The sequence below is a fragment of the Lysinibacillus sp. CTST325 genome, assembly GCF_054665055.1.
Genome location: NZ_BAAFHO010000011.1, coordinates 57,672 through 113,026, shown reverse-complemented (window position 1 = coordinate 113,026; position 55,355 = coordinate 57,672). Strand labels below are relative to the sequence as shown.

Sequence of the window (55,355 nt, the reverse complement as noted above, 5' to 3'; positions counted from 1 at the left end):
ATCAGATCGGTAACTCTTAATTTTCTAGCTAGTATATTTCTATGTATTGGATCCTTCAATTTTTTAGCAGCATTTCTGCCCTCACTATATTCCAGCAATGCCTTATCATAAGTTCCATCTTGAAAATACTCGTTTCCGCTCTTTTCATGATCTTTCATCTCTACGGTTAATTCAGCCATTTTTTTAGCTTGCTTTGCCTGATAAAAAATCGTGCCTCCACCTACGACCAAAGCTAGGATTAACGCAGCTACAATCATTTTGATGTATTTCATTTTTTTCTTATTTGTTTCCTGGTAAACCTTGTTCACAAATATAGCTGCGACTGTGTAATTATTGACCACTTTCTTTTGCCTGCTTAACAGAACCTCTTCTAATACATCAATGTATTTCTCAGGCTCTTTTGCATCTTCCAACGCATCTGCCATTTCAATTTCATTGACATCTTCCCAAAAACCGGCTGTACAAAGCACTAGTACATCGTCATCCATTAATTTCATTTTCTTTGAAACAAAAGGCTGAAACTCTTTTGGTTTGCCCAAATAGTTTAGTAAATTAGTTCTTTCCTCGTGCTGGCTAATATCGAGCGAACGGTTCCTATCATTCACGATCTCTTGTGCTAAGCTTTGATCCGTGCTTTTAAACGTCAAAGTCCCATTACGGAAATGATATAATCTCGAGTTTCCCGCAACGGCAACAATCATCTTTGAGTAATCCGAGACGATAATGACAATACTAGCCTTCAATCTCACCCTTAAGCTTTGAGCTTGAAGAATATCTTGTGCATATTTTAAGTAATGTTTAATTTTCCGTCTGGACATGGATGGCTTTTCCATGAATTTTTCTAAAATTGCCTTTACAGCCAGCTCTGCACTACTTATTTCCTGATCAGAATCTAATCCTTTTACAGCTACCCAGCAGGCTACATCGTCCAGCTCTGTATAGGCAAAGTAATCTTTATTTTGCAAAAATGAGCCCGCTTCGGATAAAAAGCTTGTTTTAAAGTTGCTATTTTCCTTTCTCATGATTACTCCTCCTTATTTACTGACTCATTTAAAGACGACAAGTAAAATGATTACCATGTTTTTTCTAGAATAACGATGGTTGCATTATCTTGATTTTTTAAGCGTTTTTGTTCAACGGCTTTAATCATGTCTTGAGCAATATCATAGGGAGTCGCTTGCTGAGAAAGAATTTTCTCCATTTCAACCTCTGTTAAAGTATCATAGACTCCATCACTAAATAGACATACCTTGTCCCCTCTATTTAGCTGAATCGGACTTTTTCCTATATCCATATTTTTAAAGCCTTCATACCCTAAATAATTGATAAGTCTCTTTTTCAAAGGATTTTCCTGCACCTCAAGCTGAGATATTTCACCAGATATATATCGCTCAGTTAACACTGATTCAAAAATATGCTTTTGATTGATGGCCTTAAATTCTCCATTTCTGAAAATGGTTATGACACTATCTCCAACGGCTCCCCAATGAAGAAATCCGTTATCATCAATAACGGCTGCTACTAATGTAGTACCACCGTTCGAGCCATTTAAATTTTCGACAATCATATGATTACTTGCAAAGGCGGCCTCCTTAAAAAATTTTTCTAGCATATTTAGACCGCTAAGCTTTTTGAATTCTTCTATAAATGTATTGACAGCAACCGTGCTTGCCATCCTACCGTTTGCTAAACCACTGATACCATCTGCCAGAACAGCAATTGTCCCACCATTCGTTTCAGCTGTAGAGAAATAATCATCTTGCTCATCACGTCTGCCAATCGTTTGTCCATTTCCGATTTCTATTTTGTTTTTTTCATTTTGCTGCGCAAGCATGTTTCGAATGATTAATAAAGCAACGAGTACAACGATAAAAATAAGCGAAATTATGTAAGGCAGTAGTTTCTGATCCATCCGTCATCATCCCTCACTATTGTTGTTTTCCCATTCAAAATGAACACCACATAAGGGAATAAAGAGAAACATACTTCCACCTAACTGAATCACATCATACGCTGCTAGCTCTGTTGGCGTATAAACCGCTTCATTGTTCAGATAAGCTAGGCCTGATGCATCTCCTGGAAGCAAATAGAAATTCCTTTTTTTAGGATCATAAACAATGACTGCATGGTTACGCTGGGAAATCGAATTATCTCCAACAATACGAATGTGCATATCCTCGGCTCTACCAATAAAGTTTTTTTCCGATAAAATCCGATAGTCTCGACCCATTTGTGGCCCTTCAATACAAACTAACCATCCCGTTACCGGATCAATGCCATCCATTTCTCCGAGATACGGCATTGTTTTATCATCTACCTCAGCTACAGCTACTTGCTGACTGCTTGGTCTTTGCTCCTGTTCCACCATTACATTGCAATATGGACAAACATTTCTATGTCTTCTTGAACTAAACATGTGACCATTCGTACATCTAATCAAACTCATTTTCGCTATCCCCCGTCTATGTTACGAATTTACTTGTCTCTATTTCACTAAAATTCGCGTATTTGCTATGTATATCAAGTCTCCATTACCGATTGGGTAAGGGCTTTCGTGTTGTATTCTATTTTTAACGCGCTTATGGGCTTTTTTTATACCAACACCATTTACAGAATCAATATCCTCTATGTACCATACTCCAGAAACATTGTTTAATACGGCATGTTCATAGTTGATAAGCGATTCATATTCTGTACCACTTAAATCGATATCTGCCTTATTGTCAGCTGAACTTTTCCCAATAAGTAATGATGTTTGGTCATCTATCTCCCATTCATCTATTTCAGCTCCTCGATCATTGAGGAGAACTAATTTTCGAATTTTCTTGTTTGTCACATCATCTTTTTTATCTCTTGCTTCATACTTAACAGAGCCATAAACAATTGCTAGTATGACCAACATAAGTCCAATAATTGTTTTCAACATAAAATCCTGATTCATGACAAATACGTATAAAATGAAAAAGAAGGCGATTATGACAATAATGATATCCATAACTTTTATAATCATTTGTTTCTTTGCGCTTTCAGTGTATGCATCCATTGAATTTTGACCATACATGGTATCACACTCCTTCATACTAGCTATGGCTTCGTTTTACTTGTTAAAAAAACGTTCAAATAAATCTGTTGTATCTAGTGGATTTTTCTTTGCGTTCTTGTTAAGGGTTGATCCCATTTCCTTTGTTTTAGGATTAAAACCAAAAAAATGCTCAAAGTTCTTTTCAATATTGCTCATATTAAAATCTGGTTTTTTTTCAGTATACTGTTGGCGTGTAGACTGCTTTTCAGATGTCTGTCCATTACTCCAACTTTGACCAGCCCCATCTAGTTGAGCATCATATGCTTCTCTTGAAGCTTGATCCTTCAGTACTTTGTATGCCTCTGTCACTGCTAAGAAAATCTTTTCAGATTCTTTGTTTCCACCGCTCACGTCTGGATGATGTTTTTTGGATAGTTTTCGATAAGCGAGTTTTATTTGTTCCGGTGTAGCATCTCTACTGACACCTAAAGTTTCATAATGCGTTTTCATGTTTTTCATCCCCAGTATTAGGATTATTCAAAATTATCTAAGGAACTATGAAAGTCCCTTAGATAATTTGGAGTGTCTATCAAGCAACAATCTTAGACAGCGTAGCCGCCTTCGATTTTCGCCAAGTCTGTTTTGTCTTTCTTTTGCTTAATGAATAAGAAAAATTCACCAATACCTTCTGTGTCACCATATTTTTCTGAATAGTCAACGACAAAAGCATTTGGGAAATTAATTTTTCTTACTACTTGATCAGCAGAAATAACTTCTAATGTTACTTTACGGTAACAGTCAGCTTTTTCAGCTGGTACTAATGACCATAATCCTAATTTCATCGTATCATCAGAATTGTCACCATCAGTTGCAGTAAGGATTTTACCTCTTACTTTTAAAGTTGCTCCTACATCTGTAGAACGTGCGTTAGAGTCATTTGGAGTATCTGTTTCATACTGAACAGTCATAATGCTGTCTAACCCTAGTTCAATTGCTTCTGATCCTTCTACTTTTAATACAAAACCCATTCTTAGTACCTCCTATTATTTGTTGAATCTTCTCAAAAACTACTATAGGTGAAATGTATAACTAGCTGGATACATTCCTACATGCTTAATGCAAGTACATGAAGCATGTAGAAATATGTAATGCTTTCCCCTTGCAAATTTATGGAAGATTCTTATTTATGTTAAAAGATTTATGAGTAAATCTTAAACATACTACTTAAAAAGTTTTTGATTATCTGTGTAAACTTGTTAGGCCTTAACAGCACTACTTGCCTTTGTAATCATGACTTCAAGATTCTTCACATTACCGTTAAACACTAGGTCAATCTGACATGTGCTTGTTTTTTCATCGATAATGTAGCCGATGTCATCTCCATCGTGAATAATGGAGTTTACAAAGCCCTTTTCTTGAAGCCATTTGCTTTTTTGGCTACTTGGATTATTACTAAAGAATCGAACGATATTTTCGTGCTTAAAGTCGCCTGATTGGAATCGTAAAATTCTTTCAATATACGTACTAACTTGTGTTTTGTAGATTGAATCAAATCCATCTTCTTCCATCGCTAGACTTCTAGCTTTATACACAGTAATACGTTTAATATCTTTATCTTGCAGCTGCGCATTTTCCGAAGAGAATACAAAGCCAAAGCTTCTGCTGTTAATCGCATCTTTAATGTTATTAGTAAATCCTGAGATTTCTTTTGCCATTGTTGTAACGGCTTTAAGTGAGTTATCACCCGCTTCGATATCGAAGCGTACACCAGGATAATTTCTCTGAACATTTCTGAATGAGTCTTTCAAATATTCTGGACATTGATAAGCTGAAACGATACCTGCTGCTACATAGCTAGCACCAACATAGACGCCCTCTATCCAAAGCTTTAAAATATCCTCTTTCTCTTTCGATAATCGTGCTCCATTTTCTGTTGTCTGCATTCTTGTATCAATGATTACACCTGATTTATCTTTAGGAATAATAGTGAAGTTCGGTAAACATGGTACCGCAAACTCACTAAAATCTTTTCGAACAAGTACTGAGCATTTATCGATTAGGCGATCAATACCTGCAGTAGCAATTCCACTGAATGTCGTTTCTTCTTCCGCCATGAAGTTGAAGAAGATCTGTACTTTATAATCTTTCACAGTATCTAAAAGAATAGATAACGATTCCATTGTATTGCCCTCTTGCTTGGCAACTTTATCGTTCCCTTTAAATCTAGCTCTGCTTACTTTCATTTTTCCAGATGCCTCTAGTTCCAGAGCAGGAACAATTCCATACCACACCGTATCTGTAAAGTCATTTTTCGAGTTAACTGTATTTAAATACGTGCGTAATCGTGGTAGGTTATTACTTTTAACGAGCATATCTAACTTTGTGTTCGTTACAAGTAACGAAGGCTGCATACCTTTGTTTTTAGTTGCATACTGATCGAAGTACATTTTCACACCCAATAGCTTTTCCACTAATGGCTTTACTGTTTTTACAAATTCATCCTTAGCATCCTTATAGAATTCTAAGTATGTATTGTAATTTTGTACTTCTGTCTCTACATCAAATTCTGCCTTCACAGCTGGTAAAGGAGAGAAGGTTCTAACGACTAAATCTTTGACATAGGAGGATGGTGATTCTGTAATCGCCTCATAATCCTCTTCAAAAACTGTGCTTAAACCGTAGTTACTATTTTCTTCAATAACCATTAGTTCTGAGCTATTATTTTGAGGTGCCTCAATGATTTTTAATTCACCATTATCACCGATAGATAGTGTCCCAATTTGTAATTTTTCGGATTCATCTTCATCCTGATTAACACCTAACAATAGTCTTGTTTTAATATCTTCAATTGCTAAAGGAAGCATCGCCATGACATTGTTGTAATTTCGACTTGCTACTTCAAACATCAAGTTTAGCTTGTCCCCTGTATCCAATTTTTTTGGATCACCGTCATCTAATTTGTCATATTCACCGTATAGGTAATGGATTTCTTTTCTGACTTGTCGAATGTCGTCCATAACCTTTTTAGGAGAGATCATATCTAGCAAATTTTCAAACTTGAAATCAACATTCGCAATGCCCTGACTTCTTTTCGTATCGATAAGTGTAAAGAGCATTTTTAAAAAATCATTATTTTGGTCAATTGCTATTTCAGAAATACAGTCATCTTGAATTCCTTCTGGTTTCTTTAATGTATACATAACCTTTTGGTTAGCAGCATTGTAGAATGAATAAACCGTTGGAGAAAACTTGTCTAAAAATTCATCGAAGCTTTTGACAAGAAGATATTCATTCATTTCTTTGATCTTTTCATCACTAAGGCTGTCAATCCCTTTTACATCTCCAACAAGCGTAATTAAATCCATTTTTTCCGGATTAATTTCCTCAAAGAGCATGCTTCTGTTTGTTTGACTAATAATCTCCATTCAGTCGGCCGTATGATTATACAGCCATCCCTCCCTTTTGTAACGAATTTCGAGTAAGCATAATCATCAGCGAGCACCAAATAAAAATTAACTATTTAGTAATAAAATGGTAATGAGAGATAAAGAAATTACAGTTAGTAAAACTAGAATTGTATTCTTAAACTCCTACTTCTACATCACTGATGACATTATGTATCACAAAGTAACTATACAATATCTAATTTTATTGTCAATATTTACATTTGAAGATTCTGTAAAATAAATGTATTTAATTGGGTGTATGGTAAAAAATAAGCATCGAGAAATTTATGATATTTTAACGAGAAAGGTGTACGTATTCGTTTTTTTTTATTAAAAAAACAGCTTATAGCGTATTTTTTGTACGCCATAAGCTGCTTCGTTTGCACTTCCTTTAACTGTAAAATGATAACATAGAATCACATTACCTAAATTATTGGTCAGTTTGAATTATTTTCCTTAAAATAGTTCATTGTCCTATTGACAATATTTTCAATAGTAATGACCAATTTCATATATTTTAATGAAGAGCACCTCTTCTTCGCTTGCACGGCCAGCCCCCACATTATAGTTTGAGATAAAAGAGTACTCACCTTATTATTGTATATTCTTACATTCTTAATATTATCCTCTATCAACCGCTGCGATATATCAGGTGGAATAACATCTGTCAAAGAATAATAAAATGTTGCTGCTAAACTATAAATATCTGTATATACACCTTGCTCAGAAATAGTTGAATATTGCTCAAGAGGAGAAAATCCCGGGCTAGTAAATATTTGATAATTTTCATCTATTTTATAAAAAGTCGCTGAACCGAAATCTAGTAAATATGGATTACCTTCAGAATCAATCAAAATATTATTTGGTTTAATGTCACGATGGAGTATGCCTTTCTTATGTAAATAGCATAAAGCATCAATAAGAGGGAGAAAAATATTAGTGTATAAATGAGCTCTATCATTAATAGGATAATCCTTTAAATATTGATCCAATAACGTTCCTTCATAATACTCCATAATGATATAAATTGACTCATTTTCTTCAAAGTGGTCAATATATTTGACCATATTACGATGATTTATTTGCTGCATAATTAACGCTTCATTTAGAAAAATAGCTTTTAAATCCTCAAATTTCTGCTTTGTTGAAGGCAAACGATTAATGACTGTTTTATTATCCAAATCCCGTAAAGCAATGTCATTCGGAAAGAACTCCTTAATAATTAGCTGATTCCCTTCTTGAGTATTTTCTGCAATATAAACAAAGGACAATTTACTAGTAGCGATAACTTCTTTTATTTTATATGTATCATTCAGAACGCTGTTTGCCGGTAAGCCCAATTCAACTTCAGTCGCTTGCATTTTCGTTCTATCATCCCTTTCAACACATGAATTGCAAACAATTTATGACATTTTTAACATGAAATATACAATTATTTCAGACCATCATCATAACGTGCGGTTGATTTCCGTTCCGACTGGTGGGCGTCCGATGAGCCGCTTCGCTTCACTGCAAGGTCTCGGACCAACAGATGTTTTTTGCACGAAAGCGCAGTGCTAACGCAGCGGCAAGGTTTTATCTGCTTGAAAGCGCAGCGGTTGCGGCAGTGGCAGCAGTAACGGCAGCGGTTGCGGCGGCGCGAAGTTGGTCACGAAGACATCCACAACGCTTCGTGACGATCCGTTATTTTAACTTAAATACAAATTAATGTAAGTATATCAATATACACCCTTTTATTAAATAGTTATCTTATAGTAGTTCTACATCGAATAGTAGGGGTAGGCACAATGTGAAGCCGTTGCTTTCTTTTTTCCTGGCACTTTGATGGGTCTATCCGTCATTTTGATGGTCTATCCATCTTTTTGATGGTCCTATCCATCGCTTCGCTTGTTCTATCCGTCGCTTCGCTTGTTCTATCCGTCGCTTCGCTTGTTCTATCCGTCGCTCTCGACTTTCTTTCCGTCGCTTGGACCATTCTTTCCGTCGCTCTGATTTCTTTCCGTCGCTTTGGCTCTTCTTTCCGTCGCTCTCGACTTTCTTTCCGTCGCTTGGACCATTCTTTCCGTCGCTCTGATTTCTTTCCGTCGCCTTGGCTCTTCTTTCCGTCGCTCTCGACTTTCTTTCCGTCGCTTGGACCATTCTTTCCGTCGCTCTGATTTCTATCCGTCGCTTTGGCTCTTCTTTCCGTCGCTCTCGACTTTCTTCCCGTCACTTGGACCATTCTTTCCGTCGCTCTGATTTCTTTCCGTCGCCTTGGCTCTTCTTTCCGTCGTTCTCGACTTTCTTTCCGTCACTTGGACCATTCTTTCCGTCGCTCTGATTTCTATCCGTCGCTTTGGCTCTTCTTTCCGTCGCTCTCGACTTTCTTTCCGTCGCTTGGACCATTCTTTCCGTCTCTTCGACTCTTCTTTCCGTCGCTCTGATTTCTTTCCGTCGCCTTGGCTCTTCTTTCCGTCGCTCTCGACTTTCTTTCCGTCACTTCGACTCTTCTTTCCGTCGCTCTGATTTCTATCCGTCGCTTTGGCTCTTCTTTCCGTCGCTCTCGACTTTCTTTCCGTCACTTGGACCATTCTTTCCGTCGCTCTGATTTCTATCCGTCGCTTTGGCCCTCCCATCCGTCGCTCTCAACTTTCTTTCCGTCACTTCAACTCTTCTTTCCGTCGCTCTGATTTCTATCCGTCGCTTTGGCCCTCCCATCCGTCGCTCTCGACTTTCTTTCCGTCACTTCAACTCTTCTTTCCGTCGCTCTGTTTCCTATCCGTCACCTTGGCTCTTCTTTCCGTCGTTTTGATCATTCCATCCGTAGCTTTCGCCTTTCTTTCCGTCGCTTTGACTCTTCTTTCCGTCGCTCTACTTTCTATCCATCACTTTGCTAATGCTTATCAAAAAAAGAATAAAAAAAGGCGTCCAACAAGTATAAAAAGTACTCATTAGACGCCTTATATAATTTATTATGCTTTTTGATAGCGAAGCACAGGTGTACGAGCAGCACGTGTTTCGTCTAGGCGAGTTACGACTGTTGTATGTGGTGCTTCTTGCACGATTGATGGATTTTCTTCTGCTTCTTTGGCAATTTGGATCATTTTATCGCAGAATGCATCTAATGTTTCTTTAGATTCTGTTTCTGTTGGCTCGATCATTAATGCTTCTTCCACATTTAATGGGAAGTAAGTTGTTGGTGGATGGTAGCCAAAGTCTAACAGACGTTTTGCGATATCTAATGTACGAACGCCAAGTTTCTTTTGACGACGACCGGATAATACAAATTCGTGCTTACAATGACGGTTATATGGTAGATCATAGAATGGCTCTAAGCGACGCATCATGTAGTTTGCATTTAATACAGCGTATTCTGTTACTGCTTTTAAGCCATCTGGACCCATTGTACGAATATACGTATAAGCACGTACGTTGATACCAAAGTTACCGTAGTAAGGTTTAACACGTCCGATTGATTGTGGACGGTCGTAATCGAAGTGATATGTGCCTTCTTCTGTTCTTACTAAAACTGGTTTTGGAAGGAATGGAATTAAATCTGCTTTTACACCTACTGGACCTGAACCTGGGCCACCGCCACCGTGAGGACCTGTAAATGTTTTGTGTAAATTTAAGTGTACGCAGTCAAAGCCCATATCACCAGGACGTGCTTTACTCATAACTGCGTTTAAGTTTGCACCGTCATAGTATACTTTACCGCCAACAGAGTGAATAAGCTCTGCCATTTCGATAATATTTTCTTCAAATAGACCAAGTGTATTTGGATTTGTTAGCATTAATGCAGCTGTATCAGAACCAACTACTTTGCGTAAATCTTCAATATCTACTAATCCATTTTCATCTGATTTAACAGTAATAGTTTCAAAGCCCGCAACAGTTGCCGAAGCTGGGTTAGTACCGTGAGCAGAGTCAGGAACGATAACTTTATTACGATGGCCTTCACCGTTTGCCTCATGGAAGGCACGAATCATCATTAATGCTGTCCATTCACCATGAGCACCTGCGGCTGGTTGTAATGTCACTTCATCCATACCTGTAATTTCAACTAATGAAGTTTGTAGATCGTAAAGAAGCTCCATTGCACCTTGAACTGTTGATTCATCCTGTAATGGGTGAACATTTGCAAAACCAGAAATTCGTGCAACAGCTTCGTTAATTTTAGGATTATATTTCATCGTACAAGAACCAAGAGGGTAGAAGCCAGAGTCTACACCGTGGTTTCGACGAGAAAGTGCTGTATAGTGACGCATAATGTCAAGCTCAGATACCTCTGGTAATTCCGCTGCTTCCGCGCGTACTAGGTTTGCAGGAAGTAAATCTGCAAGATCAACCTCTGGTACATCAAGTGCTTCTAAGCTGTAGCCTACGCGACCTTCTTTGGAAATTTCAAAAATGAGTGATTGATTTTCGTTATGCATTAAGAGCCCCCATTTCCGCAACAAGTGCATCAATTTCTTCCTTCGTGCGTAATTCTGTTACTGCGATTAGCACGTGATTTTTAAGAGAGTCATAAGTTTGACCTAAAGGATAACCACCGATGATACCTTTTTCAATTAAGCCTTTATTCATTTCTTTCACACATTTATTTGTTTTCACAACGATTTCGTTAAAGTGTGCACCTTGGAATGCTACTGTGAAACCTGCCGCTTCAAAGGCATTTTTAGCATAGCGAGTTTTGGCGATATTTTGCATAGCCATTTCACGAACGCCTTGCTTACCTAGAGCAGTCATCGCTACAGAAGCAGCAAGTGCAAGAAGCGCTTGGTTCGAACAAATATTAGACGTTGCTTTATCACGACGGATATGTTGTTCACGTGCTTGTAATGTTAAAACATAACCACGACGACCTTCACCATCTACTGTTTCACCAACAAGACGACCAGGAACTTTACGCATTAGCTTCGTTGTTACTGCAAAGAAACCACAGTGTGGACCACCGAATGCTTCAGAAATACCGAAGACCTGTGCATCCCCTACACAAATATCAGCACCTAGCTTACCAGGTGGTGTTAAAATTCCTAGTGCAAGTGGGTTTGAAGATACAACAAATAAACTTTTTGCCTCATGCGCAATATCACCAATTACTTGTAAGTCCTCTATTTGACCAAAGAAGTTAGGATACTGTGTAATAACAGCTGCCGTATTGTCATCAATTAGTTCTTTTAAAGCTTCTACATCTGTCACACCATCTTTTTGTGGAACAGTAACAATTTCAATGGATTGACCGTATGCATATGTAGCAACGACATCACGATACTCAGGATGAACCGCCTCAGATACTAATATTTTCTTACGGCGTGTATGTCCAGCTGCCAGCATACCCGCTTCCGCTAATGCTGTTCCTCCGTCATACATAGAAGAGTTTGCAAGATCCATACCTGTAAGCTCTGCAATCATCGTTTGGAATTCAAAAATTGCTTGTAATTCCCCTTGTGAAATTTCTGGTTGATATGGAGTATACGCTGTGTAAAACTCTGAACGAGAAATAACATGGTCCACGATAATTGGTTTATAGTGGTTGTATACGCCTGCACCTAAAAACGATACGTTAGCATTTGTATCTTTATTTTTCGCAGCTAGTGCCGTTAATTCTTTTAATAAAGCTGATTCAGATTTTGCTTCTTTAATATCATATAGGCCTTTAAAACGTACTTTTTCTGGAATATCCCCAAATAACTCATCAACTGAGGATACGCCAATTACGTCTAACATTTCTTGTTTATCTTGCTCCGTCATTGGTAAATAACGATGTTTCATAAATGTAGGTCCCTCTTTTCAACTTTTATTTTGAACGCTTGTAAAACGGTGTTTCAACTGCTACTACCTTTAAGTGCTTACCACGAATTTCAATTTCTAATTCAGTTCCGATAGTTGTGAATTGGCTGTCAATTAACGCGTGACCAACATTACGTTTAGAGGAAGGAAGCTGTGTACCAGTTGTTACTTCACCGATTTCCTTACCATCCTTAAACACTTTGTAGCCATGACGAGGAATTCCTTTATCGATCATTTCAATGCCTACAATTTTACGTGACAGTCCATTTTCTTTTTGTTCAGCTAATGCATCATGACCAAGAAAATCCTCTTTATTTAATTTCACAGCAAAACCAATACCAGCCTCAAGAGGTGAAATTGTCGCTGATAGCTCTTGCCCGTATAATGGAAGACCTGCTTCAAAACGAAGTGTATCTCGGCAACCTAAACCTGCTGGAACAACGCCTTTGTCTTTTCCAGCCTCTAAAATTTCATTCCATAAAGCTTTAATATCTTCTGGAGAGCCGTATAATTCAAAACCATCTTCACCTGTGTAACCGCTACGAGATACTAATGCTTTATGACCAGCAACTTCAACGTCTGCTTGGAAACGGAAGTATTTAATTGTTTTTAAATCAGTGTCTGTTAATGTTTGAAGAACCTCTTCTGCTAATGGACCTTGCAGGGCAATTTGTGCATAAGCATCTGATTGATTGTCAATCGTCACATCATATTGATGTTGATTTTCCAACATCCAATCATAATCTTTTTCAATATTTGACGCATTTACGCACAATAAATAATGATTGTCTGCTAATTTATACGTTAATAAATCATCAACAACGCCACCATCTTCATAGCACATTGCATTATATTGCGCTTGACCTACTGCAATTTTTGAAATATCATTTGTCAAAAGATTTTGTAAAAAATCTAGTGAATTAGGTCCAGCTACTAAAATTTCACCCATATGTGATACATCAAATAAGCCAGCACGATTACGTACTGCATCATGCTCTTCTTTAATAGAAGAGAATTGCACTGGTAATTCCCATCCACCGAAGTCGATTGTTTTACCACCATACTTTGCATATTCTTCAAATAGAGGTGTACGCTTTAATTCATTCGTCATTATTTTTGCCCCCTTAATGGTAGTTACATTTTTTACTGGTAGTAGTTCGTCTGCTTTTTATTCGTGCAATCATGCTCCCCCTGTTTGTTCATCTAAATAAGGAATTAACAAGCAAAACATGTAGACATAAAAAAAGACAGACGAACCCCTTTTCGGGATTCTCTGTCCTTAAACCTGAAAGTTACACCAGACTGGCTCGCATTACTACAATGCCAATCAGCCGGCTTTCCCCTTTGGTGGCTGTAGTACTACAGCTCTCTCCAGAGTTGCGTCTTGTACGAGTCCTTTTACCTGAGAGATTCATAACATTTTGTTATTTGCTCCTTCGGTGACGTCTACACGTGCTCTCCCCGCACAATCATCCGCCCAAGATTCCTCTTGGTACTATTTAGTATTCAATGAACATTTAGTTACTTATTTGTCTATATCCTAACATTAATTGCATTGAAAAGGCAATCATTTTTTAATCTATATCAAAACACGAACATTAATTTCATTTATTCCCATTAATGTTCGCCTTTTAGCCTTTTGACTTGGAATACTAAATACTCAAGAATTTGGCGGAGTGTTCTGCCTTCTGTTAACACTTGTATATGGCCTGTTTCACGATAGAATCTTCTTCTGTAGTGATACAGCTTCTCTAGCTCCTCTTTCGTTGAACTCTGTACAATTGGTCTGTTCGGATCGTGCTGTATTCGTTTGTATATATCTTCGAATGTCGCATCTAAAAAAAACACGAGCCCACTGCGTCTCATTATTTTTCGATTTTCAGCATTGATTGCAACTCCACCACCTGTTGAAATAATACAAGCTTCGTCTCGGAAATTTTTCAAAAATTCTGTTTCTATTTCTCGAAAACGTGCTTCTCCGTATTTTTCAAATATCTGTGGAATTGTCATTCCTTGCTGCCGTACAATCTCATGATCCATATCATAATATGGCATCTTTAACAAATAGCTTAAACGTCTTCCTAACGCACTTTTTCCGGAGCCCATAAAACCAACTAAATATATTTTTCGCATTCGAATCACCTTCTTATAACTACGATTCTACACTGTCTGACAAAATTTGTCCTAATAAATTTATCGTAGCTCGAATATTCAGCTTTTCTAGGTCATCATATGTCCGAAACTGAATCTCATAAGACGTACAATACGTAAGAACAAAAGTAGTTACAAAAAATAATAATGCAATTGCGATTAAAAAAATAGCCCCTCTGTCATTTTTTAATAACTGGAACATAGAAAGTTCGCTCCTTTTTGATACCACTTGGAAGTTCAACAGCTACTGTTAACATATCATTTTCAAATTGGAATTGACATTTATTAATACCAATTAGCATTGGTACATGACCACCATTTACTTGATCACGAATTAAATTGCTATAACAATCAATATTATGAATAGTATCTGCTTCCTGGAAGGTTATTCTCTTTTGGTCTTGTCGAATCGTAAATGAAGAAATATCATTTAAAGACATATTCAAATCATAAACAAAAAGCTCCCACTTTGATTGTTCATCAGTTAGTACTGTTGTTTTCATTTCTGCAAACCAAAGCATAATGAACACAACAAGTTGTGCAATAAGCACAAAAACCACTAATTGAAATAACGCTTCTAATAATGTATAGCCTCGTTCATTCATCGACTTCACCTGTCAGTTGTATACATTTTTTACGTAATTCTCGTGTATTTTTAAAACTTACACATATCCCCTGTCCATTCATAGACCATTGAAAATCTACATTTTCAACGGTATTAGTGCCTTCTGTTTGCTGTAAATAGCGATAACGCTTTAAGCCTTCATAGGCTGTTTCAGCTGCGATAACTTCTATCTTCTTGTTATAAAGAGTCGATTTCATCATATAGCTGATCGGTATTAATGTCGTGCATAATAACATAACAATGGCTATTGATAGAATCGTTTCTACAAATGAATAACCAGATTCATTCAACTCTCGATCTCCCTCGTCCTAACGTAATCACAACCTTTTTAGTGCCTTGAGGCGTTTTAAAATAAACAGTCCCTGGGGTCATGACGTTTCCATTGTAATTGTACATAATCGTGTAAATTGAACTTGTAGAAAGAATGACCTCAACCCCTTTAGGAAAAGGGCGTTCATATAATTCTGTATAAAAATCCTTTTTAATGATATATCTTTTTGATGAGCTCTCAAACTTCATCGAAATGTATTCCCTTTGGTGCATACTATACGTTTGTATATATTGCAAATCTAATTGAATTTGTGTGAAGAATCGCTCAAGCTCCCTAGTTTCCTCTGCTTTTACCGAATACTTTACGACAATCGCTGACAAACACATAACGATAAACAATACAATGAGCATTTCAACTAACGTAAAGCCACGCTCACTTTTTATAGTATCCATCAATTACTAGATCCATTATTGGAAGAAGACTTCGCCAATCGCACCTCTCCATCTTTAGTGATCATTATCTCTTCTTTGTTAGGACAGGTCGTTTCATTCTTCTTTAAATAGCCTTTTGCTACCAAATCTTCAATTGTTGGATAAGCCATAAAATCTACTCGATACGCCTCTACCTGCCCCTGCACCATAGAGATATACGCTTTACAGCCCTTCTCATCGACGGTGGCAAAATGTTTCGTAACATTAGGGATTGTTATTAAAATTAATATAGAAATAATTAGTAAAACGATGAGCATTTCGATCAATGTAAATCCAGCTTGCTGCTTTATCCGTTTCATTATTATCCTCCTATACTAGTTCAATCATGTGATATATCGGTAATAATAAACTTACATATGCAGCAACTATGCATATTGCAATAATGATGAAGAAGGTTGGTTGCACGAACGCAAGGATTTTATGCAATAGTTGCTCTTGCTTTTCTGTCAATAATTCGCTGTACAGTACCAGTTCTTTTCCTAGATAGCCACTTTGCTCTCCATGTTCAACAAATGTTGAGAAATCCATCTGCCAAACTGTCATCAAATGAATAGCTTGTGTCAGCGTATCCCCAAAAACAACACGCTCCTTTATACATCGTGCCAGATATTGTAGAAACGGTTGATGTCGCTGTTCCTCTAAAATTTGTAGACTTGCCTGTAAAGAAAAGCCACTTTGGAGTAGACTTCCTAAATAAGCAGCAAATTGTCTCGTCAAAGACATTCGTATATAAATTCGAATCAATGGCGTTTTTAGTATAATATTTAGCCGGTGAGCAATCGTACGACGTTTGAGATAAAGGTGAAAAAAGAAAATACTACAAATTACTGCTATGCCTACGACGATTAAAGCATCAGGAAAATGCAATAATACTTTTGACAAAGCAATGCTTGTCTCCTCTGTGCCAGTAGTTCGACTTGTTACCATTTTTTCTATATTAGGATATAATATGGTGCGAAACACTAAAAACAACAGCATCAAAAATATAATCAGTACTACTGGATATAAGAGTAGCTTCATTAATTTTTTCTTCGTCGATTCACTTAAAGCCATTTGCTTTGCCACACCTTTTAAGGTCTCAATCATATGTCCATTGTTTTCGGCAACTGTAATAGCTACTAAATGCTGCTTTGAAATTTGCAACGCTTCAAAAACTCCTAAAACACCGACACCCTGCCTCAGTTTTTCATTGACTAGCTTTTGTATTTCTTCATGCGCTTCAATATGATGGGGTAATAGAATAGAAATAGCTTGTGGAAATAGATAACCTTCCTCCATTAACACGCTTAATCGACTAAAAAAATGAGCTTGCTCTCTTACTCGCCATTTTGTTGCCTTTTTGTAATCTAATCGAATTCTTTCAATAAACTTTCTTATTCGCATAGATCTGACTCTCCATCAATTCTTTTTGACCTGCAAGCGTTAAATCATGTGGTAGCTCAAAGCTAGTTTTTTGCATAATTGCTTTGATGGCCACTTGAAGATGAACATCGCTTAATATTTCAAACAATGCACGGCGTTCTTCCTGGACTATCGGTGATTGGAAAAGTGTTTGAGCAACAATACCTACCACAGTTTGACGAAGTTCTTCAACTGAAACGCCTAAGTCAATAAATCGATAAAGGCAGTTTATCGAATCTTTCGCATGAATTGTCGAGACCACTAAATGACCTGTTAAAGCTGCCTCAATTGCGATTTTTGCGGTCTCTTTATCACGTATTTCACCTATCATAATGACGTCAGGTGAGTGGCGTAAAATAGCCTTTAATCCTGTAGCGTATGTAACGCCAGCTCGTTCGTTTACCTGAATCTGCAAAAGGTTAGCTTGGTTATTTTCTACAGGGTCCTCCAATGAAATGACATGTCGATTTAGTTCTGTCGAACAGTAATGGATTAGAGAATATAAGGATGTTGATTTACCAGAGCCTGTCGCACCTGTCACGAAAGTACAAGTTCATAAAAAGTGTCTTCCTTCTATTATATCTGTTAAATTAAGACCACCCATCACGGAGTGGTCTTTTCCTATTAAACAGCCTTACCAATCGCTCTAAGTATCTCTAAAAACAACGGCGACATTTGAATTAATACATAACCAAGTCCAGCATTCATTATTGTATTCCAAGCACGTTCACTGTTTCCAAACATAAAGAAGAAACAAGCACCAATCATAATTACCGAAGCAACCGGAAAAGATATTGCAACCATTACTTGAATCATTGGGTCTAAAATTGTAGCTAACATTTCAAGTGACTTATCTGCAATTATTCCGGTTGGTTGAGCAATAGCATTAAGAGGTACTGCGGATGGTATTTGTGCCATTGCTGGAGCTAATATATGTTGTTGAATCGGAACGTCTACAGGTAAGTTTATGGAGGAAATTGCGCTATGAAATTTGTTAAACATAAATAGCCCTGTGCCTACAGCTGTGATTGCCGGAACAGATGCAGCTATGGCTAAATGTCTTAATGTTGCGTATTTTTCATCACCCTCAAATCGATCAGAGAAATCTGTGTACTCACTTGCAGGTACTACCTCAGTTTCAAATCGTTTTTTAAACATCAATATTCCTCCTTTATTTAATATCATTGATTGTATAGATTTTAAAGTTAGGTAAATCAAAACACGCTTCAGCTATTTGTTTCTTTCTTAACTCCGTTGTGGTCATCCACAATAACACTGGATAATGGCCCAACTGTAGTGCAATATTCGGCATCAATTCTTTGTATCTCAACACCTTTGACCGATTCTCTTGCATCGTTTGTAGATGATCTACTTCAAGAAAATAAGAACATCCATTTTTATTGAACATTGCATCAGCAATTACATGAGTTTTTTTATTATCTATTTTCATTTCATTTTTCCAATCAGATGGACATCCTTGATACAACCACATATCATTACGCATTACTGTATGTTCAACATGACTACCCTTCTTTCGAACTTTATTGCATCCAACATATAATCTTCCTTCGCGATTTAAATAGTAAATACTTTGATAACCATATCTAACGCATTCTAGGTAGTTTGATAAATCATTAAGTACTCTGTTCGTATTTCGGATAGTCCCTAAATTGAGGTATTTATTTAACTGATCACGAGTAAGGAAATCAAACTTCTGTAAAAGTAACAGTATCGATTCTTCTCGGTTCGATAAAGGTTTCTTTCTCATGAGTTACCTCCTCCTCATTAATGTGTGGAAGGATAGTGGATTGAATAATATCTGAAGTAATAAGTGGAGTTTGTAGGATTTCACGTTTATCTGCGGTTTGGTATATTGCTCTACCCTTGATTTGTGGAAGGAGTTCTGCACCAGTTTCATCTAATACAACCCTAGAAGCTGTTGCGGATTGTACCCTGAAGGATAATTTAGCATCTGAATTTTGTTTGCATTGACGAGGGATTACGTCACCTGTTGGATATTGTGTAGCAAGTATTTGTCGAAAACCAAGTCCAGCACCTAATCTCGAAATCTGTGACATGATTGTTTGGCATTGCTGCTTTAATAATTTTTCTTCTCTTGTAACAGCTTCAGCTGGATTTAATTCTCCAACCTCATCAACAATAATGAAATATCTTTCTTTTATTCCGCCTTCCTGTACATTCTTCTTGCCTTTATGTCTTAATTCAGATTGTATTTCTCGCATACGATCGTAAGCTAATAGTAAAGTATTTAAGGCTTCTTCTGGTTCGTAAGCTATAGATACAGTCTGCTTTATATTCTCGTAGTCACAAAGCTCAACTCCACCTTTTAAATCGATTAAATAAAAGTTAACGTGGTCTGGTACACTCTGTACTAGAGCTGTAATCATTGCGTTGATGAAATTGCTTTTACCGTAACGTGTAGCGCCACCAATGACTAGGTGTGGTATCTTTTCAAAGTCATGGTACCTAAATTCATTCAATGCTCTTGTAATGCCAACTGGCACCTTCCAACCTTCACCAGAAACAAACGATACCTCTTTTGTTAACGGTTTATCATACACTCTGACAATTAATAAGCCGTCGTAAGATAATTCAATTTCCTTTTGTTCCGTAAGCTTTGCCTTCCACAATTTCTGTAGTTGCTGAAGAAGGTCTTTATTGAAATATAATTGTCTCAAATCGTCCAATGAAATATTTTTCTTTCTATTATTAAGCCCATCCTCAAACACCTTCAATTTTGTTTCATAGTCACTGAACGAACGACCAAGTGGAATTCTATAGCGATATTCCCAACCCCATTCAAATTGTTTTTTCTTAACAAGTTGAGTGGTTAAAGTATCTTTGCCATCACGAACATTTAATCCAGATAAGGACATAATTCTTTGGATCTTCCCCGAATCATTTGAAGCCAATCCTTTGTGTTTTGAAAATGCCTTTAACGCAATTCCGCCCATTAGCGAAGTTGTTAAAATTTCAAACAGCACACTTTCATCCTTTCTTCATTTTCATTAGCGTCACGGTTCTCTTATGTAATAAGAGTTGCTGACATTGAGAACAAAAAAGATAGTCAAAAACACTTTAACGGCGCATAAGTACAAGTTACCCGATTGAATTCTATGGTGGAAGGAAATCAAGTAGTGTATCGAGAATTAAATCAAGAAGCGTTTGGTGTTATATTGATATGTCGATATCTCGGGAATAATCACTAAATGTCGATATTTAAATATTTTTTATTTGAGGTGACACAATTGGAAGTACGATTAAAATTAAAAAAGATACTAACAGAACGTGGAATAACTCAAAAAGAATTATCACAAAAAACAGGATTAAGACAAAATGCAATAAGTGAAATGGTAAATAATCAACGCAGTACTATTAATCGTGAACAATTAGCAGCAATATGCAAGACACTTGAAATCACAGATATGAACGAGATATTTGAATTGATATTGGACCGCAGTTAATTAGCGGTCTTTTTCTTATCTCCGCACAATATACACTCTTACTCGAGACCCTATATACTTCTTTTTATCAACAGTTTCATTAACATCTGTGGATGGCAATTGGCCCACGTCTATCTTATGGTCTGATTTCTGGACCGAAAGAAAATCATACATATTCATTTGGCCATGTTGTTCCATATATTCAAAATGACTCATTTATTTTTTCCCCCTTTACCATTCAAGCCAGTTTTCTAAATTACCAGGTCTATTACTATTTGATTGTGGAAGGCCATCACGTTCTTTTAACCAATTGTAGAAAGGCACAGGACGTTCTTTAGATGGAGTTTCTTCTATGGATAGCGATTTAATCGACTTGCTACTTAATCGTTCTATAGCCTTGTTGTATGCACCTACAAATACAGCTCTTAATGTACTTGTAACTGTAAGCAATCCTTCTTTAATATCCATAGCTATTTTGAATAGAACGTTCTTAGCTTTTATGAAGTCAGGTGCACTTTGAACCTGAGTAGCTAATACAACCTTGTGTAATTCATCTTTCAAGTTATCTGCTAATGGCAAGCTATTCATGAAATCAAATAACATCACTTGGTACTCATTCATCCATTCTTTTTTCTTTTCAGCTTGCAAAGCCAATTCATTTTCTAAATCACATAAACTATTATTTGCTTGTTTAGAACTTAAAAGATTAAAAGAGTTAAATGCTTGGTTTTCAGATTGTGGACGGCAAACCGCGTCACTACTAGCTTCATCGACTGTCTCTCGATGTTTCACTTTCGATGTGTCACTGTAAGGTAAAATCTTATAAATGCTAGCTCCTTTGATGCCGTTAAGCTTAGTTTGCTTTACTTTCTCAATGATGTTTAACTCAACCAGTTTCTTAATTGCACGCATTACTGTACTTCGTGAAGTTCCAGTTTGTTCAGCAATCGTTTTAGCTTTTAAGTGACAAGTACCTGGATATGCTAAAGATCTACTAGCTAAAGCGAAGACGATGGCACGTTCTGATTCTGTTAAATCATAATAGTGTGTTGCCATATGGTCCTCCACACTCTTATCCATATCTGCTACTGAATTAAATGTTTTGTATTGTGCTAGGTATTCGAATGCCACCGTTTTCACCTCTCTTTCTACATATAATTTCTACTTAAATGTTAGTTTTGTTCGTCATTACATTTTTGTTCTGGAAACTTTTCATCTACAGCTACTAATCCTTCATCGATGATCCCCAATAGTTTAGTTGCGAACTTAACAACTTCACTAGATTCGTCGTACTTGATAGTTCCCTTTAAGTAACCTTTAACAGTAGATAACACGAGCGTTTGCTCTAATAAATATCTAGATCGTTCTTGCTCGAGTTTGAAATAATTATTCATTGATTTGCCTCCTTTTATCCGTTTATACGTTTTTCCGCTTAAACGTCTTATTGATTTTTATATTATATACGTTTAAACGGAAAGTCAACTATTTTATTTACGTTTACGCGGAAATGTTTTATAATAAAATTAGGAATAACAAATGAAGGAAGGTGAATATAATGGAAATGCGCGTGAAGCTAAAAGAGGTATTAGAAGAACGGAATATGACTCAAGGTGAACTAGTCAAAATGACAGGACTACGACAAGCTGTTGTAAGTGAATTAGTTCATAACCAACGCATGAGTTTAAAAAAAGAACACATTACAAAAATTTGTGAAGCGCTCAATATTAAAAACATTGAAGATATATTAGAACTTGTAGAAAACAGATAACTAAACAAGGTTGTCTGTTTTTTTATATGTACTTTTGTTATCAAGTTTCCTAAAATGGAAATTGAGAGGAGAGTTTGTTTATGGGAACTAAGTTAGCAATTTTAGGTATCTTTGGATTTTTTGTAGGTCTAGTTTTATTAGTAATTGGATTTATTAAAAAGAAGAAAATGAAGGGTGGTCTTGTTCTTGGTATTTCAGTTGTTGTTTTTATAATTGGATTTATAATGGTGCCTACAAACGGAACTGAATCATCTAAAGACTCTAAAGACAATGAAAAGGTAGAAACGACAGCGAAACCTAAGGAAGAAACATCTGAGGATAAAGCATTAATTGAACAAAAAGCTAAAGAGGAAACTGAAAAAGAAGCATCACAAGCACAGACGCAACAGGAACAAGCTAAGAATGATGAAAAAAATAAAGAATCTAAACCTGTTACTACATCTTCTGTTGATAAAACAATAAAAGATATTGTATATGGAGTTTTAGGCAAAACAAACAATATGAAAAAAGATACAGTTAACGATATTCAATACGTTGAATCTGATAAAGGTGTGATCATTGCTTTAAATGCTAGTGAAAACTTTACTACCAATATGACTAAAAGAGGTATGTGGCTAGATTCTAAAAAAGTTCTACAACCTTTAAGTAAAGTCGATGGTCTTGAAACTATTATCATTCACTGGCATTACCCGTTGGTAGATACCTATGGAAATGAAAAAGACGTCTTGGTTATGGCATTCGAAGTTGATAAAGCTACTTTAAATAAAATTAAATGGGATAATTTTTTAACTGACAATGTACCGAATGTTGTAAATAACTACTTTGAACATGCTGTATTTAAAGATTAGGTCACTCAAATGAGTGACTTTTTTATTGCGTAAAAAATAGGCACTATACTAATCAGTGCCTAATCAATTATTTTGGTGACTTAATAATAAATTTTCAACCTGCGTTTTTAATGCCATATTAGCATATCGTAGAACCACATCATTCCCAGCAGTCGCTACATGCACATCACTAAAATACTCGTCTATCTTTTCTACTTTAAATAACCTTATTTTCTCTTTTGCCAACAACCTTTTTGAATCGTAATAGTCTTGGGTTATGTCTTTTAATAACTTATCGAGGATTGGTAAATAAACTTTACTCATTTTTAAATTTTCAATTACAGAGTAATCACGTTGCAAAGATTGAACTGCCATTTCTAGAATTAAGAATTTATGAAATAGTTGTCGTTGTTCAGGATTCAGCATACGACTGAGCGCTCCTTATGAAAGACTGGAACAACTGCCAATACACTATCAATCATAAATGTGCGTTTGGCTTGCCTCGTAAAACAATACGCCTGAAACGAATCGCCAACAATCTTAATGATTTTAATTCGTCTTTTTGATACTTCACCCGACCTTGCCAAATACATCATATTCACAAATTGATTGCGTTGCATCGCTTTAATCAGTTGCTCTTTCATTATCTACACTCCTCTAAATAAGAACGTTTGTTTGTAATTATATTAGAACATCCGTTTGTGTTTTGGCAAGAAAAAGATTTTTAAACGCAAAAAAGCCCAAGCTCAAAATTAATTGAGTACTTGGGCTTTAAAATTATTCTTGAATTGGCTCAGCGTATGATAAAATTCCAAGACGTTTCATTTCTAGGATAGCATTATTAGCAATTGCCTGTGTAGCATATGTGCCGGTAATAAATCGCCACTTGTTATCATCCTGAACAACTCGTACATAATCAGATTTAGCAATGTTATATTTACCTAATGCTTGCTTAGCTGCATTCGCTTGAGCTTGTGTAGTATAAGTGCCTGATTGAACACGATACAACTTCCCATCACTCACGCCTTCCACAGCTTGTTCTTTATCATTAACAATGAGTTGGACTTTTATTTTACTGTTTGATGGAACGATTACGGTACCTTCTAATTTGTAACCAATAGGTGCTTTCCAAGTAGTCGGTATTTCAAAATGAGGTGCATCATACCTACTCGATGGCCAATAGCCTCCCCATGTGATACCTAGCTTTTTAGCTATCGCTCCAACTTTAGAAAGCGTTGAAAGATCGTATAGATTCTTTGGAGGTGCAACAGCAATGTCCCATGCTCTTCGTGATGTGTGGTTGCTACTAAGTGTCCAAGTAACAACAGAACCAGGACGAGTTCTACCTTGTCCATATAAATATTTTTGTCGTTCTTGCGAGCGATATGTTTCAGTAATAAAAACATCAGTTATTCCAGCCTTATAACACTCTTGAAATAACAATCGACAAGCTAATTGTGCAGCTGTAGTTAATTCGCTTAAATCTCGACATGTTTCTGTTATACTAACCATTACTTTTCACCACCATTTTTATTTTTCAATTCCTTATCAACGTTTTTACCAGCTAGTTCATTTAGAACTTCATTTGTAAAACGTTCTTCAGATTGGTTCTCAATGACTTTCAATTTTTCTGCTAATTGTTGAGGAACCAATACGCCTAGTTGCGCCATGTTTTCTACAATTGATAAAGCCTCATTCGCGATATAAAAAAGTACCGTCGCAAATGTGAGTGTCCCATTTAACGACAGTACTTGATCAATTATATTCGCTGTGATAACAACTATTAAAACTAGTAACTTACGAGCGTAGCCAAATAATGATTTACGACTCCACAGGTTACCATTTTTAATCGCTTTAATGATTCCTGTTAAAATGTCTAATCCCATTAACAAAAGTAATAGGTGTAAAAATTTCACTCCACCAAATAAATATAAATGCGCTACTTCTAAGTAATCCAAATCCATTCCTCCCATAATGTCACTCCTTATTTCTGCATGATAATAGCCCTCCACAGATAATTGTGGAAGGCATAATGTTATTTAGTTGAATTATTTTCTTTAAGCTTATTACCTATTTTAATGAACAGTTCTGATAAGTCTTCACACATTCCAACAGTTAGATTTGTTCCGAAATACTCATCACACATTTCGTAAATATTGAAGATTCCTTTTTCCTCTACATAAAGGATATTGAAAATCCTATTTTCAGCAAGTTGGTTTAGAGTTTGTTCGCAATCACCGAAAATATTTTTATTTTCATATTCATGAGAATCTTTTACATAGTGTTCCATACAATCAATACACTCCTTCTTATAAAGCATAAAAAATAACGCTAAGCTTATGCTTGCGTTTCCATTAATGAACATAGTTCTTTATATTCTTCCTGAGTAATACGTTTCGTTAAAATGAATAAATCCATACTTGTTAACAATTCATTCTTTTGTGTTTCTGTCATATTTTCTCGTTCTGCTAACTTTTTGCAAGCTCGATAAGTAAGGCTGTTCATGCTTATACCTCCATCTCTTTCATAGAAATAAGCGTTTCTGTATTGACTAAAATCTTAGCTTGTATTTCATCTATCTGTGGTTCAACTGGTGTTGGTTCAGGACGATTAGGCGCTGTAAATTCACCTGTTGCTTTATCATAATCCCAACCCTCTTGAATATCATCACGGCCTGTAATATCAACCAAAATAATATCAGGTGCAAACTCAGGCTTTTCATCAGCTTCGAAAATCCAATGTGCTTTGTTGTATAATATTTGTGCTATTCTCATTTAATCACTCCCACCATTTTACTGTTAATATCCCATCGCCACCTCTACATAAAACGGCAAAGGTGCTACCGCCCCCGTACCCACCTTTACCTATACGTATGGCATAGTCAGCACCTGGGACAACCGTTAGTGGATAGTCGATGACGAAATGTCCACCTCCTCCACCGGGACCGCCAACATGTCCACCTCCTCCACAGCAGTATGCTCCATTAGCTCGTGGAGGAGTGGGTGGATAGTAACCGCTGCCACCACCAATACCACCAGTTTGTTCTGGGGATGTAAGTATTGGATGACCACCAGAAGACCCACCGGGACCGCCTGCAACACCACCAACACCAGAAGATAAACCACCGCCCTCTCCACCGGAAAGGCTTAGCAGATTACCAAACGACGTTACCCCGCCTGTAGCTCCAGCAGAACCACTAGGGCCACCAACGGAACCACCACCGCCGCCTCCTCCTCCAGTGATATAAATTTCAGTAACGCCTGCTGGAACAGTAAACTTGTAGTTATTAACAGCTGAGTCTGCGTATATTTTACTTCTTAATCTCTTTCCTACAGTCCCCATTGAATTATTGATAGTGTTCACGGAATTATTGATAGTGTTCACTTTTTGCTCTATCGCAAGTTGGGTTTGCCTTGTAGGTAATTGAATTTCAGGCATTATTTAACCTCCTCATAAACAAAAATAAGACCATCTTTAGCTTGATTGGTCTTAAATCCGTATTTATATTTTTTGTTGTCTGTAGTATCTAAAAACTTGTGAGGTAGTGCATCATTTTTATGGTCCTCAATCATATTAAACAGGTTCCCTGCAGCATCTTCGCTAAGAGCACCTTTTACAGTTTCGAACCAAGCAAGAAATAGTGCTTCTTCGGCACGTCTCCAATCTATAAAATCTTTTTCTTGTGCATCAATCCAAGCTTCTAATGCTGTCGTTACATCAGTTTGCCATTTTGTAAATTCATTAGCTTTTGTAATGCTAAAGCTGTTAAACCACGATTGGTATTGGTTAAAGATTGAAGTTGTATCGACTTGATCAACAACGCCGTGTGCAATGCCACATAAGCTTTTGTTAAGCCGTTGATCCGTGATAAGACCTTGATTTATTTGAGTAGTACCAGCATTGATTAGAACATCAGCAAGGACTAACTCATAAGCCTCTGCATCCCTTTGAATAGCTGGTGCTGTAGGTGAAGAAGCTTGAGAACCTTTTTTCAAAACAACTTCAATTTGTCTTGTTAAATGATTCAAGCGCATAACTATGCGGTCAATACGTTTTAACACTCCATCAGCAATGTCGTGTTTAAAGATATAATCACTGTCGTTGACAACGTAATAACCTTTAATCCATCCTTTACCTGCTTTAAGGACGGTTTGCATTCCTAGGCCTTCCACAAGTTGTAGTCCATTGCTCGGGTTCGGAAAAACTCCATCACCAATAAAGGAAGCGAAATACTCGGCAAAAAACTTTGCATCATATCGTCTATCGCCATTTACACTATTAAAAAATCCACTTCGTATTGCCAATTTAGCTCACCGCCTTTTTAATCTTTTCATTTAATGTCGGAATGTTAGAACCGAACTCTACACGTAATTCTTGACCGTCCCTGTCTACTGTTAATTCAGCACATACTACCCTTGCATGCATTACCTTTTGTAGCTCATCGTTCCTAATGCTGACGACATATCCTAAGGAATAATCAACACCGTATTCAAATTGAGCAAACATATCAATCTCACTTTCGTATGTTTCTCTTTCTTGATATTCCGCTAATTTTTCTTCACCTCGCGAAATCAAAGTAGCATCATATTCATCCGGTGTTAATGTGACATTGTTATTGTCGTCATCTAAGTAACCACTTTGTAAGTCCCTCGCATCTACATACAATTCGCGTCTGTTAAATCCACTTAAATTGTCATTTACCGTGATAGTCTTCCTGTCGGTTCCTTCACCTTCGCCTGCCACGATTGCAGTTGTTTTCGTTTCGATATTGCTATTTACGTAATTTTGTTTAATGACGTTATCAAACTCTTTACTGAAAATCACATGCGGATGAACATTTTGAGTAATGCTATGATCTTCGCCTTGCCATGTGTAAACATCATATTTTTTATCCTTATGATTCATGAGGACATCAAAACTCATCTCATGCTTTTGACATAGCGCAAAACAATGCTCACTAACTGGACCACCTGTTTTAGTACTGTCATCCACAATATTGATGCCTGTATTTGCTGCAAGTCTTAAATTTGGTAGTACCTTATTTGGGCTAGTATTGATTGCATTTGAAGCTATGAAAGATTTGATGATGTCCTCTACATTTCCTTCATAACGCTGTTGTCTTTCAATGACTCTCCAAGACAATAAAAAATTAAGTGAATAGGCTACAACTTCAATTTCACTTCCGTTTTCATCGATATAATCAAAATGTTGAATGATATAACCATAATTAAAGTTAGACTGAGTTGTAATAATGTTGTTCATTTTTAACAGTTCAATCATTTCAGGCGTTCCCGGTACCACCAATGTAAGCATGCTAAATTTATAATAGTTCCTTTGGAGAATAAGCTTTTTGTATTCACTTATTTCTCCGATACGATTGAAATTTAGATCAAATACATTTAAATCAACCATGCTTACACCCCAATCCGTCTTGCGCGATAGTTAAATGACACTTCTAAGAAATCAATGTTCTCCTCAGCCTCATAACGGAATAAATTATCTCCGGCCTCAATCTGTAAGAATGTGGAGGACAAGTCTAGTACATTGAAAACATTCGTCTGAACGTTGTTACGACTTAATATAATGGATCGTTTACCTCGGTTAGTATTTATGAAGATTTCATCACCAGCGCGCATTGTTGTATTAAGTTTCAACGATTCATAAGTATTTACATTTATTAATGATGGATTTTTAACGGTAGCTGTAGCTTTAAATCGAATAATCATGCCTGTAGCTTCTTGACCTGTGTTCTCCACATTAATCATTGTGGAAGGCGTACGGTATCCCATTTCAATTCCGCCTTCAGGTATTTCGAGTACAAATTCGAATGCTGGTTTCCATAATCCTATCTCAGCGTAATAATCGTTTTTCTCGTAGATAAATGGATCAGTAGCAACAAATTGTAGTAGTCCTTTTAACCACTTCTTATTATCATGTTCAAAACCGTTGTTATAAGTAGGTGCCATTTCTGCATTGGCATATAAATAAAACTCATGTCCGGCTTTCGTAGTGAAATCGAGCCTCATTGGATTGTGTTTCGGATTACATACCGTATACATTTCATGTCGCTTTTCTTCAATCCACCATGCTTCATTGCCATCACGTTTAATGTAGAAAGGAACATCCAACTCACGGACGTTTAGCACAGTCGATTGATAATGTGCTCCGTCACTTGTAAATGTAGAAGTATTTACATTTGCCTTTAAACCGCTAATCTGAAAGTCTTCAATCAAGAAAAAATGACGACCGAATGTTATCGAATCGTCACGACTATTAGTAATCTTTAATTCTTTTATATTCAAATCGCCACCTCCTAGAATCCATATGCCATACGTCGTAACGTACGTTCCATTTCACGCGATCCACTATCTTGTGTATATATTTTTACGTTAGGACTAAATTGTTTAGAGTAATCGTAATTATTTTGACCACCAACAACTGCATTAGCTAATCCTGTGGAAGACTGTTCAACTTGTGCAATCATGCTGTTCATTCCTTGGATTAATCCTTCAGCAATGTTAACACCAAAGCCCTTCATTACACGGCTTGGAGAATGGATATCTAATGAACCTTGCATTGCTTCTTTAATGCTGTTAGCTATCTCCGTTGCCTTATCGATAAGTGGTCCTTGCATACTTGCTAAACCGTTTAGTAGCCCTTGTCCAGCGTCTATACCGATTTGTTGAAGCGTAGATAATTCATTCGCTGTAGTTCTCGTTAAATTGCGAATAGCCTTATCCCACTCTTTCTGGATAAGGTTCAATTTATCATTAGCAGCTTCGCGTAATTTTTGGATTTGAATATCCGTATCTTCACGCATACCAACTAATTCTTTTTCTGTTTGCTCTCGAGCTAATTGAGATTTTTCGCGGTACAGCTCGCTATACTTCGTCAATTGATCATCAGTCATGCTATTAAGTGCGGATAACTCAGGTAATGCTTTAACTCCTAAGTCCGAAATCTCTTTTAATAATTCCGCATCAATGTTACGTTCAGATAGCTTAGTAAATTGATCTTGCCACTCTTTAAAACCATCCACTTGTGATTGTAGATTTCCCATTAATTCAGCACTTGTTCGATTAAGTTCAACTTTAAATTCGTCAAACGTACCAGCGAATCCCATAAGCGTTGATTTACGTTTGTCAAACGTATCCTGATAAGTTTTGTTTCTCTGTTCTTCTTCCTTTGCTAAATCGTCCATGATCGTTTTCATCTGACCTTGGAAATCTTTATTTATAGAAACAATCTCTTTATTAACAGCTTCAACGGCTTTTTTATAGTTCTGCTGAGCCTCTATACGCTCTTTACTACCTTCTTCAAATAAGCCAATAGTTCTTTCCCAAATCTTAGCTTCTTCAACTAAAGATAATTCCTCTGAAGACTTCTTATCTGATATATATTGCTTAATGCTTTCTAAATCAGCTTTGTTGAGGTCTTCCACAGCTTTATTATAGGCCTTCTGCGCTTCTACACGTTCCTTCGTACCTTCTTTAAATTGGGATACAGCTTGTTTCCAAATCTCAGCTTCCTCTTTGAGACTTAATTCTTCTGAAGATTTTTTGTCTTGGATAAACAACTTAATCTTTTCCAATTTATCTTTTTGAATTTTACCTAATAGATCAGAAGATTCTTTAGCAGATTTCTTTTCAATATCTGCGATTTTCTTAGAAGCATCTTCTTTTATGCGTTGGATTTTAATGTTCTCATCCTGCGTTGTCTTACGTTTCTTAGATGCAGCAGTACGGTTGATTTTATCAATATCTTCTTTAGAACGTTTTTCAATTTGTGCTATTTCGACATTAGCTTTTTCAGTGATTTTCTTTTCTTCTGACTTGTATTGGTTTGCGATATCAATCAAGTTATTTCCCAAGTCCTTCATGACATTCGATACTCGGTCACTTTTACTTTCGATACCTTGGGCAAGACCTTCACCAGTCCACATACCAATTTCAGCCATAACACGAGATGGAGAATGAATCCCTAAAATATCCTTAGCCCAGTCTGGAATATAACTTGCTAATTCTTCGACTTTCTTTTTAACACCACCGAACATATCACCGATACCTTTTATTAGGCCGTTGACAATATCTTTACCTATTTGGAGTAGACTATCAGCTTTAAAGACCTTTTTAGCATCATCCCACTTTTTTTCAATTGTAGTTTTGACTTCTGCCATTTTCTTTTCAACTGCCGATTTCATTTCTTCGATCTTCTTACCAGGCCAAGCTTTTATTTCTTCCCATTTTGTAATGGTATCGGATTTTATTTCATCCCATTTTTTCGAAGCGCTAGTTTTTATTTCGCCCCATTTTTTTGTTGCACTGTTCTTAAAAGTTTCCCATTTAGATAACACTTCACCAGTTTCCCAGTTAACTTCATTAACGTGTTCTTTAGCTTGACCTTTTGCTTCCTTGACAACATTTTGATGCATGTCATTAGCATGTTTAATAGTATCGTCTCGCTTCTTTTTAGCTTCTCCGACGATCTTTTGATACTCTGCTTCTGATATGATACCTAGTTCATCACGTTGCATTTGAGCATTCTTCTTAGTCTGGTTAAAAGTGTCTTCTGCATTCTTGACAGTTTCCTTACGTTGCTTTTCTGAATTCTTTACAACTTCAGCCGCTTGCTCTGCTGAAATCTTAGATGATTCAGTTTTAAGATTGTCTAAGATAATCTTTTGGTCACGTTCTGATTCAGATAAATGTTTAACTGCACTTTCTTTCATGCGTAGATTAATAGCATCAATTTCTTTTTCTTCTGTTTCTGAAATTTGTCGCTTCTCTTTAGCCGCTGTTTCCCAAATTTCTTTAATACGAGCATTACCTTCTGTGATAACTGCCTGTTGCTCTGCTTGCTTAGTTTTCATTCTAGAAAGAATTTCTGCTTCTCTAGTTTCGTCTAAAGCGTTAGATTGAGCATAGAAGTTAGTCATCTCCGTAAGCTGTGCAGCATGGTCTGATTGCATTTCTGTTAAGATTTGTTGCCCCATTTGGTCATACATACCAACCATTTTAGTTGCCATTTCTTGAGTTACTGTTTCGCCAGACCAAGCGATTTGGTGAAAAGCATTTGTTGTTTGTTGTTCTAAATCTAAATAACTACCAACTGCTTGAGCTGTTCCTTCCGAGACTTTATTTTTCCAATCTTCAACTTCAATAGATGATTTGCTTAACTCTTGAGTTACTGCATAAATACCAATTCCTAATGCGGCTACAGCAGCAATTGTTAAACCAATTGGTCCTGTCAATACTGTAAATACACTTGCTAATGCTCCTATAGCCGGAGTAGCTGCTGCTACACCAGTTGTTACTACTGCGATAGCGCTAGACACAGTGCCGAATGCTGTAAAAATTGCGCCTAAAGATGATATTAAAGTTCCGCCAATAACTAAAAGTGGACCAATAGCTGCTGCAATGCCTGCTACCACTAAAATAAATTGTTTAGTACCTTCTGATAAACTTGCAAATTTCTCTATTAAAGGAGCGATAAAATCCATTAAAGCAATAATTTTCGGGATTAAAATATCACCAAGTGTTATACCTACATCTTTTATTTTGTTCCACAAAATTGTCATTTGAGATGCTGTTGTTTTATATCTTTCTTCTGCTTCTTTATTAAGTGCGTTGTTCTCAGTCCATCCTTGATTAGATGTTTTAACAGCATCTCCAAATAATTCAGCTGCTCCGCCGGCACGTAACAAAGCATCACGTAGTTGAATTTCCGTGATGCCCATCTCTTGTAACATATTAATTGCGGTAGTTCCTGATTTTTCTGCATTCCCTAATCCATCAACGAATGCTCCAATTGCTCCTACTGCATCTTCCGCAAATGCCTTTTTAAACTGATCAGCGGTCATGCCAGAAATTTTTGCGAAGTTTTCTAAATCTGCTTGTGTGGAGATGATGTCACCTAACTCTTTACGAGTTAAACCCATACTTTCAGCAAAAGTACCAAATGCTTTCCCGCCGGACCCAGCAGCGAGTTGTAGCTCACGTAATGTCAATCCAGTTTCATCTGAAACCTTTTTAAATTTATCTGTGCCAGATGTAGCCATTTGCATGTTAACCATTACACGCGAAAAGGCACTTCCGCCCATTTCAGCTTGAATACCAACGGATGTGAGTGCCGCGGATAGACCTAAAATATCAGCTTCGCTCATACCAACTTGCGCACCTGCTCCAGCAAGTCGTAGTGCCATGTCAGTGATTTCAGATTCGGTAGTAGCAAAGTTATTTCCTAAAGCAACAATCGAGCTACCTAGCTTATCAAAGTCACCTTGATTCATTTTCGTGATATTTGCAAGTCTCGCTAATGCTGTAGCTGCTTGATCACTACTCATATTTGTAGCAGTACCAAGTTTTATCATGGTTTCTGAAAACCCTAGAATATTTTCCTTTTTAATACCTAACTGTCCAGCTGCCTCACCCACTGTTGCTATTTCTGTTGCTGCAACAGGCATTTGTTTTGCCATATCACGAATACCTTTTTCAAGTGCATCAAATTCCTGTTCCGAGGCATCTACTGTTTTTCTTACTCCAGCAAAAGCACTTTCGAAATCTACCGCTGCTTTAAATGCACCCACACCTAAAGCCGTTAACGGTGCTGTTACTTTCATCGATAAATCCTTACCGACAGATGTCATCTTGTCACCAACAGCCTTCATTTTTTCTCCGGCTTGTTGAGCTGCCTCGCCAAACTTGTTCCAAGTAGATTGTGACCTTGCTAGTTCAGCTTCTTGTTTTCTTAATTCTGCTGTTACTTGGCCTAGTTCAGTTTCAGTACGCGTCATTTCAGCAGTCGCACGATGATATTGTTCTGCTAATTTTTGTGTCTTATCAGCATGTTCACCTTGCTCTGCCTTTGCTTTTTGATATTCTTCAGCAAGCTTTTTAACTTTGGTTTGCTGTCCCTCTAACAGTCGACTATAAGCATCTTGCTTTTGCTTTAGTCCATCGATCGAAGAACTCCATTCTTTACCTTTGTTTTGCAAGCCTCGTATTTCTTGACCCATCGCTTTTAGAGTCGTATTCATGCTTTTAACTGAGCGGTCAAACTGTGCATTATCCAAGGATAACTTGACCTTTAAATCGCCTATTTCTGCCATTCATTTCACCATCTTTCTACCACTGGACTTGATCTGCATAAGCACGTGGTACTTGCTCTGCTTCTTCTTTCTTTTTCCAACCTTTGAAAATGCAGTGTCTGTCCCACAGAGCTAGTAGCTTTCTCGGTGTTGCCCCCCACACTCTTGATTCATCTAAGTTCAAATGGACCGTCCCAATGTATATAAAAAAATCCGCTGGCAACTCTTTGTCGCCTTGCGGATCGTTTACTTTCCCTCTTCATCTGTAGATGGCATAGCATCACCAAATGCTTGTGTAAGTGCATCAGTTACAGTCGTTATATTTTTCATATCGATTAATGCTCCAACATCCGCTTCAGTGATGTTGATGTTCTCACCATTAGCCAACCCAACATGTAATAGTGAACGAATCTTTTTAAAATCTTGCTTTTCTAAACCATCAAAAGCCTTTGTAAAATCTCCAAATTTGTCTTGCAAGTTACATAGAGCGTTTAAGTCAAAACGTACTTCAAATTTCTTGTTTCCTAATGTGATTTTCACGCCTTCATCTTTCATTGCTTCTGCTTTTGTAGACATACAATATCTCTCCCTTTAGTTAAATTTGCATAATAAAAAGAGAGCGAAAGTATCGCCCTCTTAAACTTTTTTATTAAGGTGTAGGTGTTGTTGAACCTGTGTAAACTTTTTTGAACCAATTTGCGATTACAGATGCATCTACACCCTCGTCGTCCTCATCCACAAACATACGTTTAATGCCTTCGCCTTTAGAATTTTTAACAACGTCAGAGTTTACAAATACACCCTTTACTGATGGTGTATTGTATTCAACACTTTCGCCTTTGGTTTTATAGTTTTCCTCAGGTAATTGGAAGTTACCTTTGTAGTACCAGAAGTAACGGTACTTACCATTTGATTTAAGGCTACGGAATGCCAAGGCAATGTTAGGCGCTACATCACCAGATGCGTCAATTACAACGCCATCTTCGTTAATTTCTTTACCTAAAATATCTGCATAGACCGCATTAGCTAGCGCATCAATTTTAAACTCCATTTCTGTTTCACCTTCTGCTGAAGTGGACTCTGCTGCGCCATCATCTGCGTATAAAACTGCATTAGAAGTCTTTGGTGTAACTTTAGCCTCGATTGCCTTAGCTAGTTTTTGGATTGGATTAGCAAATGCTGTTGTAGCATCTTTAGCACCAGCTGCAATCTTTGTGTAATGAATATCCGATAAACCGATTAATACTCCTGCCATAATTAAATAGCCTCCTTATTTGTCATAATAAAAACGATAGGCTTTGTGATATATTTTGGTTTCCTTCTCGTAATCTTCGAAAAAGGAATTCCTCACAAATCCTATCGCTTGTAATTGGTCTTTTACGCTCTCTGTGAGCGCTTCTATATCTCCCTTACCCCAAATATCAACCTGAACAGAATGGCGTGTCATTTGCTCTGTATTATCAGCCTGTAACGCTCCTCGTTCGTTGTATCGGAAGAAGGTAATATAAGTTGTTTCGGTACCTGTGTAAGTCATATACATAACTGGCACTTTCAATGGTAACAAGGCATCACGTATGATTTTATTAATACTCATAGCCTCATCCTCGTTCTTAATTCATTTTTCATAATTTCAATAATGCGATTCATTTCACGCTCAAAAGTTGGCCGTAGCCAAGGTCGAGCTCGCATTTTCGATGTACCCCATTCGTGGAAGTAGAGGTAGAAGGCGTCTGTTGATTGGTTACTAACTCCGACAGCTATAGTACCATCTACAATTTTTTCATCGATAATCATAGAATCTTGTGACCTACCTGTACGTTCTTTGAATCCGAAATTATAAACCGTTTCTTCTAATTGTTCCCGTAAATGCTCTGCCCCTTTTTGCAACGTTGGATCAACAATGTTTTCTGGATTTAAACGATGTGAAAGTTCACGTTGTAACTCTTCGAATCCTAGCATTTCAATATCAAACCCACTCAATCGCTCACCTTCTTGCCTGTTGAAATAGCAACAATCGTATAAGTTGCCTCTTCTTCATCGTCTTCTAATATCGCTTGAATATCATAGATAACCCCTTTGTGGATGATACGTTGCTTTTCGTGTAAACCATCAGTTGGACGGATGATAAAACGTTTAACTTTCGTATTTACTTCAGCAGCTCCAGAAATAGTTTCATAGCCTTTCACTGTTTTAATCTTGGCCCATGGTTTTTTCACTGTTTTCCATTCTGGAGTCGGATAACCATTTTCATTTACTGCCTCAAGATCATATTCTTGGATTGTTATTCGGTTACGCATTTTTCCAGTGTTTAATTTTTCTTGCTCAACGATTGGCTTTGGAATACGCTTCATTCGTCTTTTCCCTCCATCGCTTTAGCTATAGACAAATTAAGAATCTGCGTTGAAAAATTATCAGTGAAAAACTCTAATACTTCGTTATAGGCATAGCGCGAACGCTCGAATACAAGCTCCTTAAAACGTTCGCTAATGTTAATATCATAATCACCGCAAATGGCTTGTAAGTCCTCCACAGATGCTTTTAATATACGAGTTAAATTATCGTCCTCATCATCACCAAGTTTCATGCGTCCTTTAAATTCAGATAAAAGTACTGGTGTGATTTCATTCATTTAACTCACCTACTTTTCTTTTGGTGCTTCATTTTTCTTAATAAAAAACTGACCATACGAATTATTTGTGGTCGACAATACTTTAAGGCGTGCAGCTGTTTGTTTTCTCGCGTCTGGAGCAGGGAAAACGTCACCCTCGCGATAAAATCGACCATCTTTATCCTTGAAATCTCGGACTACTTTATACACTGTTATCCCTCCTAAAAGTGGAAACCCCTTAAAATTAAGGAGTTACCGGTAATGTGTAAATCACTGCTACTTTATTATCGCGTGGCTTACCAAAGGCGAATGTTTTAGCAATGTGTAAATTGCAATCTTCCATAGCTAACGTTTCTTTGTATTCCGTAACCTCAATGCCGCCACCACGGTACGCATCGTAACGATCACTTACAAATGCAACTAACTCACCTTTTGTAGCAAATTCTGATTCGATAAGAATGAAATTGTAAGGAAGTTTTGTAATGTAATCACCTAGTGAGTTTTGGATAGTAAAGTCACCTTTTAAATCCCAAGCATCAGCAGGGTTAATCACTAGTGCGACCTTTCCGCTAACGTTTAAAGGCTTGCCATTTTCTTTCTCTGATAATTCTTTGCCAATTCCAGCGAATTCTTTAATGATTGTTTTTGGGTCAGCTAATGTCAATGCCCCTGCTGCTGCTTTTTTAGCATGTCCTTTAGTTGGGTCTACCGCTGCTGCTAAATCACGAACTAAACCAATCGGTTCTTCTTTTGTAGGACCAGCTCCGTTAATATACGCATTTTCCAATGCTACTGCATACGTTTCTGTGATTTGAGTTTGTACATAAGCCGCTACCCATTTAGGACCGAATTTTGCTAAGTCTTTTGGCAGTACAACAAACGCTGTTAATTTAGATTGTGCGATTTTTTCTTGCTTGAATGCCGCGTTCAATTGACCTTTGATGTCTCCAAAAATAGGACCCCATACAGCCGCGCCTTCGTATTCCGATGTAATAGTTGTTAATGTAATAGTTCCTAAGTTGCGGAAGTTGATTACAGATAACAGTGGATGGTCGCTTGTTAGGTCATCGTAAATACGTTCTTCAATCGTATACGGGAGAACAATTTCGTCTTGGAAACCATCAGATACAATAACATTGAAGAATTTCGTTTCTTCTGCAGTCATTACATCTGCTCCACGATTCGATAGAATCACTTGATCCATCGTGTTGTTAGCTACTTCGTTTGTAATTTGAGTCGTTAAAGAATTCACTAATGCATCTTGCATATTCACCCAAGCTTCTTCAACTTGCTCTGGTGTCGATTCTTCATTTTTCACAACAGCAGCATAATTTAATTTTGCTTCCTCGTAATTTTCAGTGTGCTTGTTTAATTTAATAACCATTTATGATTACCTCCAAATTTTTGTATTAAAAAAGGAACCCTTTACGCTTGTTAGTCGGTTGTGCCGGCTCTGGCGTTGGTTCCTCTTTCGATTGTTTGATTAAATTTGTAATTTCATTTTTAAAGATTTCAAGATCAGCTTTTGTAACCTTGTCCTCCACAGATGATGTAGCAGAAGGTTGCTCTTTCATCATCAAACGTGCTTTGTTAATAGCTTCATTTGGCAAGATAGCATACGAGCTAGCTACGTATTGAATTTTACTTTCGAATAACACTTCGTCTGCGAATCCTTGTTTGACGGCATCATGAGCACTTAACCAAGTTTCGTCATTCATCATCTGAAGAATTTCCTCTTCTGATTTACCTGTTCTCAATGTATACGCTGCTGCAATCGCCTTATTGTAATTTACAAGCACCTGAGCTTCTTTTTGATGCGCCCGATAGTCACCGTCGATACCACCCGAAACATTGTGAATCATAAGTTGAGCCGTTGGAGCAATCATAATTTTCTTTCCTGCCATTGCAATAATTGATGCAGCACTAGCAGCAATAGATAAAGTTTTTGTAGTGACTTCGCCTTCGTAAGCCATTAAACGTGAATAAATTTCACTTCCGGCATCAACATGGCCGCCACCTGAATTAATGATAATTTCAATTGGTGAATTATCAGTTGGTAATTGATTAATTACGTCATTGGGAGATGTGCATTCAATCCCATACCAATCATAAACTTCCTTGTAATCATTCATAACGATTACGCCTTTGATTTCAATTGTTGTCATTCTTCTCACCTCCCCCCACAGTTTGATAGTTTTTGGTAATGACGTACTTATCTAGCTCTGGATCGTCCACGCGTTCGTCGCCAAACTTTTCGCGAACCTCATTTCGGTTATAAGCTCCTGATGCAACCAATTTATCAACTGCCTCTGCATTTTCTGTTACAGACTTCACTTGAATGCCAAAAACTTCAATCCGTTTGCCTGATTGATATTCTTTTTTGCCTAGTAACTTCGCATTTAATTCATCACTAATTTTCTTGAGTAATGGATTGTAGGTAAATTTGATATATGCTTTTAAAGCTGTTTCGTAATCAGACAACGAACCGTGTAAAATTGCTGGCGGAATACCTAGTAACTCTGCTACATAGTCAATTGCTTTATCAAGCACTTTAGTAATGTCTTCAATTGAACGACCACCATTTGAACCATTTGTAATCTCGTCATATTCGAAACCTTTCAACTTTGGTACAATAGCGAATGCATTTTTACGAAATGCATTAAACATCCTATCGATGAAACTTTGTAGCTTGCCGAGATTTTCTTCATCGAGTTTTTGATTTGTATCAATCCCAGCTGTAGCACGAACTTGATTTGCGAACATACTTGTTTCAACCATCCGACTAAAAAGCTGTGTAAAATCCTCAAACATGCCATTCATAAAGCGTGATAGTTTTTCGTTGTTATAAGTTAAATAAATCACTTCATCCATACTGAATGTACGTTTAAATGTAAATTCCTTTACTGTTACATTTTTAAATGTATCTGTGTAAACAGCTCTTTCTTCCCGTATGAAGCTATCAGCGATAAGCAAATCATCCGAATCACTCACCACTATTAATACTTCTCGTTCGTGAATTAACTTATAAACAGCATCCTGCCAAAAATCTGAAGCACTTGAATCTGTATTTGGGCGGATGTTTAATAAATAATCCCAATCATCGCGAATGCGTTTTTTGTCTTGCATGATGCGGAAATCTGCTTGCGCAACTGTTCTAGCCATAAAATTAATGCAAATTTCCAATGCTAATTGTTTTAAATATGCTCGTTGTTCAACTTCAAAACCAAAGATTTCGTCTTCTGTAGAGAAAGATGACGGTAGATCTCTATTGCGCTGAAAAATACTTCCTAACCAACTCACTTTTCCACCCCCTCTCTAGAAATTCAACGCATTAAGTGCATCCAATGAGCTACCTACATCCATTTCAGTTACTTCATCAGCTCGATACATAGCATGTACAAAAGCTTGGAAGCCGTCTGTTTTTCTACGTATAGGTTCTTTCTTTTGATACTCTTTGTTGCCATCTTTTTTGATAACAACTAGTACATTATTGGTGTACCAACGCATTAAAGGATTGTCCCCAAATATTATCTGACGGTTAGCAAAAGCAAGCTCTATTCGCGGAGCCAATAAACTGTGGATGGCTCTCGGATTTTTAATAACTTCAACTTCGAATCCTTCCGCTTCGAACAAAGGCCTTAGAACTTCCATTCGGAAATTATCAGCGATTACTTTTTTGACTTCGTAGTAATTTCGCATTTCTACAAACCATGCAACTATTAACTTTGGATCAATCGTTTCGCCCTCCACAACTGAAATTAGCCCTTGTTCTTCCCATTCTCTAATAGGTGCGAATTTTCGCTTTCCAGCCATCTCAGCATCTTGCTTTTTGGAATAGCTATAAAATTTGTCAACAAACTCTTTTCGAGCATAGGAATGTGTTTTAAAAACATAATCGCCATTATCACGGAACAACAAGCCACATGCTGCAAAGTCTCGAATACTAGCGAAGTCAATAGCACCTACAGCCTCTCTACCACGTACATCCGGCATTTCACGGTCAGTAGCTTTGATTTCCTCCCACTTAGCAACAGAACGCTCTAGATCGGTCACAGGGCAGTTCATACGCTTTGTCATGAACTCCTCACGATTCGTAGGATCATCTTCTAAGTCCTCATACTCTTCAAAAATCGTATCGAATAGCCCTTGAGCATACTCACTTCGAGGGTGACAAAGCATCGGATTTGCTTTTTCCCAGCTTTCAATATCATCTACTTCCTTTTCATCATCTAACTTACAGATGAAAGGAAACAATGCATTCGGCCGCGCTTCACCATTTAAAACCTTCATCGCTTTTTCTTTTTGTTTATCTAAGAAGCCATCTCGAACATATCCATCGGTACCAATATAAAACTCACGTGGATTTTTCTTTTTACCTAGCCCGGAAATATGAACTCGAACATCTTTATTGCTCTCATATCGGTGTATCTCATCGAATACAACGGCACCATCACGCAAACCGTCTTTTGTTTCGCCATTGGAAGTACGGAACTTTAATATCGAATCAGTTTTATTACTAGTGATCTTTTCTTTTGTTCGATAGAACATTGATTTTAAAATGCTGTTTCGTCCAATGACGTTGTATGTTTCATCAAATGAAGTTTTGGCTTGTTCTTCACTGTTAGCGACAATTGAGACGTTGTATTCTCTAATCCCATGATGTGGTCCAATTAAGAAGTGGGTAACAACAGAAATTAAACCATTTTTACCGCCACCACGACCAAGCATCCATAAATGCTTTCGATAAAACACACGGCCATTCTTTTTGAAAAATAAAAAGACGAATGCGATTAAAAATTTCTGAAACGGTTGCAGGGGAAAATACCACTTCTCACCGAATCGGATACATTTTTCAATCATATCGTCATCAAAATACAAATCATCTCGACTTAATACATGCTCTCGCAAATACTCAATCAACATGATTCGTTCTTTATTCAGTTTGATTTGTCCAGATTCATAAAGTTGGATGTACTCATCCACATATTTATTGCTAATCAAATTAGATCATCTTCCGAAAACTCTTCTTTGCCTTTGCCTTCCACAGTTGATGCAGTAGGGGGCAATCCTTCATCGACAAAGTTTAGTGATTTCTCTAAAGCAATCAATTGAGTATTTATTTTTGTTTTATCCGTCATAGCTGGATGACTCTTGACGAAACGCTGCTTACCATTTTCAATAGTGATTGTAGATCCATCGCGTGCCAGTACCTCATCGCATTGTGAGTCTAGCTTAAGCAATTCAATGTAACGTTCTACTTTTTTCACTTCTAATAAATCATCTTTATCGATTCTGCTCATCAGTTGTGCTTTCAATTTCTCTAAATCCATAATTTAACCCCCTCCCCCCTCTCGCGTGGAAATAGCTATATTAAAAAAATCTGGACAGAACACCCCACGCCGGTCCCAGGGGTTTTATGAATCGCAAAACCTTTTGACCCGGGGGTATCATACTTTTATCTCTTTACCACTTCTCGTCATTGATCCATTTGTTTTTCTTTCCATCAAAACGATTGTGTCGTTTGTTGTGACAGGCTTTACATAATGTTCGTAAGTTATCTAATTCGAGTGCCAACTCTGGATGATATTCAATCTCATGTATATGATCGATTTCTAAAACTGCATCATGTTGCGTTGTGACTTTACCTTCTTTTGCGCACCATACGCATTCGTAGTTATCTCGTTCGAGTGCTTCAAGTCTTAGCTTCTGCCATGCTGTTGATTTGTAAAAAGCGATTTGTTCTTGCTTTGTTTTGTATTGCTTCATGATGTTAGTCGCTACCTTCTAAACGTGTTGGCGATTCATCGTAGAACATTGCATTTGAAATATGAAAATGACTTCCACAATTACCACAAGTTAAATGTTCTGGACCTGTTTTATATACATAATAACTTTCACAGTTATCACATCCGATTCCTTCATCGATGCCATCTAGCTCATCAGCCAATGCTCCTGCATGCTTTGCGATTGCTCGTAACCTTAATTTAGATTTGTCATCAAAGCTTAGATTGATTGTAATATCTCCTACTTTTACCATTGTTCATTCCTCCTTTGTTGGTACTTCATCTTCTAAAATGCTATCAACTAATTTCTTTACTGTACTTGGACCAATCTGATTCATTTCATTTGGTGTTGTATTGCCCACCATATCATTCGACAGTGCATCAAGTTTGCTAACAGTTTCTTTTCCGCATAGTTCGATAAGTGCTTCAACACCTAAACAATCAGTGACCATTGATATTAATACAATCTTTTCTGCTTTTGTAAGTTCCATGGTTCATCCCTCCATACCCAAATGCTTCTCATACATTCTCTCAGCCTTTAATAATCGCTCTCTCTTCTTACTGTGCTTTGTATATTTAAGAGCTGTACAAATATCGTCGTATCGTTTCTTGATGACTGGTGAACTAAATGTAGTATTTATCTGAGTGTGTAATCCTTGCTTCTCAAATTGTTTGATATATCCAAGATCAGTTGATTTGATTTCAATCATCACTCTTGATGGACTTAAGACTTTGGGTTTCAAGAGTTTCAATAATTTTCGCTTTAATCTGTTGAACATTGCTCGCCCTCCACAACTCATAATGATTTGCTCATTAGCTTTTATAGTCTGTTTAGCTTTCGACTTTACACCTTCAAGACTGCACCAAACTCCACCCTATCGGTTACTAGTACATGCCAGCACTCTTCGGCATCTAATGTTCCTGAGATACTTACGCGCCCGTTAACTAGTCCATTGTTATTTGTATGGCTGTTTGATACAGTCTTCAAGGCATAATAAAAAGCCACACCTTGTTAGATGTGACTTAATGTATTACGGTTTAATAAATCCAACTACTTCTTTAATTCCTTTATATGCTTTAGCCCATGTACTATTTTCTTCTAAATAGGTTAAGCCTTTCATTTCAATTTTAGCTTTATGAGTGAATGCGTAAACAACTCCATTACCACGTCCACCTCTTTGTACCAATGCACCTTTAATTAATCCGTCACTTTGCATCATTTCAACTACAGTTCCGAATTCTTCTAAACTAATTTCATAATCTTGGCTCTTTGGTTCATTTTCTTGTTCAATTTCCTTCAAAATACTATAAATTAATTTACGTTTATCCAATGTAAATACCTCCCATCTACCTATCTATCATAGGTTAAATGGAATGTTGTGCCAATAATATAAATCTGACATAAAAAGAGACTACCAATTTAGTAGGCTCTCATGCTTGTTTTCGAAACACACGTACAAGCGAACGTGCTTATTAATGTAATGCAATTTTGTTTACGCATTTCCGTGCGCTTTTGTTATTACTTCACAATATCAATTTACTACACTTTTTTGCGAACTTCCCTGGTGTTAACAAGTTCACTTTCTTTCTAATAGCCACTTAATGATTCTAAATCGTTTACCCATAGGCTTTTTGTGTATTCTTCAACCTCTTTGTCGTTCATTGTTCTAACTTCAACATAACCGCATTTTCTACACTTATATTCAGCTTTATGAGGATACTTGTTTAATAGTTTAGGTAGCATAAAACCATGATTACATTTATGTTGAGCTATTTTATTCATAAATGCATTAATCACACCCAACCAATCCTTTCAGCTGTTTTATCTATTAAGATGTTACGTTTTCGAAGTACCTTATGACGTGATATATACAGTTTATCTGAGATGTCTTCCCACTCGTAACAGCCGTCTTTATCCCAGTAACGCATATCTACAATGGTACGCATATCCTCCTCTAACTCACTATATAGGTCTTCCACAGTTTTGATGATGCGTTTTAAGTTTTGATAATAGGCATCATTTGCAAGCACCATAGCTTTCTTGGCTGTAGTATCGGAAATCGTATTACTACGACCACCAACCAATTCCCCTTGTTCATTATGTGGATTTAACAACTCCCATTCACGGTACTTTAATTTCTTCCTATATTGTTCCAGCTCAATCCAATATCGTTCGATTGTCTGTATATCACTACGCGATAACGTAGGCATGTGCAGCACCTACCTTGTTTGTTTATTTCATTTTTCAGTAAAGTTTCTTCCCGATTGCCTCAATAACATTAACCGTTACGCTATTTCCTGCTTGCTTGTACAACTGACTATCCGAGTTAACAGCTATCGCTCTATCTATTGCCCAATCAGGATATCCTTGTATTCTAAATGCTTCTTTTGGAGTTATTCGTCGCCATCTTCCATTGTCTAATACTGCTTGTGAGCATTGAGTATCTAATGTTTGGAAGGATCCTCTTCCCACTCTACCTCTACGTGTATTAGATCCAGGAAAAGCAATATTAATAGCGTCTCCGTCAGCTGCATAATCAAATCCCTGCTTTGTATTGTTAATTATTCTGAATCCGTTGTTTCTTGGTAACGGAGTTGTTGTAATAGTTCTTCTGATAGGAAATACTTTTGGTCTACTTCTTCCTCTAAGATGTCCGACAATATAAACTCTTTCACGCTTTTGGGGAACTCCGAAGTCTCTAGAACTGATAAGCTCCCATTCACAGTCATACCCGATGGCGGCCGATTCAGCTTGGGCAAGCATGAAGTCCCATCCTCCATTAACTGATAAAAAATTTTTAACATTTTCAATGAATAAGTAGGTAGGCAGTCTTTCGGAATCCCACTCTTTGATTTGCCGTAATCTCTTAGTGACAGCAAAGAATAAAGAGGATCGTTTCCCTTTGAATCCATTTCGCTTTCCTCCAATAGAGATGTCTTGGCAAGGGAACCCGAATGTCCAACAGTCTGCTCTTGGTAATTCTCTATAGTCAATTGTTGATACGTCATATACTGTCCACTCCCCTTCAGTATCAAATATCGCTTCATAGCTGGCTCTAGCATGTTCGTCCCACTCTACATAGCCAACACACGTATGACCAGCTTGCTCCATGCCTAATCTAATTCCACCACTTCCAGCGAATAGGTCTAAAAATTTCATTTTCTCACCCACTTATTACTGAACTGCATCTACACGCTTTTTACTATCCTCAACATTGAAGCTTTCTGGATAACGCATTTTCAATTTATCAATGTTCATTTCGCAAATTTCTTCAAGTGATGAATCGTAAAACCCAGCCAATGCAACCAAATTTTTGATTAACATTTTTAATGCTATTTTGACTTTACTTGGATTTAATTCATGACGATGAAACACGAATTTTTTAACTTGTTCAGAAATTTCACCTGAAAGGATTATGATTTTATTGATTAATTTTTCCTTTGTGCCTTCCACAAAATAATTATCTAATGGCTCGTATTTCTCACCCAGGAAGGTTAATATCCCAAAAGCGTAATGTGATACATCTCCAATTTCTTTAAGAATCGCTTCACGATCATTAGCTGCACTCAATACTTCTGTACATTCACCAATCAAGCCCATAGCGTAATTTGTTAAGCCATTTTCATACTCAATATTGTTCTTAGGCTCACCTTTAAACGGCATTGTACGCTTTGATAACTCTTGAAATTTATTTAGATTCATTGTTCAACACTCTCCAATTGTTTTTTTCGGAAATTTACTAGAAAATCAATTTTGTTCGTCATTTCTAATACCTCGGATTTGAATAGCTGAACGATTAAATCAATTTCTTTGATACCTGATTCAATCAATTTTTTTATTATGCAATTGTAATAGACCATCTGGTCCATAGCTTCTTCGATAGCATGATCAATCCATTCAACTAATGAATAATCATCAATATTTACTGTTGTTCCGTACTTAGCAAAACCTTTTGCAGTTTGGTTTGCTAGTACTTCTTTCGCTCTTTCTGATTCTAATAATCCACTAATTTCACGTAATATTGGATTTGCTAAAATCTCATCTTCAATTGACATTTTTCTTATACCTCTTTCTTCTTGTAGGTTTGGTTTCAATGCCCTGTGCTTTCTTCCAATTTTGAATAGTACCTGGTGATACATTGCATATTGCAGCAATTTCTTTATCAGTTTTACTTTCGCGTTTTAGTTTTAAATATTGTTGCTTTGTTAATTCAACTTTTGAACTTTTAACTAGTACCAGATCATCTAAATCTATGATTTTATTAGATTGTCGTTTATTTACTAATTTGAGTAGTTTTTGACCATGAACTGCAATCTCTTTACAATTCGAACAGTTATTAAATTCACTAGCCGACATGCAATTGCATTTAGGTAAAAGTGCATCTATTTGTTTCAATATCTCAACACGCTTATCAAGCATATTTGCATTCATCTACATCCCACACTCCTCTCTCAATCCAGCCCTCATTTAAATACTGCTGAATCCATTCGAAATCGTAAGGCATGATAATACTTACTTCGCATCCATCTACTGTCATAAACAATTCGATATATCGAGTAAATGGATTAGGTATGGCCGTCCACAATCTACCCTGTGGTTTTTTAGCTTTAGTCACCGACTGAACAATAGGAATCCCATTGCGCATGTTCACGATGGTTAGAACGCTCCTCTCTTTAGGTAGTTTTTCATTTGATAGTAAAAGTGATAGTAAATAAAATTCCCACTAAACTTATTATCTAAGTAAACAATTTCAAAGCCGTAACGAGCCTTGAAAGTATTCAACGAGCCAAGTAATGCAAGTGGGTCGTATTTACTTCTATAGGTTCCGTTTAATATTTTCTTGTAGCCTTCTGGATCTTCTAATAACAATGTGAAAGGAATTTCTTGCGAACGAATTAATTCATTTTCAAAACGAGTACGTTCGTCTTTACCTAAGTTACCCACAATCTCATCTACACTGGCTTTGCGTTCAACTCGGCTGTTTAAATAAATGTCTCGTGCAATGCCCAACTCTTCATTTTTAGGAATCATCGCTCCATAATCACCAGTGTCTAGTTTTTTTAATTTGATTGGAACATCTTTGCTACGTAAATAGTCCATGATATGGCCATTTACTTGCTCACGCGTATCAACCACGATTGTCATGGTTTTCATGATTTTATTTAATTCCGTGTCGGTGTAATGATAGCTAATCATTGTGAATCACCTAGCAATTCAGGATTTTCGTAGATATTGCCGATGACAATACATTCTTTAAGTTTCAAGTCCTTTGCTTTAAATCCAACACCTTCAAACTCGTCATAACAACAACCACAACTTCCTATGTTTTCAGTGCAATACTCAACGACTGATACATAAGTTTCGTCGTAAATACTTTGCACAATATCTCCCTCATGAATCTCCTTGCCGTTTTCGTCCTTTAAGCCTGTACTTTCAATAAAATCAACTTCATCGAATGTATAAATAAATTCTTCTAAATAGCCATCAAGTTGTTTAAGTGCAAAAACTTCTTTTGAAATAAAATCAATTCTAGCGATATTTGATAATTCATTTGTCGATTTAACTCTTATTCGAAAATTAATCTCTCTCATTCTATTAACCTCCCGTTTAACCGTTAAATTCAAGCAGTACAGACGTTCTATTTACGAGTTCGATATATTTATCATCCGTCTTCTAAAACGCCTTAAAACGGCTGTAAATCACTTATTTTGATTAGCGTATAAAACAGCACTGTCGTACAATTTTTTCTTCATGATATTTGAAGCTTCATTTTCAAATTGTCGATAATCTTCGTAGATGTCTTTCCATCCGTTTTTAGCTAACGTTTCTTGCCACTCCATGAACAACATCAATGCATCAACGTCCGCGCATATCCATTCATTCAATTTTGGATTGTGTTGCCATCCACAGGATTGATGCACCATCTTTTGCATTGTTTGATCAATTCCGCTGGCACCTTCCCATGATTTAAACCATTTTTCTATTTCACCGAAAATAGGTTCAGCAGCCTTTAATACTTCCTCTGGAACCAACTTCGCATTTTTTAATGACAATCTACCATCCGATTCATCACGATATATTTCAGCGCCACTTTTCCAAATTTGTGATAAAACATAAAGTACCATTATTTCAATCTCACACCCTGACGACCGTATAACTGGATGTAATTCTCCATCTTGGTGTGTTTTACACCAACATTAAATTCATCTAATTTTTTACTAAAACGAATTTTGGTTAACGGAACAATCGAATTATCAGCGCAAAAACTTTTGTAAAAATTATATAAACGTTCACTGGTCTCGAAAGATTTGATGTCTTTTTCAATTTTTTCACTGATAAATTTTCCAATCATACATTTCACCTCGTTTACTACCTTTTTGTATTTTCAAAATTTGAAAAGTAACTAAATAACTCTAAATTAACCCTAAAAGTTATTTAAAATAACACCTCTCAAACCGTTGATACATAAGGGTTTCTATTGATTTTTAGAACGAAAAGTTATGAAAGTTATTAGTTACAGAGTTCGAGGCTCTATATATATATTTATTTTTTATTTTGTTTTTTAAATGAACCCCAAAACAAATAACTATAGTAACTAATTAATTAAAAAATCATTCTCAAACCCTTGATACCACTGACTTTTAAAGAGTGTTCAAAAAAGTTATTAAAACTAACTTTTGGTTACTAAGACAGCTTAAAACCACCCTTTTTGTCATTTTCAATAACTGGTTCAATAACTGGTTTCCGTTCCAATATGGTAATACCTGTAAGGAACGTTTTATTACCTGCACCCTTTGTTTTTCCAAATCCTTTCGTTTCGAGCATTCGATAAAATGCACGATTGGAAATTGAACGTTCTCCAGCTGCATAACACCAATTAGAATAGATGTTGAACAACTCTTTTGCCTCTATTTTTGTTGCAGTGTCCTTCGGATCCATATAACAACGTTCATCTAAAAATGGCCCTAAAATATCCATCTCCTCTTTGTAATTGCCTGTTGCATCTACAACAACCTTTGGTTCTTTCAATCCTGATTGCTGCCACTTCATACAGCCTTCCAGCGCCCAATTTAAAATTCCTGACATCTCGAGCGATAATTTTTCTTCGAGTTTTTTATCTCTCTCATGTGGTTTTAGATTTAAAGTGAATGGAATGATTTTCACTCTTCGCCAAATACCTTCATCCACACCGCCAATAATCGGTTTGTGGTTCGTGGTAAAGAAAACTTTAAATTCGGGAAGGAACTCGAAAAACTCTTGTCGTAGGAATCGGGCCAATATTGGTTCGCCACCTGTAATTGTTTTAACAAGTGATTCCTGCAACTTTTCCCCTTCCTCACTCTCTACCGCTGAAACAAATCGACTTCCGACTAAACGTGCAATATCATTATTTGCTCCGTCGTTTTTCTTTTTGATAAATGTGTCCGATTTTGTTTGCAAACCATAATCACCCATCATTGCTTTGATGATATTAATAAATGTTGATTTACCATTGGACCCACCGCCTACAAGGAAATACATACCTTGCTCGCTAATATCCCCAGTCATGCTATATCCGATTAAACGTTGCATATAATCGATGAGATCGTTGTCGCCTTTGAAAATTTGCTGTAAAAAACTTAACCATGTCGGGCATTGTGCCTTTTCTTCAAATTCGACATTCGCTAATTTTGATAAACGAAGCTCACGATCATGTTGCTGCAGTTTGCCAGTTCGTAAGTTTAAAATTCCATTCGAACAATTAAATAAAAATTTATGTCGGTCAAATTCTTCACGTTCAGCTGGCACTAAAGGCATTAAGTCCTTAATACTGTTCATTCGAATATTTCGTTTACCACATTTGCGCGCCCACGATTTCTCCATATCGTCCTCCGATTTTTCTAATTCACGTAAAACCTTATTCGCGATACGTTCGATTTGTAATTTGTTATCATATTTCCATCGCTTGCCGTCCCACAACATCCAACCGATTTCGCTAACAAAACGAATGGCATGGCCATACTCATATGCGATTCGTTCGGCATTTCCAAGTTCATTTAATCGGAATTTTTTCTTTGGCTTTTCTTCTACATCATCAGCCACTGCATCAACATTGAAAGAAACATCGAATTCTGCATACTCTTCTTCATGTTTGTAATCCAATACAGTTGTAGTAGTAGAAGTAATAGCTTCCGCAATTGTGCGTTCACCGTATGTTTCACCTGTATCTGAAAAGTGAATTCTATCCCATTTATCACGCATCAGAGATGTTTCTCTAAACATTGAATCCATTCTTGATGAGCTTTTACCTGTCCAGAAAGCCAGATGATTACATAAAGCTAAATCACTAGAAGAATGGTCATCATTTATCAATTTACCGTCATGCAATGCTCGTATTTCATCACCCGACTTACTGCGGAACATTCGCTCCCATAATGCGTCATTTGAAAGTTTTATTTCGTCCTTTTCAAACTCGGCTAAGTTAACACGTCCCTGTACATCACTGTCGTCAAAATACTTTTCGAATACCTCTGCCAGCTCGTCAGTGCGATCATAAATTTCATTGGAATTTTCTCGATTGCCTGTCATTGTGAAATAGCGTCCATATTGATAGATTTCTAGCCCATGCTTTGCACTTTTACGTCCAGTACCAACAATAGACTGTGGAAGGCTACCTTTGATGATGATATGAATGCCAGTTCCACTCACACTAAACTCTGTATAACTGTCCAGCGTATCTATAATTTCTTGAGCAAAAGTGTTAATTATAGGATTAGACTTTTCAGTATCATCAGCGCTGTACGTAATACATTTATCAATATCAATCCCGATATACTTGTCTTGCCTACTGAATACAAAGCCAATACCATTAGCATTTGATTCTGTATAAAACTTTGCTGCTGTCGCAAATGTGGACCATGTACGGCGATCATTTGAGCGTGCTTCGTTCCCATCTACTTGATATGGTATTTTTGTATAACGCCCACCTTTTTCTTCTGCCCTCCACAGTATCCATTGCGGTAAGGCTTTGAGTTCGGAGGGTATTTCGTTAAAGTTGTATGAATTCCCCTTCATAATTTCCTCCTATTTACAATACTGAATGCAAATGTTATATTTTAATTACTCACTCTTCGGACGGTGGTTTCCACTATCTGAAGGAGGTGATCGCCATGAAAGCAAAGCTTACCCTAGAGGTCGAGTTAACTTCAATGGCGGTGCGAATTCTTTGGATTTGCATCAAACTAGCGCTCGGTCTCTGACCTAGTGCTTTTTTTATTTCTTACTTATTCACCATTTTGTTTTTGTTTAGCAGCAGTGATACGACCATGATTATTTTGATGTGCTAATGAGTAATTCACACCATTAACTTCAATCGATGTAGGAATACCACTTTTGACATTCAATACTTTTATAGGCGCATGAAATGTACTACCTTTTTTCATAAAATCACTCCTAAACTATCAAATTTTGGTATAAAAAAGAGAAGTCCGCAATAACAGACCTCTCTATTAAGTTTTATTTAATCGTAAATAATGGATCAGAAGGGCAATTCATCTTCACCCACTGTAATTGGCTTATTCGGTGAAACTGGTGGATTTACATCTGATACATCGTAATACTTTGCCTTAGCGGCAGTACGTTTCTGTTTAACGCCATCAACCACTTTGTCATATTCTTCATGCTTCACAGTGATTTTTAAATTTTTATTGATTAATTGTTTGGCCATATCTTCTGGCGACTGGAATGGATGTCCATTTGAGAATCCACATGCTTTGATTAAACTATTTACAATTTTGACTGATACCTCATGTTCGAATGTGAATGTGTTGTATAAAATTTTTGCTCCTTGATGATTCTGTGGAATATCACTGCGAATCTCAAAGTCTACTGAAAGTTTTGGTTTACCGGCCTGAGTAGTACCTGATTCAGCATTTACAATAACAGCTTCGTATTTCCCTTCTGCTACTAATTCAAATGCTACGCTTGCATTAGATTCATCAAATTTAAAGAATGACATTATTTATTTCCTCCTGTTGTTTCATTATTTGTGGAAGGCACATCAAAAATTTCATTTTGTTTGCAGCCTTTTCTATTATCAAGTTGATTTTTTGCATAAATACTGTTCGTGCCTTCTAAAACAAACCCTCGTTCACCTTCTGCGTTAATCATTAAACGACCAACTACATCACATAACCCTAATACGTTATTGATGATTTTCTGGTTGATTTGTGGATACGAACGGTTGTAATGTGTGCCATCTGAAGCTGTGTACATATCTGTTGTTTCCCAAGCTGTAAAGACGATACGATCCGCTAGGTTTTTCATCCATCTGAATGAATTAACAACCCGGAATTGCATTTTTTGATAATCACCTTGAGCTGGCACACCTTGGTTTTTTCCGATGTACCCAAGATTTGATAACAAGCAACGTTCTAATTCAGATACATTATCAATGGCGATGTTGTCGTACTGACCTTTAATAGTTTCTAAATGAAGCAATAACGCTTGCCAAAAATCCCAAGTGTTTTGATTATCAACATAAATAATGTCGATATTTGGATTACCTTTTAGTACATGACTTGTACGGTCTACATCAAGCACCAATGTTTTCCCAGGTAGGAAGTTTAGCGTGTGCGATTTTCCTAATCCTGGTGGGCAATATGTTAAATACGTCTTACCAGGCTTGTCTGAAATTTCGCTCGCATTGTGAGTACTAAAGTCGAATTGTTGTGTCATGCCCTCCACACTCCTGTTCTATTAAAATGGTAATTCCCCATCAGAAACATCTTTTTTCTCTTCATCCTCGTTCTTCTCTACGAATGGATCTTCGAATTCTGGTAGTTCTTCATCTTCAGCTTGTACTTCTTCAATGCTCATTTGACCATCAGGAACGTTCTCATCCTCCGGTTTCTTCCCTTCCATGACCTCTTTAGGTGTGCCATATTGATAAGTTAGGTCAACCAAGAAGTATTGACCATATTTGTTGTACTTTTCGCTGATTTTGTTCATGATAAGTGCTTCGTTTTCTTTAGCAGCTAATACAATTTCCTCTGCTTCTTCGCGTGTATCTGCGTAGTGCTGTTCTTTTTGATTGAGTAATTTTTTCAAGTGGGTTTCCTCCTTATTCGTAAATGAATCTTTCAACTTTTTTCTTTTCTACAATATCAATGCTAGGTGGCTCAAAATCTCCGCCGTCTTGTGATTCTGTTGCAGGCACTTCACGTGTTATGCGTACATATATCGTTTTCGAATCATGATAAAAGCGATAAACTTCAGTTTTATAATTTGACCATCTGCCACCTTCTTCGAACTCTTCGTGTTCCTTTTTCCCTTCTGATTTAATAAGTTCGACTCTATCACCGATTGATAAATTTTCAGCATCAATCTTATGTTCTTCCTTAGTTTTAACGAATAAGTTTTCGTGGTCGTATTCTGCTAAAAACATAAGATGTAATTTGAATAATAAAGAATCTAAAATTTCCATATTAATTTCCTCCTATCGAATAATTTTCTTCCGTTTGAAATCCACGAATATAACATTGTGGAAGGCCTGTGCATATGCATGTTGAAGTTGTTCTAACACGTTTGCCCTCCTATCGAATGCTAAGTGATTGATTTTCAACAAACGAAATGCCTTCAACTTTGTTGTTTTCGAGATATTCCTTTAAGGCTTTGTTATCTACTTTTTCAACTACTTCACGACTGATGAATTGTGTTGGAATAATTGCCTTGCCATCCACAATCATCTTCTTGCGCTTGCTAATTGAAATTGTGAACTTATCACCTTTGATTGAATCTTTACCAGCTAATATCATGGCTTTTTGAATCTCGCCACGCATACGTTCCGAACCGCCTTCGAACATTTTTTTACGTGCTTGTAGTCGTTTAATTTCCGCATCAACTGCTTCAGCACTAGCAGCCATATTTTTCGAAATGACTGCATAGCCTTCAACTTTATCTTCAAGCTCTAAATCAAGCGTTTCTAGAATGCCTTCTAAGCCTTCTGAACCGTCTTCAATTAGACGTTGGATTTCTAGTAAACTACCTGTTAATTCATAGATGTTTGCCAACTAAATCACCTCGTAAATAGCGTTAGTGTCGTTGATGATTGTCGCTTTCCAATAACCATCACCTTGCTCTAAATCAGTGTTTGCTGTTTGTACTTCTCTTTCTTTTTCTATTGTTGCAATGAATTGCCCACAATTTTCATTTTTGTAGTAAACAGTCATACCTTTTACTGCTTTTGTAGGTTGCACAGCCTGTTCAAACTCACTAACATCTAGACCTAGCGCTCGTCCTAGTGCGATTGCTTTTCCAATGTGTTCGTTGAATACGTCAGTTGGGTTGCATTTTGCGATTCCTTTAGCTTCGATTTTTTGATTAAACTTCCAACGTAACAGTGCTACTACAGTTCGTTTCTTCTCGTTCACTACGAATTCGACTTCACAAATTGACATGTTTACTACATGACCATAACCTTCGTGCGGATGGCTTAGTTTTACTTTTGATTTTTCAAAGAACTTCTTCGCCTTCTCAATAATTTCAGCACGTTGTTGATTTGGTGTTAGTGGTTTGGATTCGATTAGTTCGTATACGTCTACTGTTTCAGGCGTTCGACCGAATACTTTTTCGTAAATTCGATATCTACAACCATTATTT

The 55,355-nt window shown here is 36.9% G+C and carries 79 protein-coding genes, 1 pseudogene and 1 riboswitch (2 of these 81 cut by a window edge); of the genes and pseudogenes, 7 read left to right on the top strand and 73 right to left on the bottom strand.

The window, feature by feature from the left end; genetic code table 11:
* The 8 genes from ACYQ73_RS20870 to ACYQ73_RS20835 all read right to left on the bottom strand — a co-directional run.
* Positions 1–965, bottom strand: partial view of a PP2C family protein-serine/threonine phosphatase gene (locus ACYQ73_RS20870; RefSeq protein WP_460014229.1) — the 5' portion only. 625 nt of this gene lie to the left of the window's left edge; only the first 965 of its 1,590 coding nucleotides appear in the window; the start codon lies at positions 963–965; its stop codon lies off the left edge, out of view.
* Between the two features lie 107 nt (positions 966–1,072).
* A complete protein-coding gene (locus ACYQ73_RS20865) occupies positions 1,073–1,912 on the bottom strand; it encodes a PP2C family protein-serine/threonine phosphatase (protein ID WP_460014228.1) in 840 nt (279 codons plus the stop codon).
* A gap of 6 nt (positions 1,913–1,918) precedes the next feature.
* Positions 1,919–2,446, bottom strand: a complete 528-nt coding sequence (locus ACYQ73_RS20860; protein WP_460014227.1) for an FHA domain-containing protein — start codon at positions 2,444–2,446, stop codon at positions 1,919–1,921.
* Positions 2,447–2,485: 39 nt separating this feature from the next.
* Positions 2,486–3,061, bottom strand: a complete 576-nt coding sequence (locus ACYQ73_RS20855) for an FHA domain-containing protein (RefSeq protein WP_460014226.1) — start codon at positions 3,059–3,061, stop codon at positions 2,486–2,488.
* Between the two features lie 36 nt (positions 3,062–3,097).
* A complete protein-coding gene (locus ACYQ73_RS20850) occupies positions 3,098–3,532 on the bottom strand; it encodes a J domain-containing protein (RefSeq protein ID WP_460014225.1) in 435 nt (144 codons plus the stop codon).
* 92 nt (positions 3,533–3,624) lie between these two features.
* Positions 3,625–4,050 (bottom strand): membrane-associated protease 1, encoded by a 426-nt coding sequence (locus ACYQ73_RS20845; protein ID WP_460014224.1) that lies wholly within the window; start codon positions 4,048–4,050, stop codon positions 3,625–3,627.
* Positions 4,051–4,278: 228 nt separating this feature from the next.
* Positions 4,279–6,447: a transcriptional regulator gene (locus ACYQ73_RS20840; protein WP_460014223.1), complete on the bottom strand. Its 2,169-nt coding sequence runs from the start codon at positions 6,445–6,447 to the stop codon at positions 4,279–4,281.
* Between the two features lie 458 nt (positions 6,448–6,905).
* Entirely contained in the window at positions 6,906–7,829 is a 924-nt protein-coding gene (locus tag ACYQ73_RS20835; protein WP_460014222.1) for a serine/threonine-protein kinase, read from the bottom strand.
* A gap of 501 nt (positions 7,830–8,330) precedes the next feature.
* On the opposite strand from ACYQ73_RS20835, the gene ACYQ73_RS20830 reads away from it, so the two are divergent.
* The 4 genes from ACYQ73_RS20830 to ACYQ73_RS20815 are packed head-to-tail and all read left to right on the top strand — an operon-like array spanning position 8,331 to position 9,402.
* Entirely contained in the window at positions 8,331–8,624 is a 294-nt protein-coding gene (locus tag ACYQ73_RS20830) for a hypothetical protein (RefSeq protein ID WP_460014221.1), read from the top strand.
* On the top strand, positions 8,558–8,788 hold the full coding sequence (locus ACYQ73_RS20825) for a hypothetical protein (protein WP_460014220.1): 231 nt from the start codon (positions 8,558–8,560) through the stop codon (positions 8,786–8,788). The genes ACYQ73_RS20830 and ACYQ73_RS20825 overlap by 67 nt, the downstream gene beginning before the upstream one ends.
* 15 nt (positions 8,789–8,803) lie before the next feature.
* Complete coding sequence (locus ACYQ73_RS20820; protein WP_460014219.1) at positions 8,804–9,055, top strand: hypothetical protein; 252 nt, start codon at positions 8,804–8,806, stop codon at positions 9,053–9,055.
* Positions 8,989–9,402, top strand: coding sequence for a hypothetical protein (locus tag ACYQ73_RS20815; RefSeq protein ID WP_460014218.1), 414 nt, complete (start codon positions 8,989–8,991; stop codon positions 9,400–9,402). Before ACYQ73_RS20820 ends, ACYQ73_RS20815 begins: the two co-directional genes overlap by 67 nt.
* Before the next feature lie 17 nt (positions 9,403–9,419).
* On the opposite strand, the gene gcvPB is transcribed toward ACYQ73_RS20815, so the two are convergent.
* The 14 genes and pseudogenes from gcvPB to ACYQ73_RS20745 all read right to left on the bottom strand — a co-directional run bounded on the left by gcvPB (position 9,420) and on the right by ACYQ73_RS20745 (position 20,184).
* Complete coding sequence (gene gcvPB / locus ACYQ73_RS20810; RefSeq protein WP_460014217.1) at positions 9,420–10,883, bottom strand: aminomethyl-transferring glycine dehydrogenase subunit GcvPB; 1,464 nt, start codon at positions 10,881–10,883, stop codon at positions 9,420–9,422.
* The gene (gcvPA, locus tag ACYQ73_RS20805; protein ID WP_460014216.1) at positions 10,876–12,222 is read right to left on the bottom strand and encodes an aminomethyl-transferring glycine dehydrogenase subunit GcvPA; all 1,347 of its coding nucleotides are present in this window, start codon (positions 12,220–12,222) and stop codon (positions 10,876–10,878) included. Before gcvPA ends, gcvPB begins: the two co-directional genes overlap by 8 nt.
* 25 nt (positions 12,223–12,247) lie before the next feature.
* Positions 12,248–13,351 (bottom strand): glycine cleavage system aminomethyltransferase GcvT, encoded by a 1,104-nt coding sequence (gene gcvT, locus ACYQ73_RS20800; RefSeq protein WP_460014215.1) that lies wholly within the window; start codon positions 13,349–13,351, stop codon positions 12,248–12,250.
* A 269-nt stretch (positions 13,352–13,620) separates the two neighbouring features.
* A riboswitch (glycine riboswitch) is annotated at positions 13,621–13,713 on the bottom strand.
* A gap of 144 nt (positions 13,714–13,857) precedes the next feature.
* Positions 13,858–14,373: a shikimate kinase gene (locus ACYQ73_RS20795; RefSeq protein ID WP_402869759.1), complete on the bottom strand. Its 516-nt coding sequence runs from the start codon at positions 14,371–14,373 to the stop codon at positions 13,858–13,860.
* A 19-nt stretch (positions 14,374–14,392) separates the two neighbouring features.
* Positions 14,393–14,593 (bottom strand): hypothetical protein, encoded by a 201-nt coding sequence (locus ACYQ73_RS20790; RefSeq protein WP_049663996.1) that lies wholly within the window; start codon positions 14,591–14,593, stop codon positions 14,393–14,395.
* On the bottom strand, positions 14,571–14,996 hold the full coding sequence (gene comGF, locus ACYQ73_RS20785; RefSeq protein ID WP_460014214.1) for a competence type IV pilus minor pilin ComGF: 426 nt from the start codon (positions 14,994–14,996) through the stop codon (positions 14,571–14,573). The genes ACYQ73_RS20790 and comGF overlap by 23 nt, the downstream gene beginning before the upstream one ends.
* The gene (locus tag ACYQ73_RS20780; protein WP_460014213.1) at positions 14,989–15,306 is read right to left on the bottom strand and encodes a hypothetical protein; all 318 of its coding nucleotides are present in this window, start codon (positions 15,304–15,306) and stop codon (positions 14,989–14,991) included. Before ACYQ73_RS20780 ends, comGF begins: the two co-directional genes overlap by 8 nt.
* Positions 15,299–15,739 carry a competence type IV pilus minor pilin ComGD gene (gene comGD / locus ACYQ73_RS20775; protein WP_460014212.1) on the bottom strand — a complete coding sequence of 147 codons (441 nt, stop codon included), beginning with the start codon at positions 15,737–15,739 and terminating at the stop codon, positions 15,299–15,301. Before comGD ends, ACYQ73_RS20780 begins: the two co-directional genes overlap by 8 nt.
* A complete protein-coding gene (gene comGC / locus ACYQ73_RS20770; RefSeq protein ID WP_460014211.1) occupies positions 15,739–16,077 on the bottom strand; it encodes a competence type IV pilus major pilin ComGC in 339 nt (112 codons plus the stop codon). The genes comGD and comGC overlap by 1 nt, the downstream gene beginning before the upstream one ends.
* Before the next feature lie 10 nt (positions 16,078–16,087).
* Positions 16,088–17,161 carry a competence type IV pilus assembly protein ComGB gene (gene comGB, locus ACYQ73_RS20765; RefSeq protein ID WP_460014210.1) on the bottom strand — a complete coding sequence of 358 codons (1,074 nt, stop codon included), beginning with the start codon at positions 17,159–17,161 and terminating at the stop codon, positions 16,088–16,090.
* Positions 17,139–17,723: pseudogene (locus tag ACYQ73_RS20760) on the bottom strand (ATPase, T2SS/T4P/T4SS family); the annotation flags it as partial. The gene comGB and the pseudogene ACYQ73_RS20760, both read right to left, overlap by 23 nt.
* An 80-nt stretch (positions 17,724–17,803) precedes the next feature.
* Positions 17,804–18,337: a hypothetical protein gene (locus ACYQ73_RS20755; protein ID WP_460014209.1), complete on the bottom strand. Its 534-nt coding sequence runs from the start codon at positions 18,335–18,337 to the stop codon at positions 17,804–17,806.
* 13 nt (positions 18,338–18,350) lie between these two features.
* Complete coding sequence (locus tag ACYQ73_RS20750) at positions 18,351–18,947, bottom strand: replication-relaxation family protein (RefSeq protein ID WP_460014208.1); 597 nt, start codon at positions 18,945–18,947, stop codon at positions 18,351–18,353.
* On the bottom strand, positions 18,886–20,184 hold the full coding sequence (locus ACYQ73_RS20745; protein WP_460014207.1) for an FtsK/SpoIIIE domain-containing protein: 1,299 nt from the start codon (positions 20,182–20,184) through the stop codon (positions 18,886–18,888). The genes ACYQ73_RS20750 and ACYQ73_RS20745 overlap by 62 nt, the downstream gene beginning before the upstream one ends.
* Before the next feature lie 264 nt (positions 20,185–20,448).
* Here ACYQ73_RS20745 and ACYQ73_RS20740 point away from each other — a divergent pair, with 264 nt between their 5' ends.
* A complete protein-coding gene (locus tag ACYQ73_RS20740) occupies positions 20,449–20,664 on the top strand; it encodes a helix-turn-helix domain-containing protein (protein WP_460014206.1) in 216 nt (71 codons plus the stop codon).
* Positions 20,665–20,874: 210 nt separating this feature from the next.
* Here ACYQ73_RS20740 and ACYQ73_RS20735 read toward each other — a convergent pair whose 3' ends face one another.
* Positions 20,875–21,774 carry a helix-turn-helix transcriptional regulator gene (locus tag ACYQ73_RS20735; protein WP_460014205.1) on the bottom strand — a complete coding sequence of 300 codons (900 nt, stop codon included), beginning with the start codon at positions 21,772–21,774 and terminating at the stop codon, positions 20,875–20,877.
* Between the two features lie 41 nt (positions 21,775–21,815).
* Entirely contained in the window at positions 21,816–22,037 is a 222-nt protein-coding gene (locus ACYQ73_RS20730) for a hypothetical protein (protein ID WP_460014204.1), read from the bottom strand.
* 161 nt (positions 22,038–22,198) lie between these two features.
* Here ACYQ73_RS20730 and ACYQ73_RS20725 point away from each other — a divergent pair, with 161 nt between their 5' ends.
* Together ACYQ73_RS20725 and ACYQ73_RS20720 are read left to right on the top strand one after the other, a co-directional pair.
* Complete coding sequence (locus ACYQ73_RS20725; protein ID WP_460014203.1) at positions 22,199–22,411, top strand: helix-turn-helix domain-containing protein; 213 nt, start codon at positions 22,199–22,201, stop codon at positions 22,409–22,411.
* 80 nt (positions 22,412–22,491) lie between these two features.
* Entirely contained in the window at positions 22,492–23,259 is a 768-nt protein-coding gene (locus ACYQ73_RS20720) for a hypothetical protein (protein ID WP_460014202.1), read from the top strand.
* Between the two features lie 63 nt (positions 23,260–23,322).
* Here the strand turns inward: ACYQ73_RS20720 and ACYQ73_RS20715 are convergent, their stop codons facing one another.
* The 49 genes from ACYQ73_RS20715 to ACYQ73_RS20475 all read right to left on the bottom strand — a co-directional run.
* Entirely contained in the window at positions 23,323–23,664 is a 342-nt protein-coding gene (locus ACYQ73_RS20715) for an aconitate hydratase (protein ID WP_460014201.1), read from the bottom strand.
* Positions 23,658–23,882 carry a transcriptional regulator gene (locus ACYQ73_RS20710; RefSeq protein WP_460014200.1) on the bottom strand — a complete coding sequence of 75 codons (225 nt, stop codon included), beginning with the start codon at positions 23,880–23,882 and terminating at the stop codon, positions 23,658–23,660. The genes ACYQ73_RS20715 and ACYQ73_RS20710 overlap by 7 nt, the downstream gene beginning before the upstream one ends.
* A gap of 133 nt (positions 23,883–24,015) precedes the next feature.
* A complete protein-coding gene (locus ACYQ73_RS20705; protein WP_460014199.1) occupies positions 24,016–24,750 on the bottom strand; it encodes a M15 family metallopeptidase in 735 nt (244 codons plus the stop codon).
* Entirely contained in the window at positions 24,750–25,202 is a 453-nt protein-coding gene (locus ACYQ73_RS20700) for a phage holin family protein (RefSeq protein ID WP_460014263.1), read from the bottom strand. The genes ACYQ73_RS20705 and ACYQ73_RS20700 overlap by 1 nt, the downstream gene beginning before the upstream one ends.
* Positions 25,203–25,273: 71 nt before the next feature.
* Entirely contained in the window at positions 25,274–25,528 is a 255-nt protein-coding gene (locus ACYQ73_RS20695; RefSeq protein WP_460014198.1) for a hypothetical protein, read from the bottom strand.
* 47 nt (positions 25,529–25,575) lie between these two features.
* A complete protein-coding gene (locus ACYQ73_RS20690) occupies positions 25,576–25,743 on the bottom strand; it encodes a hypothetical protein (protein WP_460014197.1) in 168 nt (55 codons plus the stop codon).
* A gap of 2 nt (positions 25,744–25,745) precedes the next feature.
* Positions 25,746–26,012 (bottom strand): hypothetical protein, encoded by a 267-nt coding sequence (locus ACYQ73_RS20685; RefSeq protein WP_460014196.1) that lies wholly within the window; start codon positions 26,010–26,012, stop codon positions 25,746–25,748.
* 4 nt (positions 26,013–26,016) lie between these two features.
* Positions 26,017–26,676 carry a hypothetical protein gene (locus ACYQ73_RS20680; RefSeq protein ID WP_460014195.1) on the bottom strand — a complete coding sequence of 220 codons (660 nt, stop codon included), beginning with the start codon at positions 26,674–26,676 and terminating at the stop codon, positions 26,017–26,019.
* Positions 26,676–27,542 carry a hypothetical protein gene (locus ACYQ73_RS20675; protein ID WP_460014194.1) on the bottom strand — a complete coding sequence of 289 codons (867 nt, stop codon included), beginning with the start codon at positions 27,540–27,542 and terminating at the stop codon, positions 26,676–26,678. The genes ACYQ73_RS20680 and ACYQ73_RS20675 overlap by 1 nt, the downstream gene beginning before the upstream one ends.
* Before the next feature lies 1 nt (position 27,543).
* Positions 27,544–28,650 carry a siphovirus ReqiPepy6 Gp37-like family protein gene (locus ACYQ73_RS20670; protein WP_460014193.1) on the bottom strand — a complete coding sequence of 369 codons (1,107 nt, stop codon included), beginning with the start codon at positions 28,648–28,650 and terminating at the stop codon, positions 27,544–27,546.
* Between the two features lie 2 nt (positions 28,651–28,652).
* A complete protein-coding gene (locus ACYQ73_RS20665; RefSeq protein ID WP_460014192.1) occupies positions 28,653–29,540 on the bottom strand; it encodes a phage tail family protein in 888 nt (295 codons plus the stop codon).
* 11 nt (positions 29,541–29,551) lie between these two features.
* Positions 29,552–34,345 carry a phage tail tape measure protein gene (locus tag ACYQ73_RS20660; RefSeq protein ID WP_460014191.1) on the bottom strand — a complete coding sequence of 1,598 codons (4,794 nt, stop codon included), beginning with the start codon at positions 34,343–34,345 and terminating at the stop codon, positions 29,552–29,554.
* 16 nt (positions 34,346–34,361) lie between these two features.
* Entirely contained in the window at positions 34,362–34,508 is a 147-nt protein-coding gene (locus tag ACYQ73_RS20655; protein ID WP_460014190.1) for a hypothetical protein, read from the bottom strand.
* A gap of 62 nt (positions 34,509–34,570) precedes the next feature.
* Entirely contained in the window at positions 34,571–34,900 is a 330-nt protein-coding gene (locus ACYQ73_RS20650; protein ID WP_460014189.1) for a hypothetical protein, read from the bottom strand.
* Positions 34,901–34,973: 73 nt separating this feature from the next.
* Positions 34,974–35,579, bottom strand: coding sequence for a major tail protein (locus tag ACYQ73_RS20645; RefSeq protein WP_460014188.1), 606 nt, complete (start codon positions 35,577–35,579; stop codon positions 34,974–34,976).
* Between the two features lie 15 nt (positions 35,580–35,594).
* A complete protein-coding gene (locus ACYQ73_RS20640; protein ID WP_142510693.1) occupies positions 35,595–35,918 on the bottom strand; it encodes a hypothetical protein in 324 nt (107 codons plus the stop codon).
* Positions 35,915–36,304 (bottom strand): HK97-gp10 family putative phage morphogenesis protein, encoded by a 390-nt coding sequence (locus tag ACYQ73_RS20635; RefSeq protein ID WP_460014187.1) that lies wholly within the window; start codon positions 36,302–36,304, stop codon positions 35,915–35,917. The genes ACYQ73_RS20640 and ACYQ73_RS20635 overlap by 4 nt, the downstream gene beginning before the upstream one ends.
* Complete coding sequence (locus tag ACYQ73_RS20630) at positions 36,301–36,675, bottom strand: phage head closure protein (RefSeq protein WP_460014186.1); 375 nt, start codon at positions 36,673–36,675, stop codon at positions 36,301–36,303. The genes ACYQ73_RS20635 and ACYQ73_RS20630 overlap by 4 nt, the downstream gene beginning before the upstream one ends.
* Positions 36,672–36,953 carry a hypothetical protein gene (locus ACYQ73_RS20625; protein ID WP_460014185.1) on the bottom strand — a complete coding sequence of 94 codons (282 nt, stop codon included), beginning with the start codon at positions 36,951–36,953 and terminating at the stop codon, positions 36,672–36,674. The genes ACYQ73_RS20630 and ACYQ73_RS20625 overlap by 4 nt, the downstream gene beginning before the upstream one ends.
* Before the next feature lie 9 nt (positions 36,954–36,962).
* A complete protein-coding gene (locus ACYQ73_RS20620; protein WP_460014184.1) occupies positions 36,963–37,142 on the bottom strand; it encodes a termination factor Rho in 180 nt (59 codons plus the stop codon).
* Between the two features lie 34 nt (positions 37,143–37,176).
* The gene (locus ACYQ73_RS20615) at positions 37,177–38,316 is read right to left on the bottom strand and encodes a phage major capsid protein (protein WP_460014183.1); all 1,140 of its coding nucleotides are present in this window, start codon (positions 38,314–38,316) and stop codon (positions 37,177–37,179) included.
* Positions 38,317–38,341: 25 nt separating this feature from the next.
* Complete coding sequence (locus tag ACYQ73_RS20610) at positions 38,342–39,097, bottom strand: head maturation protease, ClpP-related (RefSeq protein ID WP_460014182.1); 756 nt, start codon at positions 39,095–39,097, stop codon at positions 38,342–38,344.
* Positions 39,084–40,232 carry a phage portal protein gene (locus tag ACYQ73_RS20605; RefSeq protein WP_460014181.1) on the bottom strand — a complete coding sequence of 383 codons (1,149 nt, stop codon included), beginning with the start codon at positions 40,230–40,232 and terminating at the stop codon, positions 39,084–39,086. Before ACYQ73_RS20605 ends, ACYQ73_RS20610 begins: the two co-directional genes overlap by 14 nt.
* A 15-nt stretch (positions 40,233–40,247) precedes the next feature.
* Positions 40,248–41,933: a terminase TerL endonuclease subunit gene (locus ACYQ73_RS20600; protein WP_460014180.1), complete on the bottom strand. Its 1,686-nt coding sequence runs from the start codon at positions 41,931–41,933 to the stop codon at positions 40,248–40,250.
* Entirely contained in the window at positions 41,930–42,262 is a 333-nt protein-coding gene (locus ACYQ73_RS20595) for a hypothetical protein (RefSeq protein ID WP_460014179.1), read from the bottom strand. Before ACYQ73_RS20595 ends, ACYQ73_RS20600 begins: the two co-directional genes overlap by 4 nt.
* Before the next feature lie 133 nt (positions 42,263–42,395).
* Complete coding sequence (locus ACYQ73_RS20590; protein ID WP_460014178.1) at positions 42,396–42,698, bottom strand: HNH endonuclease; 303 nt, start codon at positions 42,696–42,698, stop codon at positions 42,396–42,398.
* A 4-nt stretch (positions 42,699–42,702) separates the two neighbouring features.
* Positions 42,703–42,969, bottom strand: coding sequence for a hypothetical protein (locus ACYQ73_RS20585; protein ID WP_460014177.1), 267 nt, complete (start codon positions 42,967–42,969; stop codon positions 42,703–42,705).
* A gap of 3 nt (positions 42,970–42,972) precedes the next feature.
* Positions 42,973–43,206 carry a hypothetical protein gene (locus ACYQ73_RS20580; RefSeq protein ID WP_460014176.1) on the bottom strand — a complete coding sequence of 78 codons (234 nt, stop codon included), beginning with the start codon at positions 43,204–43,206 and terminating at the stop codon, positions 42,973–42,975.
* Between the two features lie 3 nt (positions 43,207–43,209).
* A complete protein-coding gene (locus ACYQ73_RS20575) occupies positions 43,210–43,494 on the bottom strand; it encodes a hypothetical protein (RefSeq protein ID WP_460014175.1) in 285 nt (94 codons plus the stop codon).
* A 252-nt stretch (positions 43,495–43,746) separates the two neighbouring features.
* Positions 43,747–44,046 (bottom strand): YjcQ family protein, encoded by a 300-nt coding sequence (locus ACYQ73_RS20570; RefSeq protein ID WP_460014174.1) that lies wholly within the window; start codon positions 44,044–44,046, stop codon positions 43,747–43,749.
* A 257-nt stretch (positions 44,047–44,303) separates the two neighbouring features.
* Complete coding sequence (locus ACYQ73_RS20565; protein WP_460014173.1) at positions 44,304–44,498, bottom strand: hypothetical protein; 195 nt, start codon at positions 44,496–44,498, stop codon at positions 44,304–44,306.
* A gap of 11 nt (positions 44,499–44,509) precedes the next feature.
* On the bottom strand, positions 44,510–44,926 hold the full coding sequence (locus ACYQ73_RS20560) for a hypothetical protein (protein ID WP_460014172.1): 417 nt from the start codon (positions 44,924–44,926) through the stop codon (positions 44,510–44,512).
* A gap of 34 nt (positions 44,927–44,960) precedes the next feature.
* Positions 44,961–45,875 carry a DNA cytosine methyltransferase gene (locus ACYQ73_RS20555; RefSeq protein ID WP_460014171.1) on the bottom strand — a complete coding sequence of 305 codons (915 nt, stop codon included), beginning with the start codon at positions 45,873–45,875 and terminating at the stop codon, positions 44,961–44,963.
* A gap of 15 nt (positions 45,876–45,890) precedes the next feature.
* Positions 45,891–46,418 carry a nucleoside triphosphate pyrophosphohydrolase family protein gene (locus tag ACYQ73_RS20550; protein ID WP_460014170.1) on the bottom strand — a complete coding sequence of 176 codons (528 nt, stop codon included), beginning with the start codon at positions 46,416–46,418 and terminating at the stop codon, positions 45,891–45,893.
* Positions 46,415–46,771, bottom strand: coding sequence for a hypothetical protein (locus tag ACYQ73_RS20545; protein WP_460014169.1), 357 nt, complete (start codon positions 46,769–46,771; stop codon positions 46,415–46,417). The genes ACYQ73_RS20550 and ACYQ73_RS20545 overlap by 4 nt, the downstream gene beginning before the upstream one ends.
* Entirely contained in the window at positions 46,761–47,147 is a 387-nt protein-coding gene (locus ACYQ73_RS20540; protein ID WP_460014168.1) for a helix-turn-helix domain-containing protein, read from the bottom strand. Before ACYQ73_RS20540 ends, ACYQ73_RS20545 begins: the two co-directional genes overlap by 11 nt.
* Positions 47,128–47,331: a hypothetical protein gene (locus ACYQ73_RS20535; RefSeq protein WP_460014167.1), complete on the bottom strand. Its 204-nt coding sequence runs from the start codon at positions 47,329–47,331 to the stop codon at positions 47,128–47,130. Before ACYQ73_RS20535 ends, ACYQ73_RS20540 begins: the two co-directional genes overlap by 20 nt.
* Positions 47,332–47,372: 41 nt before the next feature.
* On the bottom strand, positions 47,373–47,912 hold the full coding sequence (locus ACYQ73_RS20530) for an ERCC4 domain-containing protein (protein WP_460014166.1): 540 nt from the start codon (positions 47,910–47,912) through the stop codon (positions 47,373–47,375).
* Positions 47,909–48,307, bottom strand: a complete 399-nt coding sequence (locus tag ACYQ73_RS20525) for a YopX family protein (RefSeq protein WP_460014165.1) — start codon at positions 48,305–48,307, stop codon at positions 47,909–47,911. Before ACYQ73_RS20525 ends, ACYQ73_RS20530 begins: the two co-directional genes overlap by 4 nt.
* A 108-nt stretch (positions 48,308–48,415) precedes the next feature.
* Positions 48,416–48,841 carry a hypothetical protein gene (locus tag ACYQ73_RS20520; RefSeq protein WP_460014164.1) on the bottom strand — a complete coding sequence of 142 codons (426 nt, stop codon included), beginning with the start codon at positions 48,839–48,841 and terminating at the stop codon, positions 48,416–48,418.
* Positions 48,841–49,068 carry a primase-like DNA-binding domain-containing protein gene (locus ACYQ73_RS20515; RefSeq protein ID WP_460014163.1) on the bottom strand — a complete coding sequence of 76 codons (228 nt, stop codon included), beginning with the start codon at positions 49,066–49,068 and terminating at the stop codon, positions 48,841–48,843. The genes ACYQ73_RS20520 and ACYQ73_RS20515 overlap by 1 nt, the downstream gene beginning before the upstream one ends.
* Before the next feature lie 332 nt (positions 49,069–49,400).
* Positions 49,401–51,770, bottom strand: a complete 2,370-nt coding sequence (locus ACYQ73_RS20510; RefSeq protein WP_460014162.1) for a phage/plasmid primase, P4 family — start codon at positions 51,768–51,770, stop codon at positions 49,401–49,403.
* Between the two features lie 209 nt (positions 51,771–51,979).
* Complete coding sequence (locus ACYQ73_RS20505; RefSeq protein WP_460014161.1) at positions 51,980–52,138, bottom strand: hypothetical protein; 159 nt, start codon at positions 52,136–52,138, stop codon at positions 51,980–51,982.
* 95 nt (positions 52,139–52,233) lie between these two features.
* On the bottom strand, positions 52,234–52,713 hold the full coding sequence (locus ACYQ73_RS20500) for a DUF669 domain-containing protein (RefSeq protein ID WP_460014160.1): 480 nt from the start codon (positions 52,711–52,713) through the stop codon (positions 52,234–52,236).
* Complete coding sequence (locus tag ACYQ73_RS20495; RefSeq protein ID WP_460014159.1) at positions 52,713–53,432, bottom strand: AAA family ATPase; 720 nt, start codon at positions 53,430–53,432, stop codon at positions 52,713–52,715. The genes ACYQ73_RS20500 and ACYQ73_RS20495 overlap by 1 nt, the downstream gene beginning before the upstream one ends.
* A 21-nt stretch (positions 53,433–53,453) precedes the next feature.
* On the bottom strand, positions 53,454–53,804 hold the full coding sequence (locus ACYQ73_RS20490) for an organic solvent tolerance protein OstA (protein WP_460014158.1): 351 nt from the start codon (positions 53,802–53,804) through the stop codon (positions 53,454–53,456).
* 13 nt (positions 53,805–53,817) lie between these two features.
* A complete protein-coding gene (locus ACYQ73_RS20485; RefSeq protein WP_460014157.1) occupies positions 53,818–54,180 on the bottom strand; it encodes a hypothetical protein in 363 nt (120 codons plus the stop codon).
* Positions 54,181–54,289: 109 nt separating this feature from the next.
* The gene (locus ACYQ73_RS20480) at positions 54,290–54,766 is read right to left on the bottom strand and encodes a siphovirus Gp157 family protein (protein ID WP_460014156.1); all 477 of its coding nucleotides are present in this window, start codon (positions 54,764–54,766) and stop codon (positions 54,290–54,292) included.
* A protein-coding gene (locus ACYQ73_RS20475) for a hypothetical protein (protein WP_460014155.1) crosses the window boundary here: on the bottom strand, positions 54,767–55,355 show its 3' portion. The gene runs 293 nt beyond the window's last position; only the last 589 of its 882 coding nucleotides appear in the window; the start codon falls outside the window, past its right edge; the stop codon is at positions 54,767–54,769. It abuts the gene before it with no gap.

Coding starts and splice junctions, on each gene's coding strand:
- ACYQ73_RS20640 (WP_142510693.1), bottom strand. CDS start 35,918: ATGAGTATTAATAAAATCATACGTGATGCCTTGTTACCATTGAAAGTG.
- ACYQ73_RS20845 (WP_460014224.1), bottom strand. CDS start 4,050: ATGGGTTTTGTATTAAAAGTAGAAGGATCAGAAGCAATTGAACTAGGG.
- ACYQ73_RS20510 (WP_460014162.1), bottom strand. CDS start 51,770: ATGAAGGGGAATTCATACAACTTTAACGAAATACCCTCCGAACTCAAA.
- ACYQ73_RS20495 (WP_460014159.1), bottom strand. CDS start 53,432: ATGACACAACAATTCGACTTTAGTACTCACAATGCGAGCGAAATTTCA.
- ACYQ73_RS20595 (WP_460014179.1), bottom strand. CDS start 42,262: ATGGATTTAGAGAAATTGAAAGCACAACTGATGAGCAGAATCGATAAA.
- ACYQ73_RS20550 (WP_460014170.1), bottom strand. CDS start 46,418: ATGAATCTAAATAAATTTCAAGAGTTATCAAAGCGTACAATGCCGTTT.
- comGD (WP_460014212.1), bottom strand. CDS start 15,739: ATGGATACTATAAAAAGTGAGCGTGGCTTTACGTTAGTTGAAATGCTC.
- ACYQ73_RS20615 (WP_460014183.1), bottom strand. CDS start 38,316: ATGGTTATTAAATTAAACAAGCACACTGAAAATTACGAGGAAGCAAAA.
- ACYQ73_RS20685 (WP_460014196.1), bottom strand. CDS start 26,012: ATGAGAATAGCACAAATATTATACAACAAAGCACATTGGATTTTCGAA.
- comGB (WP_460014210.1), bottom strand. CDS start 17,161: ATGCGAATAAGAAAGTTTATTGAAAGAATTCGATTAGATTACAAAAAG.
- ACYQ73_RS20730 (WP_460014204.1), bottom strand. CDS start 22,037: ATGAATAATTATTTCAAACTCGAGCAAGAACGATCTAGATATTTATTA.
- ACYQ73_RS20680 (WP_460014195.1), bottom strand. CDS start 26,676: ATGCCTGAAATTCAATTACCTACAAGGCAAACCCAACTTGCGATAGAG.
- ACYQ73_RS20795 (WP_402869759.1), bottom strand. CDS start 14,373: ATGCGAAAAATATATTTAGTTGGTTTTATGGGCTCCGGAAAAAGTGCG.
- ACYQ73_RS20505 (WP_460014161.1), bottom strand. CDS start 52,138: ATGAAAAAAGGTAGTACATTTCATGCGCCTATAAAAGTATTGAATGTC.
- ACYQ73_RS20720 (WP_460014202.1), top strand. CDS start 22,492: ATGGGAACTAAGTTAGCAATTTTAGGTATCTTTGGATTTTTTGTAGGT.
- ACYQ73_RS20575 (WP_460014175.1), bottom strand. CDS start 43,494: ATGTTCAACAGATTAAAGCGAAAATTATTGAAACTCTTGAAACCCAAA.
- ACYQ73_RS20485 (WP_460014157.1), bottom strand. CDS start 54,180: ATGGAAATTTTAGATTCTTTATTATTCAAATTACATCTTATGTTTTTA.
- ACYQ73_RS20710 (WP_460014200.1), bottom strand. CDS start 23,882: ATGAAAGAGCAACTGATTAAAGCGATGCAACGCAATCAATTTGTGAAT.
- ACYQ73_RS20520 (WP_460014164.1), bottom strand. CDS start 48,841: ATGGTACTTTATGTTTTATCACAAATTTGGAAAAGTGGCGCTGAAATA.
- ACYQ73_RS20835 (WP_460014222.1), bottom strand. CDS start 7,829: ATGCAAGCGACTGAAGTTGAATTGGGCTTACCGGCAAACAGCGTTCTG.
- ACYQ73_RS20545 (WP_460014169.1), bottom strand. CDS start 46,771: ATGTCAATTGAAGATGAGATTTTAGCAAATCCAATATTACGTGAAATT.
- ACYQ73_RS20850 (WP_460014225.1), bottom strand. CDS start 3,532: ATGAAAACGCATTATGAAACTTTAGGTGTCAGTAGAGATGCTACACCG.
- ACYQ73_RS20540 (WP_460014168.1), bottom strand. CDS start 47,147: ATGAATGCAAATATGCTTGATAAGCGTGTTGAGATATTGAAACAAATA.
- ACYQ73_RS20590 (WP_460014178.1), bottom strand. CDS start 42,698: ATGAAGCAATACAAAACAAAGCAAGAACAAATCGCTTTTTACAAATCA.
- ACYQ73_RS20695 (WP_460014198.1), bottom strand. CDS start 25,528: ATGGAACACTATGTAAAAGATTCTCATGAATATGAAAATAAAAATATT.
- ACYQ73_RS20700 (WP_460014263.1), bottom strand. CDS start 25,202: ATGGATTTGGATTACTTAGAAGTAGCGCATTTATATTTATTTGGTGGA.
- gcvPB (WP_460014217.1), bottom strand. CDS start 10,883: ATGCATAACGAAAATCAATCACTCATTTTTGAAATTTCCAAAGAAGGT.
- ACYQ73_RS20610 (WP_460014182.1), bottom strand. CDS start 39,097: ATGACAACAATTGAAATCAAAGGCGTAATCGTTATGAATGATTACAAG.
- ACYQ73_RS20750 (WP_460014208.1), bottom strand. CDS start 18,947: ATGAGAAAGAAACCTTTATCGAACCGAGAAGAATCGATACTGTTACTT.
- ACYQ73_RS20580 (WP_460014176.1), bottom strand. CDS start 43,206: ATGGAACTTACAAAAGCAGAAAAGATTGTATTAATATCAATGGTCACT.
- ACYQ73_RS20705 (WP_460014199.1), bottom strand. CDS start 24,750: ATGGTTAGTATAACAGAAACATGTCGAGATTTAAGCGAATTAACTACA.
- ACYQ73_RS20530 (WP_460014166.1), bottom strand. CDS start 47,912: ATGATTAGCTATCATTACACCGACACGGAATTAAATAAAATCATGAAA.
- ACYQ73_RS20690 (WP_460014197.1), bottom strand. CDS start 25,743: ATGAACAGCCTTACTTATCGAGCTTGCAAAAAGTTAGCAGAACGAGAA.
- ACYQ73_RS20860 (WP_460014227.1), bottom strand. CDS start 2,446: ATGAGTTTGATTAGATGTACGAATGGTCACATGTTTAGTTCAAGAAGA.
- ACYQ73_RS20500 (WP_460014160.1), bottom strand. CDS start 52,713: ATGTCATTCTTTAAATTTGATGAATCTAATGCAAGCGTAGCATTTGAA.
- ACYQ73_RS20715 (WP_460014201.1), bottom strand. CDS start 23,664: ATGCTGAATCCTGAACAACGACAACTATTTCATAAATTCTTAATTCTA.
- ACYQ73_RS20865 (WP_460014228.1), bottom strand. CDS start 1,912: ATGGATCAGAAACTACTGCCTTACATAATTTCGCTTATTTTTATCGTT.
- gcvT (WP_460014215.1), bottom strand. CDS start 13,351: ATGACGAATGAATTAAAGCGTACACCTCTATTTGAAGAATATGCAAAG.
- ACYQ73_RS20555 (WP_460014171.1), bottom strand. CDS start 45,875: ATGAAATTTTTAGACCTATTCGCTGGAAGTGGTGGAATTAGATTAGGC.
- ACYQ73_RS20660 (WP_460014191.1), bottom strand. CDS start 34,345: ATGGCAGAAATAGGCGATTTAAAGGTCAAGTTATCCTTGGATAATGCA.
- ACYQ73_RS20755 (WP_460014209.1), bottom strand. CDS start 18,337: ATGTTTAAAAAACGATTTGAAACTGAGGTAGTACCTGCAAGTGAGTAC.
- ACYQ73_RS20645 (WP_460014188.1), bottom strand. CDS start 35,579: ATGGCAGGAGTATTAATCGGTTTATCGGATATTCATTACACAAAGATT.
- ACYQ73_RS20725 (WP_460014203.1), top strand. CDS start 22,199: ATGGAAATGCGCGTGAAGCTAAAAGAGGTATTAGAAGAACGGAATATG.
- ACYQ73_RS20565 (WP_460014173.1), bottom strand. CDS start 44,498: ATGAATAAAATAGCTCAACATAAATGTAATCATGGTTTTATGCTACCT.
- ACYQ73_RS20560 (WP_460014172.1), bottom strand. CDS start 44,926: ATGCCTACGTTATCGCGTAGTGATATACAGACAATCGAACGATATTGG.
- ACYQ73_RS20650 (WP_460014189.1), bottom strand. CDS start 34,900: ATGTCTACAAAAGCAGAAGCAATGAAAGATGAAGGCGTGAAAATCACA.
- ACYQ73_RS20840 (WP_460014223.1), bottom strand. CDS start 6,447: ATGGAGATTATTAGTCAAACAAACAGAAGCATGCTCTTTGAGGAAATT.
- ACYQ73_RS20525 (WP_460014165.1), bottom strand. CDS start 48,307: ATGAGAGAGATTAATTTTCGAATAAGAGTTAAATCGACAAATGAATTA.
- comGF (WP_460014214.1), bottom strand. CDS start 14,996: ATGAATGAACGAGGCTATACATTATTAGAAGCGTTATTTCAATTAGTG.
- ACYQ73_RS20630 (WP_460014186.1), bottom strand. CDS start 36,675: ATGAAGCGTATTCCAAAGCCAATCGTTGAGCAAGAAAAATTAAACACT.
- comGC (WP_460014211.1), bottom strand. CDS start 16,077: ATGAAACGGATAAAGCAGCAAGCTGGATTTACATTGATCGAAATGCTC.
- ACYQ73_RS20515 (WP_460014163.1), bottom strand. CDS start 49,068: ATGATTGGAAAATTTATCAGTGAAAAAATTGAAAAAGACATCAAATCT.
- ACYQ73_RS20855 (WP_460014226.1), bottom strand. CDS start 3,061: ATGTATGGTCAAAATTCAATGGATGCATACACTGAAAGCGCAAAGAAA.
- gcvPA (WP_460014216.1), bottom strand. CDS start 12,222: ATGAAACATCGTTATTTACCAATGACGGAGCAAGATAAACAAGAAATG.
- ACYQ73_RS20585 (WP_460014177.1), bottom strand. CDS start 42,969: ATGGTAAAAGTAGGAGATATTACAATCAATCTAAGCTTTGATGACAAA.
- ACYQ73_RS20670 (WP_460014193.1), bottom strand. CDS start 28,650: ATGGTTGATTTAAATGTATTTGATCTAAATTTCAATCGTATCGGAGAA.
- ACYQ73_RS20625 (WP_460014185.1), bottom strand. CDS start 36,953: ATGAATGAAATCACACCAGTACTTTTATCTGAATTTAAAGGACGCATG.
- ACYQ73_RS20790 (WP_049663996.1), bottom strand. CDS start 14,593: ATGTTCCAGTTATTAAAAAATGACAGAGGGGCTATTTTTTTAATCGCA.